At 64.2% G+C, this 55167-nt stretch carries 55 protein-coding genes, 5 tRNA genes and 1 pseudogene (2 of these 61 cut by a window edge); 43 read left to right on the top strand and 18 right to left on the bottom strand.

Translation table 11 applies throughout. The annotated features are described in order from the left end of the window. The 3 genes in view from AWB75_RS10585 to AWB75_RS10575 are tightly spaced (each overlapping or abutting the next) and all read left to right on the top strand, a layout consistent with a single transcriptional unit that may run on beyond the window. On the top strand, positions 1–185 hold the end of the coding sequence (locus AWB75_RS10585) for a (Fe-S)-binding protein (protein WP_061124021.1). Its footprint begins 559 nt before the window's first position; only the last 185 of its 744 coding nucleotides appear in the window; its start codon lies off the left edge, out of view; the stop codon is at positions 183–185. Beyond that, the gene (locus tag AWB75_RS10580; RefSeq protein WP_061124020.1) at positions 182–1585 is read left to right on the top strand and encodes a lactate utilization protein B; all 1404 of its coding nucleotides are present in this window, start codon (positions 182–184) and stop codon (positions 1583–1585) included. The genes AWB75_RS10585 and AWB75_RS10580 overlap by 4 nt, the downstream gene beginning before the upstream one ends. Next, entirely contained in the window at positions 1582–2172 is a 591-nt protein-coding gene (locus tag AWB75_RS10575) for a LutC/YkgG family protein (RefSeq protein WP_061124019.1), read from the top strand. The genes AWB75_RS10580 and AWB75_RS10575 overlap by 4 nt, the downstream gene beginning before the upstream one ends. Positions 2173–2266: 94 nt before the next feature. Here AWB75_RS10575 and AWB75_RS10570 read toward each other — a convergent pair. From AWB75_RS10570 to fdxA, 3 genes are all read right to left on the bottom strand, one after another. Then, positions 2267–2342, bottom strand: a tRNA-Asn gene (locus AWB75_RS10570). Between the two features lie 78 nt (positions 2343–2420). Then, positions 2421–2496, bottom strand: a tRNA-Asn gene (locus AWB75_RS10565). Positions 2497–2616: 120 nt separating this feature from the next. Next, positions 2617–2940: a ferredoxin FdxA gene (fdxA, locus tag AWB75_RS10560; RefSeq protein WP_061124018.1), complete on the bottom strand. Its 324-nt coding sequence runs from the start codon at positions 2938–2940 to the stop codon at positions 2617–2619. A gap of 264 nt (positions 2941–3204) precedes the next feature. Between fdxA and pncB the strand changes: the two genes are divergently transcribed. The 5 genes from pncB to AWB75_RS10535 all read left to right on the top strand — a co-directional run bounded on the left by pncB (position 3205) and on the right by AWB75_RS10535 (position 9078). Continuing rightward, positions 3205–4395, top strand: a complete 1191-nt coding sequence (pncB, locus tag AWB75_RS10555; RefSeq protein ID WP_061124017.1) for a nicotinate phosphoribosyltransferase — start codon at positions 3205–3207, stop codon at positions 4393–4395. Between the two features lie 158 nt (positions 4396–4553). Continuing rightward, positions 4554–5225, top strand: a complete 672-nt coding sequence (locus AWB75_RS10550; protein WP_061124072.1) for a LutC/YkgG family protein — start codon at positions 4554–4556, stop codon at positions 5223–5225. 5 nt (positions 5226–5230) lie between these two features. Then, positions 5231–6634 (top strand): sodium:proton antiporter, encoded by a 1404-nt coding sequence (locus AWB75_RS10545; RefSeq protein WP_061124071.1) that lies wholly within the window; start codon positions 5231–5233, stop codon positions 6632–6634. A gap of 9 nt (positions 6635–6643) precedes the next feature. Then, positions 6644–7624 carry a 2-hydroxyacid dehydrogenase gene (locus AWB75_RS10540; protein ID WP_061124016.1) on the top strand — a complete coding sequence of 327 codons (981 nt, stop codon included), beginning with the start codon at positions 6644–6646 and terminating at the stop codon, positions 7622–7624. Beyond that, positions 7621–9078, top strand: coding sequence for a DNA recombination protein RmuC (locus tag AWB75_RS10535; protein ID WP_061124015.1), 1458 nt, complete (start codon positions 7621–7623; stop codon positions 9076–9078). Before AWB75_RS10540 ends, AWB75_RS10535 begins: the two co-directional genes overlap by 4 nt. A 1-nt stretch (position 9079) precedes the next feature. On the opposite strand, the pseudogene AWB75_RS10530 reads toward AWB75_RS10535, so the two are convergent. The 6 genes and pseudogenes from AWB75_RS10530 to AWB75_RS10505 all read right to left on the bottom strand — a co-directional run bounded on the left by AWB75_RS10530 (position 9080) and on the right by AWB75_RS10505 (position 16610). Then, positions 9080–9558 (bottom strand): annotated as a pseudogene (locus tag AWB75_RS10530) (N-acetyltransferase family protein). Further along, positions 9555–9830 carry a hypothetical protein gene (locus AWB75_RS10525; protein ID WP_061124014.1) on the bottom strand — a complete coding sequence of 92 codons (276 nt, stop codon included), beginning with the start codon at positions 9828–9830 and terminating at the stop codon, positions 9555–9557. The pseudogene AWB75_RS10530 and the gene AWB75_RS10525 overlap by 4 nt, the downstream one beginning before the upstream one ends. Positions 9831–9895: 65 nt before the next feature. Continuing rightward, on the bottom strand, positions 9896–11200 hold the full coding sequence (moeA, locus tag AWB75_RS10520; RefSeq protein WP_061124013.1) for a molybdopterin molybdotransferase MoeA: 1305 nt from the start codon (positions 11198–11200) through the stop codon (positions 9896–9898). A 134-nt stretch (positions 11201–11334) separates the two neighbouring features. Further along, a complete protein-coding gene (mobA, locus tag AWB75_RS10515; RefSeq protein ID WP_235012059.1) occupies positions 11335–11889 on the bottom strand; it encodes a molybdenum cofactor guanylyltransferase MobA in 555 nt (184 codons plus the stop codon). Between the two features lie 82 nt (positions 11890–11971). Then, entirely contained in the window at positions 11972–13078 is a 1107-nt protein-coding gene (gene moaA / locus AWB75_RS10510; protein ID WP_061124012.1) for a GTP 3',8-cyclase MoaA, read from the bottom strand. Between the two features lie 235 nt (positions 13079–13313). Further along, a complete protein-coding gene (locus tag AWB75_RS10505) occupies positions 13314–16610 on the bottom strand; it encodes an Rne/Rng family ribonuclease (protein WP_061124011.1) in 3297 nt (1098 codons plus the stop codon). A gap of 434 nt (positions 16611–17044) precedes the next feature. Here AWB75_RS10505 and AWB75_RS36980 point away from each other — a divergent pair, with 434 nt between their 5' ends. From AWB75_RS36980 to AWB75_RS10485, 5 genes are all read left to right on the top strand, one after another. Further along, a complete protein-coding gene (locus tag AWB75_RS36980; protein WP_143746420.1) occupies positions 17045–17347 on the top strand; it encodes a hypothetical protein in 303 nt (100 codons plus the stop codon). Positions 17348–17514: 167 nt separating this feature from the next. Continuing rightward, entirely contained in the window at positions 17515–18513 is a 999-nt protein-coding gene (locus tag AWB75_RS10500; protein ID WP_061124010.1) for an RluA family pseudouridine synthase, read from the top strand. Further along, positions 18514–19173 carry an HAD-IA family hydrolase gene (locus AWB75_RS10495; protein ID WP_061124009.1) on the top strand — a complete coding sequence of 220 codons (660 nt, stop codon included), beginning with the start codon at positions 18514–18516 and terminating at the stop codon, positions 19171–19173. Then, positions 19170–19556, top strand: coding sequence for a Rieske (2Fe-2S) protein (locus tag AWB75_RS10490; protein ID WP_061124008.1), 387 nt, complete (start codon positions 19170–19172; stop codon positions 19554–19556). The genes AWB75_RS10495 and AWB75_RS10490 overlap by 4 nt, the downstream gene beginning before the upstream one ends. Positions 19557–19582: 26 nt before the next feature. Continuing rightward, positions 19583–20545 (top strand): S49 family peptidase, encoded by a 963-nt coding sequence (locus AWB75_RS10485; protein WP_061124007.1) that lies wholly within the window; start codon positions 19583–19585, stop codon positions 20543–20545. 3 nt (positions 20546–20548) lie between these two features. Here AWB75_RS10485 and AWB75_RS10480 read toward each other — a convergent pair whose 3' ends face one another. Both AWB75_RS10480 and AWB75_RS10475 read right to left on the bottom strand, forming a co-directional pair. Then, positions 20549–21268: an SAM-dependent methyltransferase gene (locus tag AWB75_RS10480; RefSeq protein ID WP_061124006.1), complete on the bottom strand. Its 720-nt coding sequence runs from the start codon at positions 21266–21268 to the stop codon at positions 20549–20551. After that, a complete protein-coding gene (locus AWB75_RS10475) occupies positions 21265–21882 on the bottom strand; it encodes a Maf-like protein (RefSeq protein WP_061124005.1) in 618 nt (205 codons plus the stop codon). Before AWB75_RS10475 ends, AWB75_RS10480 begins: the two co-directional genes overlap by 4 nt. A gap of 319 nt (positions 21883–22201) precedes the next feature. Here AWB75_RS10475 and AWB75_RS10470 point away from each other — a divergent pair, with 319 nt between their 5' ends. From AWB75_RS10470 to nagZ, 22 genes are all read left to right on the top strand, one after another. Then, on the top strand, positions 22202–22822 hold the full coding sequence (locus tag AWB75_RS10470; RefSeq protein ID WP_061124004.1) for a DUF177 domain-containing protein: 621 nt from the start codon (positions 22202–22204) through the stop codon (positions 22820–22822). A gap of 141 nt (positions 22823–22963) precedes the next feature. Continuing rightward, on the top strand, positions 22964–23143 hold the full coding sequence (gene rpmF, locus AWB75_RS10465) for a 50S ribosomal protein L32 (protein WP_014191965.1): 180 nt from the start codon (positions 22964–22966) through the stop codon (positions 23141–23143). Positions 23144–23281: 138 nt separating this feature from the next. Further along, positions 23282–24382 carry a phosphate acyltransferase PlsX gene (plsX, locus tag AWB75_RS10460; protein WP_061124003.1) on the top strand — a complete coding sequence of 367 codons (1101 nt, stop codon included), beginning with the start codon at positions 23282–23284 and terminating at the stop codon, positions 24380–24382. Continuing rightward, on the top strand, positions 24382–25371 hold the full coding sequence (locus AWB75_RS10455) for a beta-ketoacyl-ACP synthase III (RefSeq protein ID WP_061124002.1): 990 nt from the start codon (positions 24382–24384) through the stop codon (positions 25369–25371). The genes plsX and AWB75_RS10455 overlap by 1 nt, the downstream gene beginning before the upstream one ends. A gap of 118 nt (positions 25372–25489) precedes the next feature. Continuing rightward, positions 25490–26422: an ACP S-malonyltransferase gene (fabD, locus tag AWB75_RS10450; protein ID WP_061124069.1), complete on the top strand. Its 933-nt coding sequence runs from the start codon at positions 25490–25492 to the stop codon at positions 26420–26422. A 19-nt stretch (positions 26423–26441) separates the two neighbouring features. Further along, positions 26442–27182, top strand: coding sequence for a 3-oxoacyl-ACP reductase FabG (gene fabG, locus AWB75_RS10445; RefSeq protein ID WP_061124001.1), 741 nt, complete (start codon positions 26442–26444; stop codon positions 27180–27182). 250 nt (positions 27183–27432) lie between these two features. Then, positions 27433–27672 carry an acyl carrier protein gene (acpP, locus tag AWB75_RS10440; RefSeq protein ID WP_004197638.1) on the top strand — a complete coding sequence of 80 codons (240 nt, stop codon included), beginning with the start codon at positions 27433–27435 and terminating at the stop codon, positions 27670–27672. 145 nt (positions 27673–27817) lie between these two features. Next, entirely contained in the window at positions 27818–29059 is a 1242-nt protein-coding gene (fabF, locus tag AWB75_RS10435) for a beta-ketoacyl-ACP synthase II (protein WP_061124000.1), read from the top strand. A 30-nt stretch (positions 29060–29089) separates the two neighbouring features. Further along, positions 29090–29545 (top strand): protein YgfX, encoded by a 456-nt coding sequence (locus tag AWB75_RS10430; RefSeq protein ID WP_235012055.1) that lies wholly within the window; start codon positions 29090–29092, stop codon positions 29543–29545. A 96-nt stretch (positions 29546–29641) separates the two neighbouring features. Next, positions 29642–30241 (top strand): RNA polymerase sigma factor RpoE, encoded by a 600-nt coding sequence (rpoE, locus tag AWB75_RS10425; protein ID WP_016345879.1) that lies wholly within the window; start codon positions 29642–29644, stop codon positions 30239–30241. A 79-nt stretch (positions 30242–30320) separates the two neighbouring features. Next, positions 30321–30959 carry a sigma-E factor negative regulatory protein gene (locus AWB75_RS10420; protein ID WP_061124067.1) on the top strand — a complete coding sequence of 213 codons (639 nt, stop codon included), beginning with the start codon at positions 30321–30323 and terminating at the stop codon, positions 30957–30959. A 4-nt stretch (positions 30960–30963) separates the two neighbouring features. Beyond that, the gene (locus AWB75_RS10415; protein WP_061124066.1) at positions 30964–32007 is read left to right on the top strand and encodes a MucB/RseB C-terminal domain-containing protein; all 1044 of its coding nucleotides are present in this window, start codon (positions 30964–30966) and stop codon (positions 32005–32007) included. Positions 32008–32028: 21 nt separating this feature from the next. Then, positions 32029–33546: a DegQ family serine endoprotease gene (locus AWB75_RS10410; protein WP_061123999.1), complete on the top strand. Its 1518-nt coding sequence runs from the start codon at positions 32029–32031 to the stop codon at positions 33544–33546. Between the two features lie 5 nt (positions 33547–33551). After that, complete coding sequence (locus AWB75_RS10405; RefSeq protein WP_061123998.1) at positions 33552–33821, top strand: glutaredoxin family protein; 270 nt, start codon at positions 33552–33554, stop codon at positions 33819–33821. Positions 33822–33946: 125 nt separating this feature from the next. Then, a complete protein-coding gene (gene lepA / locus AWB75_RS10400; protein ID WP_061123997.1) occupies positions 33947–35737 on the top strand; it encodes a translation elongation factor 4 in 1791 nt (596 codons plus the stop codon). Between the two features lie 66 nt (positions 35738–35803). Beyond that, positions 35804–36697 (top strand): signal peptidase I, encoded by an 894-nt coding sequence (gene lepB, locus AWB75_RS10395; RefSeq protein WP_061123996.1) that lies wholly within the window; start codon positions 35804–35806, stop codon positions 36695–36697. 177 nt (positions 36698–36874) lie between these two features. Continuing rightward, positions 36875–38011, top strand: coding sequence for a ribonuclease III (gene rnc, locus AWB75_RS10390; RefSeq protein WP_061123995.1), 1137 nt, complete (start codon positions 36875–36877; stop codon positions 38009–38011). 59 nt (positions 38012–38070) lie between these two features. Next, the gene (gene era, locus AWB75_RS10385) at positions 38071–38970 is read left to right on the top strand and encodes a GTPase Era (RefSeq protein ID WP_061123994.1); all 900 of its coding nucleotides are present in this window, start codon (positions 38071–38073) and stop codon (positions 38968–38970) included. 14 nt (positions 38971–38984) lie between these two features. After that, on the top strand, positions 38985–39878 hold the full coding sequence (gene recO, locus AWB75_RS10380; RefSeq protein WP_061123993.1) for a DNA repair protein RecO: 894 nt from the start codon (positions 38985–38987) through the stop codon (positions 39876–39878). Next, positions 39875–40648 (top strand): pyridoxine 5'-phosphate synthase, encoded by a 774-nt coding sequence (gene pdxJ / locus AWB75_RS10375; RefSeq protein WP_061123992.1) that lies wholly within the window; start codon positions 39875–39877, stop codon positions 40646–40648. Before recO ends, pdxJ begins: the two co-directional genes overlap by 4 nt. A gap of 9 nt (positions 40649–40657) precedes the next feature. After that, positions 40658–41065 (top strand): holo-ACP synthase, encoded by a 408-nt coding sequence (gene acpS / locus AWB75_RS10370; protein WP_061123991.1) that lies wholly within the window; start codon positions 40658–40660, stop codon positions 41063–41065. 48 nt (positions 41066–41113) lie between these two features. Then, positions 41114–42142, top strand: coding sequence for a beta-N-acetylhexosaminidase (gene nagZ, locus AWB75_RS10365; protein ID WP_061123990.1), 1029 nt, complete (start codon positions 41114–41116; stop codon positions 42140–42142). A 49-nt stretch (positions 42143–42191) separates the two neighbouring features. Here nagZ and AWB75_RS10360 read toward each other — a convergent pair whose 3' ends face one another. From AWB75_RS10360 to earP, 4 genes are all read right to left on the bottom strand, one after another. Further along, the gene (locus AWB75_RS10360; RefSeq protein WP_061123989.1) at positions 42192–43589 is read right to left on the bottom strand and encodes a sigma-54-dependent transcriptional regulator; all 1398 of its coding nucleotides are present in this window, start codon (positions 43587–43589) and stop codon (positions 42192–42194) included. A gap of 179 nt (positions 43590–43768) precedes the next feature. Next, the gene (locus AWB75_RS10355) at positions 43769–44110 is read right to left on the bottom strand and encodes a BON domain-containing protein (protein WP_061123988.1); all 342 of its coding nucleotides are present in this window, start codon (positions 44108–44110) and stop codon (positions 43769–43771) included. 264 nt (positions 44111–44374) lie between these two features. Beyond that, positions 44375–44932 (bottom strand): elongation factor P, encoded by a 558-nt coding sequence (gene efp, locus AWB75_RS10350; RefSeq protein ID WP_061123987.1) that lies wholly within the window; start codon positions 44930–44932, stop codon positions 44375–44377. Between the two features lie 206 nt (positions 44933–45138). Further along, positions 45139–46305 (bottom strand): elongation factor P maturation arginine rhamnosyltransferase EarP, encoded by a 1167-nt coding sequence (gene earP / locus AWB75_RS10345; RefSeq protein WP_061123986.1) that lies wholly within the window; start codon positions 46303–46305, stop codon positions 45139–45141. 112 nt (positions 46306–46417) lie between these two features. Here earP and uvrC point away from each other — a divergent pair, with 112 nt between their 5' ends. The 6 genes from uvrC (at position 46418) to AWB75_RS10315 (ending at position 50462) form a co-directional block, all read left to right on the top strand. After that, the gene (gene uvrC / locus AWB75_RS10340; protein WP_061123985.1) at positions 46418–48592 is read left to right on the top strand and encodes an excinuclease ABC subunit UvrC; all 2175 of its coding nucleotides are present in this window, start codon (positions 46418–46420) and stop codon (positions 48590–48592) included. Positions 48593–48701: 109 nt separating this feature from the next. Continuing rightward, positions 48702–49298: a CDP-diacylglycerol--glycerol-3-phosphate 3-phosphatidyltransferase gene (gene pgsA, locus AWB75_RS10335; RefSeq protein ID WP_061123984.1), complete on the top strand. Its 597-nt coding sequence runs from the start codon at positions 48702–48704 to the stop codon at positions 49296–49298. Between the two features lie 166 nt (positions 49299–49464). Beyond that, positions 49465–49540: transfer RNA gene (locus tag AWB75_RS10330), tRNA-Gly, on the top strand. Positions 49541–49626: 86 nt separating this feature from the next. Continuing rightward, positions 49627–49702 (top strand) — tRNA-Gly (locus tag AWB75_RS10325). A gap of 78 nt (positions 49703–49780) precedes the next feature. Beyond that, positions 49781–49854: transfer RNA gene (locus tag AWB75_RS10320), tRNA-Cys, on the top strand. Positions 49855–49967: 113 nt separating this feature from the next. Continuing rightward, positions 49968–50462: a GNAT family N-acetyltransferase gene (locus AWB75_RS10315; protein WP_061123983.1), complete on the top strand. Its 495-nt coding sequence runs from the start codon at positions 49968–49970 to the stop codon at positions 50460–50462. Here the strand turns inward: AWB75_RS10315 and AWB75_RS10310 are convergent. After that, positions 50369–51307: a cytochrome c oxidase assembly protein gene (locus tag AWB75_RS10310; RefSeq protein ID WP_061123982.1), complete on the bottom strand. Its 939-nt coding sequence runs from the start codon at positions 51305–51307 to the stop codon at positions 50369–50371. The genes AWB75_RS10315 and AWB75_RS10310 overlap by 94 nt on opposite strands. A gap of 2 nt (positions 51308–51309) precedes the next feature. Beyond that, the gene (locus AWB75_RS10305) at positions 51310–51930 is read right to left on the bottom strand and encodes an SCO family protein (RefSeq protein ID WP_061123981.1); all 621 of its coding nucleotides are present in this window, start codon (positions 51928–51930) and stop codon (positions 51310–51312) included. 265 nt (positions 51931–52195) lie between these two features. On the opposite strand from AWB75_RS10305, the gene otsB reads away from it, so the two are divergent. Continuing rightward, positions 52196–52948, top strand: a complete 753-nt coding sequence (otsB, locus tag AWB75_RS10300) for a trehalose-phosphatase (protein ID WP_061123980.1) — start codon at positions 52196–52198, stop codon at positions 52946–52948. After that, positions 52945–54324 carry an alpha,alpha-trehalose-phosphate synthase (UDP-forming) gene (gene otsA / locus AWB75_RS10295; protein WP_061123979.1) on the top strand — a complete coding sequence of 460 codons (1380 nt, stop codon included), beginning with the start codon at positions 52945–52947 and terminating at the stop codon, positions 54322–54324. The genes otsB and otsA overlap by 4 nt, the downstream gene beginning before the upstream one ends. A 50-nt stretch (positions 54325–54374) precedes the next feature. Here the strand turns inward: otsA and AWB75_RS10290 are convergent, their stop codons facing one another. Continuing rightward, on the bottom strand, positions 54375–55167 hold the 3' portion of the coding sequence (locus AWB75_RS10290; protein ID WP_235012054.1) for an ABC transporter ATP-binding protein. The gene runs 1088 nt beyond the window's last position; the window shows 793 of its 1881 coding nt (coding positions 1089–1881); its start codon lies beyond the right edge, outside the window — the gene reads right to left on this strand; its stop codon occupies positions 54375–54377.

Here is a 55167-nt window from a genome sequence, read left to right as displayed (position 1 = left end):
CCGAAGAGGCCGTGTCCGTGCGCATGGGACAGGACAAGGTGCGCGATCACGTCGGCGCGGGCGCGGAGTACATCGTGTCGGGCGACATGTCGTGTCTCATGCATCAGCAAGGCTGCGCCGAGCGCATGAAGCTCGACGCGAAATTCATTCACATCGCGCAGGTTCTGAACGGAGCGCGAGGATGAGCAAAACCGTGACTAAAACCGTTCGTATCGATCACGCGAAAGCGGCGGGCGCGTTCCTGCAAAAGCCGGATCACGTCGCGTTCCACGACAAGCGTCTGTGGGATTTGCGCTCCAAGCGCGATGCGCAGGCGCACGGCATTCCCGAATGGGAAACGATGCGCGAACTCGCGTCGGGCATCAAGGAGCACACGCTGTCGAATCTCGCGGACTACATCGGGCAATTCGTCGATCAGGCCGAGAAGAATGGCGTCGTCGTGCATTTCGCGGCGAATGCGGAGGAGCACAACGCGCTCGTCTACGAGCTGATGAGCGAGCGCGGCATGACATCGCTCGTCAAGAGCAAGTCGATGCTCACCGACGAGTGCAGAATGCGCGACTACCTGGAGCCGCGCGGCATCACCGTGATGGAAACCGATCTCGGCGAGCGCATCCAGCAGCTCGATCATCAGGACCCGAGTCACATGGTCGTGCCGGCCGTGCACAAGCTGCGCGCGGACGTGGCCGATCTGTTCGGCAAGACCATCGGCACCGATCCGAAGAACAGCGACATCCACTATCTCGCCGAAAGCCAGCGCATGCACACGCGGCCGTACTTCGTGCGCGAAAAGACGGCGGGCATGACCGGCTGCAACTTCGCGGTCGCGGAGACAGGCACGGTCGTCGTCTGCACCAACGAGGGCAACGCGGATTTGTCGGCCAACGTGCCGCCGCTGCATATCGCGTCGATCGGCATCGAAAAGCTCATTCCGACGATCGCCGACCTCGGCGTGTTCGTCCGCATGCTGTCGAGGAGCGCGCTCGGCTCGCCGATCACGCAATACACGTCGCACTTTCGCAAGCCGCGGCCGGGCACGGAGATGCACTTCATCCTCGTCGATAACGGCCGCACCGAGCGGCTTGCGATGGACGACTTCTGGTACTCGCTCAAGTGCATCCGGTGCGGCGCGTGCATGAACACGTGTCCGGTTTATCGGCGAAGCGGCGGCTTGTCGTATGGCGGCACGTATTCCGGGCCGATCGGCGCGATCATCAACCCGACGTACGATCTGAAGCGCTACAGCGCGCTGCCGTTCGCATCGACGATGAACGGCAGTTGCACGAACGTGTGCCCGGTCAAGGTGAATATCCACGAGCAGATCTACAAGTGGCGCGCGGTGATCGCCGAGAAGCACGAGGTGCCGTTCGTGAAGCAGGAAGTCCTGAAGATGGCGGGGCGGCTGCTCGCGAGTCCGACGCTTTATCGGGCAACGGTCGCATCGCTCGGCGGCGCGTTGAAGCGCTTGCCCAACTTCGTGCTCTATAACCCGCTCAATATCTGGGGACGTCAGCGCGATCTGCCCGAAGCGCCCGTCGAGACTTTTCACGAGTGGTATCGCAAGAACCGGAAGGCCGCCAAATGACGACTCGCGAAGCTTTTTTGTCGAAGATCCGCGCGGCGCAGCCCGCGTCGCGCCCGCGCCCCGAGGTGCCCGTGTTTCCCGCGGTTTCCTCGGCCGATGGCGATCCGAAGGCGCGCTTCACGGCGGCGCTCACGGCGATGGGCGGCGCGTGCGTCGAAGCGGCTAATTTGAGCGATGTGAACGCGCTCATCGCCGCGCGCTTTCCGGACGCGAAGGTGATCGCATCGGCGGTGCCCGGCGTCGACGGCAACCGCGCGCTTTCGCCCGATACCGTGCCGGCATCGCTCGAAGATGTCGACGTAGGCATCGTGAGAGGGCGCTTCGGCGTCGCGGAAACAGGCTCGGTGTGGTTCAGCGAAGTCGAATACGTCGTGAATTCGATCGGCTATCTCGCGCAGCATCTCGTCGTGCTGCTCGATCCTGCGTCGCTCGTCGAAGGCTTGCAGCAGGTGTATCGGCGTGACGATTTCGAATCGGCGCGTTATGCGGTGCTCGTGACGGGGCCGTCGGCGACGGCGGATATCGAAGGTGTGCTGATTCGCGGCGCACAGGGCGTGCGCTCGCTGACTGTCGTGTGGCTTGCGTGAAGCGGCCGGCTTCGGCGTGCGGGAAAGCGTTGCAGAGAAACGAAAAAGCCCAGTCGCGCGACTGGGCTTTTCAAATGAAGCCGCTTACAAACTTTGGCTCCCCGACCTGGGCTCGAACCAGGGACCTACGGATTAACAGTCCGGCGCTCTACCGACTGAGCTATCGGGGAACAACTGAAACAGGTGCGACTGAGATAAAAAACCCAGCCGATTGACTGGGTTTTTTTGAAACCGACTTGCTGGAGCTTTGGCTCCCCGACCTGGGCTCGAACCAGGGACCTACGGATTAACAGTCCGGCGCTCTACCGACTGAGCTATCGGGGAACATCTACAGCAGAGAAGCGAAATTATAGGGGGCTGCTGCTACGGTGTCAACGCCCAATCTTCATTCGAAATCCATTTTTTGCAATCAAACGAAGCCAAATGCGCCGATGTCTGCCCGCTTCAGCGCTCGAGCAGGTTCAGCTTGTCCTTCACGTCCTTGAACTCGTCCGCCTCGGGAAGCGATCCCTTCGTTTTCGTGATGCTCGGCCAGTTGCGCGACAGGTCGGCGTTCAGTTCGGTGAAGTGCTGCTGGTCCGAGGGCACGTCCTCTTCGGCGTAGATGGCGTTGACCGGGCACTCGGCCACGCACACGGCGCAGTCGATGCACTCGTCCGGATCGATCGCGAGAAAGTTGGGACCTTCGCGGAAGCAATCCACCGGGCACACGTCCACACAATCGGTGTACTTGCACTTGATGCAGCTTTCGGTCACAACGTGAGTCATTCAGGCTCCTGCATGCGGAATTCGTGGGGGCGGCGCTCCGAGCGGCTACATAGGTCGGAGATGCGCTTGCCAAAACGCATATTGTAGCGTAACGGTAAAAGCGGGCGCGAGCGGCGCGGCGCGCCTCTTATATCGTTTCGTGATGTATGTATGCGCGGCTTCGTAAAAGGATGGCGCATGGTCATGCCCTGCGGACATTCGGGTAACATGACCCTAAAGGCATAAGGCCCGCGCGGCCTCTTCGGTGAAGTCTCCGTCAGAACCATGATCATCAATTCGCTGCTCGATACCGACCTCTACAAGTTCACCATGATGCAGGTCGTGCTGCATCATTTCCCGGCGGCGCACGTCGAGTATCGCTTCCGCTGCCGCACGCCGAATGTCGATCTTGTACCGTACATCGACGAAATCCGCGACGAAGTGCGTCAGCTCTGCAACCTGCGCTTCACCGAAGAGGAGTTGGACTATCTGCGGCGGATGCGTTTCATCAAAAGCGACTTCATCGATTTTCTCGCGCTCTTTCATCTGAACGAGAAGTCCGTGCACATCTCGCCGTCGCCGAAGAAAAATGGCGAGATCGAGATCGGAATCGAAGGGCCGTGGCTGCATACGATTCTCTTCGAGATTCCGGTGCTGGCGATCGTCAACGAGGTCTACTTCCGCAACACGCAGCGCAAGCCCGAGTACGAAACCGGCCGCGTGCGCCTGCGCGACAAGATCAAGCTGCTCGCCACGCCGCCCGAATACTCCGACTGCAAGATCGCCGATTACGGCACGCGCCGCCGCTTCTCGGGGCAGTGGCACGAGGAAGTGGTGCTCACGTTGAAAGACAGGCTCGGCGCGCAGTTCGCGGGCACGAGCAACGTGTTCTACGCGATGAAGCACGGCTTGCGGCCGCTCGGCACGATGGCCCATGAGTATCTTCAGGCGTGTCAGGCGCTGGGTCCGCGCTTGCGTGATTCGCAGATTTTCGGCTTCGAGATGTGGGCGAAGGAATATCGCGGCGACCTCGGGATCGCGCTGTCGGACGTCTATGGCATGAAGGCGTTCCTGCGCGACTTCGACATGTATTTCTGCAAGCTCTTCGACGGCGCGCGTCACGATTCCGGCGATCCCTTCGACTGGGGCGAGCGCCTCATCAAGCATTACGAGGACAACCGCTGTGATCCGCGCACGAAGGTGCTTGTCTTCTCCGACGCGCTGGATATCCCGAAAGTGCTCCAGTTGTATGAACGTTTTCGCGGACGCTGCCAGCTCGCGTTTGGCGTCGGCACGAATCTCACCAACGATCTCGGCTATCAGCCGCTGCAAATCGTCATCAAGATGGTCCGCTGCAACGGTCAGCCAGTCGCGAAGCTCTCGGATTCGCCCGGCAAAAACATGTGCGAGGACAAGGCCTATCTCGCCTATCTGCGCCAGGTGTTCGGCATCGAGCAGCCTGTAGGCGACGACTGATTTCCTGCGCGTTCGCAAGCGTTCGTGGCAAGCGTTCGTGCATTCGGCTTATGCCGTTCAGCCGAGGTTCTTACGCGAACATCGCTCGCTATAATTCGGACGCGTCGATCTATCCGGCGCGCACGAATCCAGAGCACGCAACCACGAGGACGGCATCCATGGACACATCGGCCGCGCGCCGCAACATTCTCGCGCGCATCCGCAGCGCGCAGGGCCGCCGTGGCACGCCGACGGACGCCGAATACACAGCCGCGCGGGAATATGTGGAGCGGCATCCGGCGGGCCCGCGTCCGCCGCTGCCCGAGACGCTCGACGAACTCATCGCGCGGTTCAGGCTCGAAGCCGAGCGGCTTTCCACGACGGTCGCCGAAGTGGAGGCGCTCGCGGATGCTCCCGCCGAAGCCGCGCGCTATCTCCAGTCGCTGAATCTTCCCACCGACGTGGTCGCATGGCCCGCCCTCGCTGATCTTCCCTGGGCGCAAGCCGGCATTCAGGCAGCATTGCGCAAGCCAGCCGACGCCGATCTCGTCGGCATCACCGGCTGCTTTTGCGCGACGGCTGAAACCGGTTCGCTCGTGCTGCTCTCCGGCGCAGACACGCCCGCGTCCGGCGCGCTGCTGCCGCAGACGCATATCGCGATCGTGCCGGCATCGCGCATCGTCGCGGCGCAGGAAGACGCGTTCGCGTTGATGCGCACCGAGCGGGGCGAACTGCCGCGCGCCGTGAACTTCGTATCGGGACCGTCGCGCACCGGCGATATCGAACAGACCATCGTGCTCGGCGCGCATGGGCCGTATCGCGTGCATGTGATCGTCGTGCGCGGAGCGTGAGTCCGATGCGGCGTTTTTTTGCAGGCGTGGCGGCGTGCACCGCGGCTTCCGCCGCTTCGGCGGCGACGCCCGATGGCGCGACGCTCTCGGCGGCGTGGGGCATGCCGTTCGCCGGCGTTCTGTTGTCCATCGCCGTGTTTCCGCTCGTCGCACCGAAATTCTGGCATCACCATTTCGGCAAGATTGCAGCGGCGTGGACCATTGCGTTTCTCGCGCCGTTCGCGTTCGCGTTCGGCTCCGGCACGGCCGGCGGCGTGCTGGTCCACGCGCTGCTCGAAGAATACGTGCCGTTCATCATCCTGCTGGCGGCGCTCTATACGGTGGCGGGCGGTATCTGCGTGCGCGGCAATCTGCACGGGTCGGCGCGTCTCAATACCGGGCTGCTCGCGCTCGGCGCCGCGCTCGCGAGCATCATGGGCACGACCGGCGCGGCCATGCTGCTGATCCGTCCGCTTCTGCGCGCGAACGACAACCGCAAGCATGTCGTGCATGTGGTCGTGTTCTTCATCTTCCTCGTCGCGAACGCGGGCGGCTCGCTCACGCCGCTCGGCGATCCGCCGCTGTTCCTCGGCTTTCTCAACGGCGTCGGCTTTTTCTGGACGACGCTGCATCTCGCGCTGCCGATGATCTTCGTCTGCGTCGTGCTGCTCGCGGTTTTCTACGCGCTCGACCATCACTACTGGCGCACGCACGACGCGAAGCGCGCGTTTCTCGACCCGACGCCCGACACGCCGCCGCTCGGCATCGACGGCAAGATCAACTTCGCGCTGCTCCTGGCGATCGTCGCGCTCGTGTTGATGAGTGGCATCTGGAAGCCCGGCGTCGCATTTGATGTCTTCGGCACGCAAGTGCAGTTGCAGAATCTCGTGCGCGACGTGCTGCTCGCCGCCGTGCTGCTGGCGTCGCTCGTGCTCACGCCGAAAAGCGCGCGCGCCGGCAACGCGTTCGACTGGGCGCCGATCGCGGAAGTCGCGAAGCTCTTCGCGGCGATCTTCATCACCATCGCGCCGGTCATCACGATCCTGCGCGCGGGCGAGGCGGGCGCGTTCGCGCGCATCGTGCACGCGGTGTCGGATGCACAGGGCAAGCCGATCGACATCGCCTACTTCTGGGCAACGGGCCTCCTGTCCTCGTTTCTCGACAACGCGCCGACCTATCTCGTCTTCTTCAGTCTCGCGGGCGGCGATCCCCAGACACTCATGACCACCGACGCCACCACGCTCGCCGCCATTTCCGCAGGCGCGGTCTTCATGGGCGCGAACACGTATATCGGCAATGCGCCGAATTTCATGGTGAAGGCGATCGCCGAATCGCGCGGCGTGCGCATGCCGAGTTTCTTCGGCTACATGGCGTGGTCGGGCGCGGTCCTTCTGCCGCTATTCGCCGTTATGGGCTGGCTATTTTTCTAGGAGCAATCGATGAAGAAGGTACTTGTCGCGCGTCCCACGTTCCCCGATGTGATCGAGCGGCTCAAACAGTATTTCGATGTCGACGCGAACCCCGGCGACGTGCTCCCGCAAGACGAATTCGCGCGCCGTCTCGCCGATAAGGATGGCGCCTTCACAGCGGGCGAACGGGTCGGCGAGAAGGAGCTGGCGGGCGCGCCGAACCTGAAGGTGGTCGCCAACATGGCGGTCGGCTACAACAACTTCGACATGCATGCGTTCGACGCGCACGGCGTGCTCGGCACCAACACGCCGAACGTGCTGAACGAAACCACCGCCGATTTCGGCTGGGCGCTGATGATGGCGGCGGCGCGGCGCGTCACCGAGTCCGAGCACTATCTGCGCGCGGGCAAGTGGCAGAAGTGGTCCTTCGATTCGTTCCTCGGCGCGGACGTGTACGGCTCGACGCTCGGCGTGATCGGCATGGGGCGCATCGGCCAGGCGCTCGCGCGGCGCGCAATCGGTTTCAACATGCGCGTGATCTATCACAACCGCTCGCGCGTGGCGCCGGAGATCGAAGCGGAGCTGAACGCCGAATATGCGTCGAAGGAAGACTTGCTGAAGCGCGCGGATCATGTCGTGCTCGTCGTGCCTTACTCGAAGGAGAGTCATCACACGATCGCCGCGGCCGAGCTTGCGCTGATGAAGCCGACGGCCACGCTCACGAATATCGCACGCGGCGGCATCGTCGATGACGCGGCGCTGATCGTCGCATTGCGCGAGAAGCGCATCGCGGCAGCGGGCATCGACGTGTTCGAAGGCGAGCCGGACTTCGACCGCGATTTCCTCGCGCTCGACAATGTGGTGCTGACGCCGCACATCGCGAGCGCGACCGAAGGCACGCGCCGCGCGATGGCCAATCTTGCCGCCGACAATCTCATCGCGGCGCTGGGCGAAGGCCCGCGCGCCGGCAATCCGCCTAACCCGATCAATCCGGACGTACTGAAGAAATGACGCAACTGTTGGTTGGCGCGGTCGCCGTGCTGGCGATCGCGCTGGTGGCCGCGCTCATCGCGCTCGTCATGTCGATGCGGCGCAACTCGAACGCCGTGATCTTCGATGAATTCGAAGCGCTCACCGATCGCGTGAACGACATGGGCGAGGCCCACGCGCGCGCGCAGGAGCGGCTCGAACGCGGCTTGCGCGGCGATATCGCGGAGAGCGGGCGCGTGTCGCGCATGGAATCGCAAAGCGGCTTCGCGCAGTTCCATCAAACGCTGTCGACACAGCTCGCGAACACGTCGAGCGTGCAGAACGCGCAGTTCGACGCGCTCGCGCAGCAACTCGCGCAGCAAGGCCAGCAGGCGCGCGAGGATCAGGGCAATGCGTTGAAGCGCTTCGCCGATTCGGTGTCGCTGCATCTCGCGCAGTTGTCGGAAGCGAACGAGCGGCGGCTCGGCGAAGTGCGCGCGACGCTCGAAGCGCGCCTGAAAGACATCGAAGCGAACAACGCGACGAAGCTCGACGAGATGCGCAGAACCGTCGACGAAAAGCTGCACGCGACGCTCGAACAGCGGCTCGGTGAATCGTTCAAGCTGGTGTCGGACCGGCTGGAGCAGGTGCATCGCGGGCTCGGCGAGATGCAGACGCTCGCGGCCGGCGTCGGCGATCTGAAGAAGGTGCTCACCAACGTCAAGACGCGTGGCATCTGGGGCGAAGTGCAGCTCGAATCGCTGCTCGAACAACTACTCACGCCGGACCAGTACGCGAAGAACGTCGCGACGGTTCCGAACCGGGGCGAGCGCGTCGAATTCGCGATCAAGCTCCCGGGCCGGCACGACGCGCCGGGCTCACCGGGCGATGCCGCGACGCCCGTGTGGCTGCCCATCGACGCGAAGTTTCCGCGCGAGGATTACGAGCGTCTGATCGATGCGCAGGAACGCGCGGACCCGGTCGCGGTCGAGGACGCGTCGCGCGCGCTCGAAGGGCGGCTGCGCGCGGAGGCGAAGTCGATCGCGCAGAAGTACGTCGCGCCGCCTCATACGACGGACTTCGCGCTGCTCTTTCTGCCGACCGAAGGGCTCTATGCAGAAGTGCTGCGCCGTCCGGGTCTGAGCGATGCGTTGCAGCGCGAGTATCGCGTGAGCATCGCCGGGCCGACTACGCTGACCGCGATTCTCAACAGCCTGCAGATGGGGTTTCGCACGCTCGCGATCGAAAAGCGTTCGAGCGAGGTGTGGCAGGTGCTCGGCGCGGTGAAGACCGAGTTCGGCAAGTTCGGCGAAGTGCTGGCGAAGACGAAGTCGCAGCTCGAAACCGTCGCGCGCTCGATCGAAGCGGCGCAGACGCGCACGCGGCAAATGGGCAAGCGCCTGCGCGATGTCGAGGCGCTGCCGGGAGAACAGACTGCGGGGCTGTTGGGAGATGCGCTCAGCGATGCGTCGTCGCCCGAAGACGACGACGTCTGAGTCACCGGGCGAGGCGTTCGAGCGGCTCGCCCGTCACGCGCACGATGCGCCAGTCGGGCAGCACGTCGCGCCCATCTTTTCGTAGAAGTCGATTGCGTTCTGATTCCAGTCGAGCACCGACCACTCGAAGCGGCCGCACTGACGCTCGACCGCAAGCGTCGCGAGCTTCTTCAGCATCAGCGTGCCGAGACCGCTTCCGCGCATCGACGGACGCACGTACAGGTCTTCGAGATAAAGACCGCGCCTGCCGAGGAAGGTCGAGAAGTTCTGGAAGAAAAGCGCATAGCCGACGACTTCGCCTGCCTGCTCCGCGACGAGCGCTTCAGCGGCAGGGCGCGCGCCGAAGAGCGCATCGTGCACGCCTTCCTCAGTCGCGATGAACAGATGCGTGAGCTTCTCGAACTCGGCGAGCTCGTACATCAGGCCGAAAATCGCGGGGATGTCGGCGGGCGTGGCCGCGCGGATGTTGGCCGCGCTCATGCTTCCTCCGGCGCATCGGACAGCACGATCTCGATGCCGCCGAAACGCGACGCCACCCAGTTGTACGCGTGGCACGCGATCCACAGCAGGACGAAACCGAGAATCGCGTTCAGCAGCAGCGCGCTCGTGACGGTGCTCACTTCCACCGAGCCGAATCGGACGAACGCGACCACCACGCCGAGCAGCACGATCGGCACGCTGAAAGTCAGGTACACGAGGATCAGCGCCTTGGCGGTCTGCCCCGGTGCGATAAATGAGATCTGCTTTTTCATGAAAGGAAAGCCCCGTCTATCGATGTAGGAATGTTGGTCCTGGCGGCGCGTGCCGTGGCGTTCGGTCAGATCAGGCCGTCGAACGGCACGATCTCGACTTCGTCTCCGGCGTCGATGTCGCCGCGCGCGTGCTCCAGCACGATGAAGCAGTTCGCTTCGCTCATCGAACTGAGCACGCCGGAACCTTGCGGACCCGTGGTGACGACCTGAAAGCGACCGTCGTCGTTACGTGTGGCGATGCCGCGCTGGAACTCCGTGCGGCCCGCGCGCTTCTTTATCGGCTCGGCGCTGATCGCGCGGATCGCCGTGAGCGGCTGGCGCGTCGCGCCGGACATCGCCAGAAGCGCCTCGCGCACGATGAAGTAAAACGTCACCATCACGGCGACCGGATTGCCCGGCAAGCCGAAGAATAGCGCCGATTCGCCCGTTCCCGCGCGCACGCCCGACCACAGGCGGCCGAAGGCGAGCGGCCGTCCGGGGCGCATCGCGATCTTCCAGAAGGCGACGTCGCCGAGCGAATTCATCAGTTCGCGCGTGAAGTCCGCATCGCCGACCGAGACGCCGCCCGAGCTGATCACGACATCCGCGCGTTCGGTTGCCTCGCGCAACGCCTTTTCGAGCGATGCACGGTCGTCGCGCACGATGCCGAGATCGACGGTGTCGACGTTCAGACGCTTGAGCATCGCAAAGAGCGTGTAGCGGTTGCTGTCGTAAAGGCTGCCCGGGCTCAGCGTTTCGCCGACCGAGCGCAATTCGTCGCCCGTCGAGAAAAACGCAACGGTGAGGCGCTTGTGGACAGACACCTCGCCGATGCCGAGCGACGCGAGCAGGCCGAGATCCGACGCGCGCACGATACGGCCCGCGATGAGCGCAGGCTTGCCTTTCGCGAGATCTTCGCCCGACAGGCGGCGATTCTGGCCGGCGCGGATTGCGGCGGTGGAGAAGCGGATCGCGTCGCCTTCGCGGGTCACGAGTTCCTGCGGCACGACGGTGTCGCAGCCCGGCGGAATCAGCGCGCCCGTCATGATGCGCACACATTGGCCCGCGCCCGGCGCGGCATCGAATGGCCGTCCGGCGAGCGCGGCGCCCGCGACGGTGAGCCCCAGCGTTGCAGCGCCGCCCGCGAGCGCCTCGCCGGCGAACGCGTAGCCGTCCATTGCGGAATTGTCGAAGGCGGGCACGTCGATGGGGGAGATCACGTCCTCGGCGAGCACGCGATCGAGCGCGTCGTGCAAGCCTACGCGCTCAATCTGCGCGTCCCGGGTGCGCGGCGTGGCCCATTGACGAACGATTTCCTGCGCCGCGACGACGGGCAGCGCGTTCGGATCGTAATGGGCGACGCAGGCGGAGAATTCCTTGGACGTGGTCATGAATCGGCGTGGATCGCGGCCGGAGCCCGGCGAAGAAGCAGCCGCGAGGCCGCGCGGTGATTGAGCGCCCGACGTCGGATGGCCGCTACGGCGGAATCGCGCGAACAATCGGGTTGCAACGGTCGGGTTACGAGTCAGCGGGGTTCCAGCTCGACCAGCTGCTGTAAATCGTTGATATTGTAAAACGCGCGTTCGTCGTGAAATTGGACTTCCGCCGCCGTGTGGCGCGCGTACCACGCGCGGACTTTGCGTTCCCCCGCGTCGAGCCAGGCGTCGAGATCATCGGCGAGCGAGGTTTGCAAGAGCGCGAAGACCGGATGCGCCATGACATCACCGGAGGCGTCGATCGTTGCGGCATAGGCAATGCTCGCGCGCTTTGCATCGAGTGCGTGCATCAGCGCGGCGCCGAGATGTTCGTCGACGAACGGGGCATCGCATGGCGCGATCAGCAAGAACTCGGTCGTCGCGGCGCGCAATGCGGCGGCGATGCCGGCCAGCGGTCCGGGAAAATCGGCGCGTGTGTCTGCGATGACGCGCGCGCCGAACGCCGCGCCAAGGCGCGCGTAGTCGTCGAGGGAACGATTCGCGCTGATCAGCACCGCGGCCGCCTGAGGCGCGACGCGCCGTATCACATGCAGCGCGAGCGGCTCGCCGCGAAACGGCTGCATGCCTTTGTCGATGCCGCCCATGCGCGAGCCGCGTCCGCCCGCGAGCACGAGCGCAGTGACATTCGAGGATGAATGAACGTTCAGCACGAGCGATCCGCCGCGCTCAGCCGCCGATGTACGACATCTCGACGCGCGGCGCGTCCTCGCGCGACGGCGCCGATGCGCCACCGCGCAATTGCGAATAACGGTCGCCGCGCGCTTCCCAAATGCGCGCGATGGCGGTTCCGACTTCCTCGTCGCTCGCGCCGCCGCGGATCAGGCCGCGCAGATCGTGACCGGATACCGCGAAGAGGCACAGATAGAGCTTGCCTTCCGTCGACAGCCGCGCGCGCGTGCAGTCGCCGCAAAACGCGCGCGTGACGCTGGAAATCACGCCGATTTCACCGCTGCCGTCGCGATAGCCCCAGCGTTGCGCCGTTTCGGCGGCCGTGTGCGCTTCGAGCGGGTCGAGTGGAAAATGCGCGTCGATACGCTCGACGACTTGCGCCGACGGCAACACTTCGCTCATGTTCCAGCCGTTCGATGCCCCGACATCCATATATTCGATGAAGCGCAGGGCGGCGCCGCTGCCTTTGAAGTGGCGTGCCATCGGCACGATTTCCTGGTCGTTCGTGCCGCGCTTCACGACCATGTTGATCTTGATCGGATCGAGACCGGCGGCTTGCGCCGTTTCGATGCCGTCCAGCACGTCGGCGACCGCGAAATCGGCGTCGTTCATGCGGCGAAAGAGGGCGTCGTCGAGGGCGTCGAGACTGACGGTGACGCGCGAGAGACCCGCGTCTTTCAATGAACGCGCCTTGCGCGCGAGGAGCGAGCCGTTCGTCGTCAGCGTCAGATCGAGCGGGCGGCCTTCCGGCGTGCGCAGAAGCGCGAGCCGTTCGATCAGGAATTCGATGTTCTTGCGCAACAGCGGCTCGCCGCCCGTGAGACGAATCTTTTCGACGCCGTGCGCGACGAACACGCGCGCGAGCCGCTCGATTTCCTCGAACGAGAGCAAGGCGGCGTGCGGAAGGAACTGGTAGTCCTTGTCGAACACTTCGCGCGGCATGCAGTACACGCAGCGGAAGTTGCAGCGGTCCGTCACCGAGATGCGCAGGTCGCGCAGCGGGCGCGCGAGCGTGTCCGTGAGCAGCCCGGACGGCGACGTCACGGCGCCGGAAAGGTCCGGAATCGAGCTGACATCGGCCAAGGGGATGATGCGTCGGGACATGATGACTCGGGGCTCGCCTCGGCCGCTATGGCCTTGTTCGAATGATGATTGAATCGTCCCATTTTAGCGGAACCGCGCGGTCCGGGGCATTGGGACGCAGCGACACGGCGTCCCGGTTTTCCCGCGGTTTCGTCCAATTTCGATGGAGCAATGAAAAACGCCATCGATTCGAAAATCGATGGCGTCGTCTGACTGCCGCCGGATCGCCGAAGCGACCCGGCTCGCGCGTTCACGCTCAGTGGATGCTCTTGCTGGTTTCCACTTGCTGCATCGGCGCGGTGTCGGCCGGGGGGAGCGGCTTGCGCTCGCGCGGCACGCGCACCGGCGCCGGTTCGCGCGCGGCGGCGGCGTTCGCGTCGCGCAGCTTGCCTTCGTCCGTGTTTACCCAGACGAGGCCTGCGCGCTCAAGCATCGGCTCAAGGGCGGTGACCGCAATCGGCGTCGAAGTCGCGGGCGCGGCGGGTGCGGCCGCCTTCACCGGCTCCGAAACGACGGCGACCGGCTCATGAGCCGCGACCGGCGCTTGCACTTCCGTGCGCTCGACCGGCTTCACCGGCTCGACGGCAGTCGCTTCGGGCGTCGGCGCGACCGCGGCGGTTTTCACAGGCTCGGCCGCTTCGGCGGGTTCCGTAGCGGCGACGGGCGCCGCAGCCGGAACTTCTTCGGCAGGCTGGACCTGCGCTTCGACAGCGGCGGGCTTTGGCTCGTCCGTCACGACAGGTGCGGGCGCCGGCGCGAACGGATCGGCCGTCTGCGGCTCGGCGGCCTTCGGCGACGAGCCGAACGGATTCTCGACCGCAGGCGCCGGGGCCGCCTTCTCGAAGAGATCGAACGTCGTCGGCTCGGGCGTTTGCGCTTTTAGTTCGAACGGCTCTGCTTCGGCGGCCCTGGCAACCGGTGCTTCCTCGGCTGCGGCGGGCGCTTGCTCCTGCGGCTTCGCTGCGACCGGCTGCGCGATCGGCTCGACAACAGGCTGCTCGGCCGGCTGCGAGGCGGCAGGGCGTGCTTCGCGACGTGCGGCCGCTTCCTGCGCGGCTTCGGCGTCGAATACGCCGGCTTGTGCCGAGACGCTTTCCGCCGCGCCTTCCGCTTCCGCGACATCGGCTGCGTGATTCACGGTCATGCCATCGTCATCGCGATCGCGACGGCCGCCACGACGGCCACGGCGACGGCGGCGGCGTTCTTCGCCTTCACGCGCGGCAGCGCTTTGATCGGCGGTCAGCGCGTCGATGCCGGACTCTTGCGCTTCGGCGTTGGCTTGCGGCGCGTCGACGAACTCCGAAGGTACCGTTTCGCCTTGCGTCAGCGCCTCGACGGCGGCTTCCGGTTGCGGCTTGCGGCGCTCGCCACGTTCAGCGCGTTCCGGACGTTCAGCACGTTCAGCACGTTCGCCCCGGTCCGGACGTTCGCGGCGTTCCTGACGCTCGCCAGCTTCCGGACGTGCGGCGCGTTCCGCGTTGCGATCGCGCGGCTCACGTGCCTCGCGCGGTTCACGCGGCTCGCGTGCCTCACGCGGTTCCCGTGTTTCACGCGGCTCGCGCGCTTCACGCGGCTCACGAACCTCACGCAGTTCACGTCCTTCACGGCCGCCACGTGCCTCGCGATCTTCACGGCGCGCACCTTGGCGGCCCGTGCCATTGGCACCCGCCGTCGCGCTGGCTGCGGCGCCTTCACGACCGGCGCCGCCGCCACGGCGGTTGCGGTTGCGATCACCGCCACCCGGGCGCTCGCCGCGCTCGCGCTGCGGACGCGTGGCCGGTTGCACTTCGACCGGCGCCGGAGCGGGCGTCGCCGCAGGTTGAATGCCGAACAGATTCTTGATCCACGCGATGAAACCGCCGCTCGCCGGCACGGGCGCAGGAGCGGGTGCGGCTTCGACAGGCGCGGGCTTGACCGGCGCGCTCGGCGCGGGCTTTTCGGGCGTGATGCCCTTCACGGCCGCTTCCTGCTTCGGCTTCACTTCTTCGGTGCGCTTGCTGTAGCCCGTTTCCGATTCCAGCTCGCTCGCCGCTTCGACGGCCATCTTCCACGAGGCGCGCGGTTCGTCGAGGCGCGCATCGTCGTGACGCAGACGTTCCAGCTTGTAATGCGGCGTTTCGAGATGCTTGTTCGGGATCAGAACGACGTTGACCTTGAAGCGCGACTCGATCTTGTTGATTTCCGAGCGCTTCTCGTTCAGCAGGAAGGCGGTCACCTCGACCGGCACCTGGCAATGGATTGCCGCGGTGTTTTCCTTCATCGCTTCTTCCTGAATGATCCGCAGTACTTGCAGCGCGGACGATTCGGTATCGCGGATATGGCCGGTGCCGTTACAGCGCGGGCACGTCACATGGCTGCCTTCCGACAGCGCCGGACGCAGACGCTGACGCGACAGTTCCATCAGCCCGAAGCGCGAAATCTTGCCCATTTGTACGCGCGCGCGGTCGTGCTTCAACGCGTCTTTCAGGCGCTGCTCGACTTCGCGCTGGCTCTTGGCCGATTCCATGTCGATGAAATCGATCACGATCAGCCCGCCCAGATCGCGCAGACGAAGCTGGCGCGCGACTTCGTCGGCGGCTTCGAGATTGGTGCGCGTCGCGGTTTCCTCGATGTCCGCGCCCTTGGTCGCGCGCGCCGAGTTCACGTCGATGGCGACGAGCGCCTCGGTGTGATCGATCACGATCGCGCCGCCCGAGGGCAGCGGCACCGTACGCGAGTACGCGGTCTCGATCTGATGCTCGATCTGGAAGCGCGAGAAGAGCGGCACGTCGTCGTGATAGCGCTTCACCTTTTGCAGGTTGTCGGGCATCACGATATCCATGAAGGCGCGTGCCTGATCATGGATTTCGGTCGTGTCGATGAGGATTTCGCCGATATCCGGCTGGAAATAGTCGCGAATCGCCCGGATGACGAGGCTCGACTCGAGATAGATGAGCATCGGCTGGCCGCCGACGCCGCTCTGCGACGCGGCTTCGATCGCGCGCCACAGTTGCATCAGGTAATTCAGGTCCCACTGGAGCTCTTCCGCCGAACGGCCGATACCCGCCGTGCGCGCGATGATGCTCATGCCGTCCGGCAGTTCGAGCTGCGACATGGTTTCGCGCAGTTCCTGCCGCTCGTCGCCTTCGATCCGGCGCGACACGCCGCCGCCGCGCGGGTTGTTCGGCATCAGGACGAGATAGCGGCCGGCCAGCGAGATGAACGTGGTCAGCGCCGCGCCCTTGTTGCCGCGCTCTTCCTTTTCGACCTGAACGATGAGTTCCTGGCCTTCACGAAGCGCGTCCTGAATGCGCGCGGAGCGCATCTCGACGCCGTCGCGGAAATACTGGCGGGCGACTTCCTTGAAGGGCAGAAACCCGTGGCGGTCCTCGCCGTAGTTGACGAAGCACGCTTCGAGCGACGGCTCGATGCGGGTGACGACGCCCTTGTAGATATTGCCTTTGCGCTGTTCGCGCCCGGCGGTTTCGATGTCGATGTCGATGAGCTTCTGCCCATCGACGATGGCGACGCGCAATTCCTCTTGCTGCGTCGCGTTAAACAGCATGCGTTTCATGAAACGGCTCCAGAGCAGCTCCGTCCCCCTCGTCAGGCGAATCGGCGTCGGTGATCGAAATTCGCGATCACGCGCACGAAGCGGGAAGGTGGGCGTGCCACGCTTTTTGTGTGTTGTCACAAAGCACGCTGGAGCGGGACTTCTGGCGGGAGAATTGCCGAAAGCAGGCGCGCGGCGAGTGAGCCGGCCGCGCCGTGGGGCACATGCGAACTATCGAAAAGACGCCGACGCGGCAGTCTGCGCGGCGGAGGATGCACGGCGGCGCCGCGGCTTCTCGCGTCTCAAATTTGACGCGCCAAACCCAAGGGCGCTCTTGCAACAGAGCCTGTTTCCTCCCGACGGCAGCAGCAAGGCGGGACGGTATCGTGCAGGGCCGCCCAATGCTTCGCGGTGCTGCGTCACCAACCTGCATCTTGCGGCCTGACCGCGCCGGCATGACCGCGGGCTTTTCAGCCGCCAGCGGTTCGTCCGTGTCTCGCCTCTTTGCGACGCTTTGTTTCGTATCGCGCTTCGCAGCAATCAGCGCAGCAGCGATTCACGTCGTCGATGGTTCGCAATCCGGCGAGCTGCGATTTACCCGTTTCTCCCGCGCGATGCAGGGCCGATTCGGGCGGGCGTTTGGCTTGGTTGCCGGGCGCCGTCGCTTCTCGCCGATAAAATTCTTTTTGACCAAAAATCCGTTACCGGCGGCGATCGACTCGACCGAACGCGCCTGTGGGCTCCGTCCCTGCCGGTGATATCGCCGTGCGTGCAACTCGTTGCTCTTCGAATCCGGGTGAGCAACCGACCTTGGGCGCAAGTAAAATGATGGTTTATCGCTTGCACCTCAACAGTCTGATCAATTACGGCCGCTGCTTGATCCTAAGCGTCGACCTTTTCAGGCTGCTCGCAAATTATATTCAGAATGAATGAGTTAGGCAAAACATCCCATAAACGGGTCGCAAGCGAGCAGGTGTCGATGATCGAAGTCGACGAGAACGCAGCCGGTCAGCGAATCGACAATTTTTTGCTGCGCGTCTGCAAAGGCGTCCCGAAAAGCCATATCTACCGGATTCTGCGCAGCGGCGAAGTGCGCGTGAACAAAGGCCGAATCGACGCGGCGTACCGGCTCGAACTGGGCGATCTCGTGCGCGTCCCGCCGATCCGCACGGCGCAAGCCGACGAGGCGCCGGTGTCGTCGAACGCGCCCGCGGCCGAGTTTCCGATCATTTTCGAGGACGACCACCTGATCGTCATCGATAAACCTTGCGGCGTCGCGGTGCATGGCGGCAGCGGCGTCGCGTTCGGCGTTATCGAGCAGCTTCGCAATGCGCGGCCCCACGCGAAATTCCTCGAACTGGTGCATCGGCTCGATCGCGAGACGTCCGGCGTGCTCATGCTCGCGAAAAAGCGTTCGGCGCTCGTCGATCTGCACGAGCAGATTCGCGAAAATCGCGTCGACAAGCGTTATTACGCGTGCGGGCACGGCGAATGGCAAGCCGATTGGGGCCGCCGGCGCATCGTGAAGGCGCCGCTGCACAAGTACGTCGCGGCGGACGGCGAACGGCGCGTGCGGATTCAGGAAAACGGGCTGCCGTCGCATACGGTCTTCAATCTGATCGAGCGCTGGCGCGACTACGCGTGGGTCGAGGCGGAACTGAAGACCGGCCGCACGCATCAGATTCGCGTGCATATGGCGAGCATCGGCCTGCCGATTGCGGGCGACGCCAAATACGGCGACTTCGCGTTGAACAAGGAACTCGCGCGTTCGAGCGCGAGACCGTCCCTCAAGCGCATGTTTCTGCACGCTTATCGACTGAAAATCACGCACCCGGCGACGGGCGAGCCGTTGCAGTTCGAGGCGCCGCTGCCGGCCGAATGCAAACGCTTCATCGAGCAACTCAAAAACCAAGAGACACCATAAATGGCGCGGCAGCAATTCGATCTGATCGTTTTCGACTGGGACGGCACGCTGATGGATTCGACCGCCCACATCACGCGCAGCATTCAGGCCGCATGCCGCGACTTGGGACTTCCGGTGCCGGCGGATGAATCCGCGAGTTACGTGATCGGCCTCGGGCTCAAGGACGCGCTGCAGATCTGCGCGCCGACGCTCGACCCGTCGGAGTATCCGCGCCTCGCGGAGCGCTATCGTTTCCATTTCCTGACGATGGGCCAGAAGACTGAGCTTTTCGACGGCGTGCGCGAGCTTTTGCACGAGCTGCGGGATCTCGGCTACTTTCTCGCGGTCGCGACGGGCAAGAGCCGCGTCGGGCTGAATCGCGCGCTTGACGAATCGCGGCTCACCAGCCTTTTCGACAGCACGCGCTGCGCCGACGAAACCTTCTCGAAGCCGCATCCCGCGATGCTCCAGGAACTCACGCGCCAGCTCGGTCAGGATCTCGCGCGCACGGTGATGATCGGCGACACGACGCACGACCTGCAAATGGCGATCAACGCCGGCGCGGCGGGCATCGGCGTGGGCTACGGCGCGCATCCGGCAGATTCGCTCATGGCGCTCGAGCCGCAGTTCTGCGCGGACAGCGTCGCCTCGCTCGCGGGCTGGCTGCGGGAGCACGCATGAGCGAGCCGGTGCGGGATGCCGTGCGCGTTTGCGCGTCCGATGAACTCGTCGATGGCGGCGCGGGCGTTCGCCTGCCGGCGAAAGAGGCGAGCGGCGAGGCCGTCGTGTTCTTCGTGCGCTACGACGGCAAGCCATACGGCTATCTGAACCGCTGCGCGCACGTGCCGATGGAGCTCGACTGGAACGAGGGCCAGTTCTTCGAAAGCTCGGGCCTATACTTGATGTGCGCCACCCACGGCGCGATCTACGAGCCCGAAAGCGGCAAATGCGTCGGCGGTCCATGCCGCGGCGCGCGGCTTCGGCCCGTGACGGTGGAAGAGCGCGACACGCCGGAAGGCCGCGCGGTCTTCTGGCTGCCCGACGACGCGCTGCGCCCCGCCTGATTCCTTCTCACGACACATAACAACGCATGTCCGACGACCTTCCGCCGCGCCGCAACGACAATTGGGAGCGCGACGCGCTCGAACGCATCGCGCTCGCCGCGATCCGCGAGCAGCGCGCCGCGCGGCGCTGGCGCATCTTCTTCCGCTTCGTGTTTCTCGCGGTGATCGCGCTGATCGCATGGGGCGTGTTCGATTTCACCGGCGATCGCGTCGCGAAAGCGGGCAAGCACACCGCGCTCATCGATCTGCAAGGCGAAATCGCCGCAAACAGCGATGCGAGCGCCGACAATATCGACGCCGCGCTGCGGAGCGCGTTCGAGGACGAGAACACGGCGGGCGTGATCCTACGCATCAACAGCCCGGGCGGCAGTCCGGTGCAGGCGGGCATCATCAACGGCGAGATCAGGCGGCTGCGCGTCAAGCATCCGAAGACGCCGCTCTACGTCGTCGTCGACGACATGTGCGCGTCGGGCGGCTATTACGTCGCGGCGGCGGCGGACAAGATTTACGTCGATCGCGCGAGCATCGTCGGTTCGATCGGCGTGCTGATGGACGGTTTCGGCTTCACCGGGCTGATGGACAAGCTCGGCATCCAGCGCCGCATGCACACGTCCGGCGCGAACAAGGGCGCCTTCGATCCGTTTTCGCCCGAATCACCGGCGATGAACGCGCACGCGCAGGAAATGCTCGATCAGATCCACACGCAGTTCATCGACGCGGTGAAGCTCGGGCGCGGCAAACGTCTGAAGGATGATCCGCAGCTCTTCTCCGGCATGTTCTGGACCGGTGAGAAGAGCGTCGAGCTCGGTCTCGCCGACGGTTTCGGCGACGCCAGCTACGTGGCGCGCGAAATCATCAAGCAGCCGGACATCGTCGATTATTCGCAGAAGGAGAGCATCAGCGAGCGCGTGGTGCGGCGCTTCGGCGCGTCGGTGGGCGATGCCGCCGTGCGCGCGCTTACGCCCGGCGGCAAGCCGCAACTGCGCTGATCGCTACGACGCGAGCAGCAGGAAGATCGCCGGGCGCTTGTGCAGTTCCGGCGCCGCCTGCTTCTTCCAGTCCGCCGCCGTGCGCGTGACGATGGTTTCGCCCGGCAGCGTCAGATCGACGGCGACGCAAATCAGCGTCGATGGCGCGCAAGTGGCGATGAGCGTGTCGAGCATCGCCTTATTGCGATAGGGCGTTTCGATGAAAATCTGCGTCTGATTGGCTTTGCGCGACAGTTGCTCCAGCTCGCGCAGGCGCTTGCCGCGCTCGTTGGCATCGACGGGCAGATAACCGTTGAACGCGAAGCTTTGGCCGTTCATGCCCGAGGCCATCAGCGCGAGCAGAATCGAGCTCGGTCCGACGAACGGCACCACTTTCACGCCGCGCTGATGCGCGCGCCGCACGAGCAGCGCGCCCGGATCGGCGACGGCAGGGCAACCGGCTTCGGAAACCAGACCCGCATTGGTGCCGGCGAGGATCGGCGCAAGCAGCTTGTCGATTTCCGCGGGCGGCGTTTTCACGTTCAGTTCGCGCACCTCGATTTCCTGAATCGGGCGTTCCGTTCCGACTTTCTTCAGAAAGGCGCGCGTCGTTTTCGCGTTCTCGCCGATGTAATACGCGAGCGCGGCTGCCTGCGCGCGCACCGGCTCGGGCAAAACGTGCGCGAGCGCGTCGGCGTCCCCTTCGCCGAGCGTGTTGGGGATCAGGTACAGAACGCCGCTCATGCGCCCCCCAGAACCGGATATCCGGCGTTTGCGAGCATGCCGGTCAGCGCGATCAGCGGCAAACCGATGAGCGCAGTCGGGTCGTCGGATTCGATGGCTTCCAGCAGCGCGATGCCGAGGCCCTCGGCCTTTGCGCTGCCAGCGCAGTCGTACGGTGTTTCCGCGCGCAGATAGGTTTCGATCTGCGCGTCCGAATAGCGGCGAAAGCGAACGCGCGTGACGATATCGGCGGATTGCGCAATGCCCGTGCGGCTATCGAGCAGGCACAGCGCGCTGTGGAATTCGACGCCGCGGCCGCGCATCGCCTGAAGCTGCGTGACGGCTTTTTCGTGCGTGCTGGGCTTGCCGAGCTGCTTTCCGTCGAAGGTCGCGACCTGATCGGAGCCGATCACGAGCGCGCCCGTGCCGCCCTCGATGCGTCCAGCCGCCGCGCGTGCCTTGGCGATCGAGAGCCGCACGGCGGTTGCTTCGGGTGTTTCGCCGTCGAGCGGCGTTTCATCGATGTCTGGCGTGACGACATCGAAGGGAATGCGCAGGCGTGCCAGCAATTCGCGCCGGTAGGGCGAGCTGGATGCCAGAATCAGGGGCGGCGGCGTGTTTGAAGCGTCGGACATAGATGAGTCAGCAAGAATGAATGTAAAAACGACAGGCGGCGGGCCGGTTCTTAAGTGTTTGACTCGAAAGAACAAAGCCGATATGATTTTGGGCTTTTCATCGGTGCGTGCGCTTGCAGGTCTTTGCGTCCGGCGCTGGTGGACCCGGTGAAAGCCGCTCAGAACCGCATCGCGCTCAGTACGAGTGCGGCATAAATGCAGCACGAATGCCGGTGCGATGCAAATTCGGGCAAGCCACGCCTGCCTCAATGCGGCGTCGCGGTGCATACTGAACGCTCACCGGAAGCACTAACCCAGCAAGGTCAAGCAGGGAGCGCACATGACTCAGAATCCTGGCAAACCTGTGAGCCCCGCCGATCTGCGCGCGCTCGACATTTACGAATTCGCCGAGAGCGGCAGGCAGGCGGCCGGCGCGCTGCGTATATCGCAGATGCCGCGCATGTTAGCCGAAGTGCCGGCAGATGTGCCAGATCGCGACGCCGTGTTCACCTGGCAGGGCGAGGGCTCGACCCAGCCGGAACTGCAGGACGACGGCACGGACGCGCCGCAGCCTTATCTGCGCCTCGCGGTGCACGGCTCGGTGTGGCTCACGTGCCAGCGCTGTCTTCAGCCGTATTCGCAACATCTCGATGTGGATGCAACGTATCGGATCGTGGCGACGGAAGAAGAAGCGGACGAATATCCGCTCGACGACGATGAAGTGGAAGTGATCGTAGGCTCGCGCCAGTTCGATCTCGTCGACTTGATCGAAGAGGAATTGCTGTTGTCGTTGCCGCTCGTGCCGAAGCACAACGTCTGCCCCGAGGTGCATGAAAGCCTGCTCCCGGCCAGCGACGAGGGCGAGGCGGCGGCGGGCGGCGAGCAAGAAGTAGAGAAACCGAATCCGTTCGCCGTGCTGGAGAAGCTCAAATCGAGCGATCCGGACGGCAAGAAGCATTGATGTAGCGAAAGCGGGGAAGTATCCGCCGAACGCGAACTCCCGCTTCAGGCGGTGGGCCATACGGCCCTGAAGTTCCTCCGTGAACGCGGAGATGGACCTCTCTCCCTGTGTTAGAATTCGCAAAATTTTTCTGGAGTAATCATGGCAGTTCAGCAAAACAAGAAGTCGCCGTCGAAGCGCGGCATGCACCGTTCCCACGACTTCCTGACGGGCGCTCCGCTGGCCGTCGAGCCGAGCACGGGCGAAGTGCATCTGCGTCACCACGTAAGCCCGAACGGCTACTATCGTGGCAAGAAAGTCGTCAAGACGAAGAACGACTAAGCGTTCAGCAGCGCTTGACGCGCCTGTCGGAACCGTTCTGCGGGCGCCCGGGCGCAACTCGCTCTTGACACTTTCCCGGTACGACGAGAAGGCGGCATTTCACTGCCGCTTTTTTGTGCCCGAAATTCGTCGCGTTCCATGACTGTAAAGATAACCATCGACTGCATGGGAGGCGACCACGGCCCGGCCGTGACCGTTCCCGCTGCCGTCAGTTTCGTGCGCTCGCATCCCGACGCACACCTCATGCTCGTCGGTCTCGAGCAGCCCATCCGCGCGCAACTGAAGAAGTCGAAGGCTCTCGACGAGCCTCGTCTGACCGTCGTTCCTGCAAGCGAAGTCGTCGCGATGGACGATCCCGTCGAAGTCGCGCTGCGCAAGAAAAAAGATTCGTCGATGCGCGTCGCGCTCAACCTCGTGAAGGAAGGCGAGGCGCAGACGTGCATTTCCGCCGGCAATACCGGCGCGCTCATGGCGGTGTCCCGGTATGTGCTGAAAACGCTCGCCGGCATCGAACGTCCCGCCATCGCGTTCGCGATGCCGAGCCAGAAGGGCTACACCACCGTTCTCGATCTGGGCGCCAACGTCGATTGCGAACCCGGGCATCTGCTGCAGTTCGCTGAAATGGGCCACGCGCTCGTGGCGGCGATCGAAGGCCGTGAGCGGCCCACCATCGGCCTGCTCAATATCGGCGAAGAAGTCATCAAGGGCAACGAAACGATCAAGCGCGCGGGCGAGCTGTTGCGCGCGAGCACGCTCAACTTCTACGGCAACGTGGAAGGCAACGACATCTATAAAGGCACGACGGATGTGGTCGTGTGCGACGGCTTCGTCGGCAATGTCGCGCTGAAGACCTCCGAAGGTCTCGCGAAGATGCTCGCCGACATCATAAAGGAAGAGTTCAGCCGCAACTTCGCTTCCAAGCTGATGGCGCTCGTCGCGTTGCCCGTTCTCAAGCGTTTCAAGAAGCGCGTTGATCCCGCGCAATATAACGGCGCCGCGTTGCTCGGCCTGCGCGGGCTCGTGATCAAAAGTCACGGCTCGGCCGAGGCCTTCGGGTTTGAGTGGGCTATCAAACGCGGGTATGATGCCGTCAAAAATGGCGTGCTCGAGCGCCTGGTGCGCGCGATGGAAGAGAACGCGCCCGCCGCGCCCGACGTTCCCGGCATCGCGGCTGAACAGCCCGCCGTACAGCCGAACCCGCCGGACCAACCCGGTACTGCGCTACATTCGAAGGCATAATGGCTCAATCCAATCTTTACTCTCGCGTGCTGGGCACCGGCAGCTTCCTGCCGTCCGAGCGCGTCACGAATCAGGACTTGGCGGACCGTCTCGCGAAGCAGGGCGTCGAGACGAGTGACGAATGGATCGTCGCGCGCACCGGCATTCACGCGCGTCACTTCGCGGCGCCGAATCAAACCACCAGCGACCTCGCGCTCATCGCTTCGCAGAAGGCGATCGAAGCAGCCGGCATCGATCCTCAGTCGATCGATCTGATCATCGTCGCGACCTCCACGCCGGACTTCGTTTTCCCGAGCACCGCGTGTCTGTTGCAGAACAAGCTCGGCATCAGGAACAACGGCGCGGCCTTCGACTTGCAGGCCGTGTGCTCCGGTTTCGCGTACGGCGTCGCGACGGCGGACAGCTTCATTCGCAGCGGCCTGAACCGCACGGCGCTCGTCGTCGGCGCGGAAACGTTCTCGCGCATTCTCGATTTCAACGACCGCACCACCTGCGTGCTGTTCGGCGACGGCGCGGGGGCGGTCGTGCTGCAGGCGTCCGAAGAGCCGGGCGTGCTGTCGAGCGCGCTGCATGCGGACGGCAGCTATTCCGACATTCTCTGCACGCCGGGCAACGTCAACGGCGGCGTGGTCGAAGGCACCGCGTTTCTGCACATGGACGGGCAGGCCGTGTTCAAGCTCGCGGTCAACGTGCTCGAAAAGGTCGCGCTCGAAGCGCTCGACAAGGCGAAGCTCACGGCTGAAGACATCGACTGGCTGATTCCGCATCAGGCCAATATCCGCATCATGCAGAGCACCGCGCGCAAGCTGCGCCTGCCGTCCGAGCGCATGGTCGTGACGGTCGGCGAGCACGGCAACACGTCGGCGGCCTCGATTCCGCTCGCGCTCGACGTCGCCGTGCGCGACGGCCGCATCAAGCGCGGCGACAACGTGCTGATCGAAGGCGTGGGCGGCGGCTTCACGTGGGGCGCGTCGGTCATTCGCTACTGATCGTTATCGATTCCCTCTATTCATTCGCAACTGATCCCACTTCATCGCCGACCCCGCGCGCTCGCGTAGCGCGCGGTCCGTGAAGGCATCGCGGATCATTCCAATCAACGAGGACGATATGAAATTTGCGTTCGTTTTTCCCGGACAAGGCTCGCAGTCGATCGGCATGCTGGGCGCATTCGCCGACCACGCCATCGTGCGCGAGACCGTGCAGCAGGCCTCCGATGCGCTCGGCCAGGATCTCGGCAAGCTGATCGCCGAAGGCCCCGCGGAAGAACTCAACCTGACGACGAACACGCAGCCCGTCATGCTGACGGCGGCCTACGCGATCTACCGCGTGTGGGAAAAGGAAACGGGCCTCGCGCCCGCCATCGTCGCGGGTCATAGCCTGGGCGAATACACCGCGCTCGTCGCGGCCGGCGCGCTCGCATTCGCCGACGCGGTGCCGCTCGTGCGCTTTCGTGCGCAGGCGATGCAAAGCGCCGTGCCGGTCGGCGTGGGCGGCATGGCCGCGATCCTCGGCCTCGACGACGACACCGTGCGCGCGGTCTGCGCTGAAGCGTCGTCGGCGGGCGTGGTCGAAGCGGTGAACTTCAATGCGCCCGCGCAAGTGGTCATCGCGGGCAGCAAGGCCGCTGTCGAGAAGGCATGCGAAGTGGCGAAGGCGAAGGGCGCGAAGCGCGCGCTGCCGCTGCCGGTTTCCGCGCCGTTCCACTCGTCGCTGCTCAAGCCGGCGTCGGATCAGTTGCGCGACTATCTCGCGAAAGTCGAGATCCAGGCGCCGCGGATTCCGCTGATCAATAACGTCGATGTCGCCGTGGTCTCCGATCCCGCCGCGATCAAGGACGCGCTCGTGCGTCAGGCCGCCGGTCCGGTGCGCTGGGTCGAGTGCGTGCAGGCGATGGCGAAGGACGGCGTCACGCACGTCATCGAATGCGGTCCGGGCAAGGTGCTCGCGGGTCTGACGAAGCGCATCGACGGCACTCTCGTCGGCGGTTCGATCTTCGATCCGGCATCGCTCGAAGAGACGCGCAAACTGATCGCTGGCTAGGGACGAGAGGGACGAGAACATGAGCCTGGAAAACCAAGTAGCAATCGTCACGGGCGCGTCGCGCGGCATCGGGCGCGCGATCGCGCTCGAGCTCGCGAAGCAGGGCGCGACGGTCATCGGCACGGCGACGAGCGAAAGCGGCGCGGCCGGCATCGGCGAAGCATTGCAGCAGGCGGGCGCGAAGGGCCGCGGCGCGGTGCTGAACGTGAACGATGCGGCGTCGAGCGACGCGTTCATCGACTCCATCGTGAAGGAATTCGGCGGCCTGAACATCCTCGTGAACAATGCGGGCATCACGAAAGATCAGCTCGCGATGCGCATGAAGGACGACGAATTCGACGCCGTCATCGACACGAACCTGCGCGCGGTCTTCCGTCTGTCGCGCGCCGTGCTGCGCCCGATGATGAAGGCGCGCGGCGGGCGCATCATCAACATCACGTCGGTGGTCGGTTCGTCGGGCAATCCGGGGCAGGCCAACTATGCGGCGGCGAAGGCCGGCGTCGCGGGCATGACGCGCGCGCTCGCGCGTGAAATCGGCAGCCGTGGCATCACGGTGAATTGCATCGCACCGGGTTTCATCGACACCGACATGACGAAGGTGTTGCCGGAAGAGCAGCGCACCGCGCTCACCGCGACTATCCCGCTTGGCCGACTGGGCGCGCCCGAAGATATCGCGCATGCTGTGGCTTTCCTCGCATCGCCGTTTGCCGGCTATATCACCGGCACGACGCTGCATGTGAACGGCGGCATGTACATGTAAGGCCTTAATAGGCATTTCACCGAAATTCGCTTAATATCCGCGCCGGGACGGGCGCGCAAAATGCTCAGACGAACATCGTGCGCACCGCGCCTGCGCGGCAGTGAAGAATTGATGCGAAGCCGCCCGCAGCCCTCTTGATGAAGGGCCTCGGACAGTGGAGCATGGAACTGACGCGCCGTATTTTGCGGGTTCAAACCTGATAAAATGCGCGCACTCGTATTTTTGAACTTTTTTCCCCTCGGAGGGCTGCATGGACAACATCGAACAGCGCGTGAAGAAGATCGTCGCCGAACAACTGGGCGTGGCGGAAGCCGAAATCAAGAACGAAGCATCGTTCGTGAACGATCTGGGCGCTGACTCGCTCGATACGGTCGAACTCGTCATGGCGCTGGAAGACGAATTCGGCATGGAAATTCCCGATGAAGAGGCCGAAAAGATCACCACGGTTCAGCAGGCGATCGACTACGCTCGCGCGAACGTCAAGGCCTGAGGCCGGACGCGCCAGCGACTCATCGCTCAACCAGCTTGAAGCATTCGTCGCTGCAGACCGATTTGACAGCCACAGGGCTCACAGGGCGGTTTCCTGTGGCCGCTGTGGCTTTTGTTTTTCGTCATTCTATGGATAAGGGGTTACCGTGAGCCGTCGTCGAGTTGTTGTTACAGGCCTGGGGCTCGTGTCGCCTGTCGGGAATACTGTTGCCGACGGCTGGGCCAATCTGGTCGCGGGCAAGTCGGGCATCGCCAATATCACGAAGTTCGACGCGACGAACTTCTCCACCCGTTTCGCCGGCGAGGTGAAGGGCTTCAATATCGAAGACTACATGCCCGCCAAGGAAGCGCGCCATATGGATACCTTCATCCATTACGGCTTCGCGGCGGGCGTTCAGGCCGTGCAGGACTCGGGCCTCGAAATCACCGATGAGAATTCGGAGCGCGTGGGCGTCGTGGTCGGCTCGGGCATCGGCGGGCTGCCGATGATCGAAATCACGCAGACCGAGCTGCTCAATCGCGGTCCGCGCCGCATTTCGCCGTTCTTCGTGCCCGCGTCGATCATCAACATGATCTCCGGTCATCTGTCGATCCGCTTCGGTCTGAAGGGCCCGAACCTGTCGATGGTCACGGCCTGCACCACCGGCCTGCACTGCATCGGCGAGGCGTCGCGCCTGATCGAATACGGCGACGCCGACGTGATGATCGCGGGCGGCGCGGAAGCAACCGTCTCGCCGCTCGGCATCGGTGGCTTCGCGGCGGCGCGCGCGCTGTCGCAGCGCAACGACGACCCGGCCACCGCCAGCCGTCCGTGGGATACGGACCGCGACGGCTTCGTGCTCGGCGAAGGCGCGGGCGTGATGGTGCTCGAAGAGTACGAGCATGCGAAGGCGCGTGGCGCAAAGATCTACGCGGAAGTGCTCGGCTACGGCATGAGCGGCGACGCGTATCACATGACCGCGCCGCCCGAAGACGGCGACGGCGGCCGCCGCGCGATGGTCAACGCGATGAAAAACGCGCGGATCAATGCCGACGAGGTCAACTACGTCAACGCGCACGGCACGTCGACGCCGCTCGGCGATATCGCCGAGACGATCGGCATCACGCGCGCGCTCGGCGATCAGGCGAAGAAGGCCGTCGTCAACTCCACCAAGTCGATGACCGGCCACCTGCTGGGCGGCGCGGGTGGCCTGGAGTCGGTGTTCACCGTGCTGGCGATCCACAATCAAGTGTCGCCGCCGACCATCAACATCTTCAACCAGGATCCGAAGTGCGACCTGGACTACTGCGCGAACACCGCGCGGGACATGAAGATCGACGTGGCGGTGAAGAACTCGTTCGGCTTCGGCGGCACGAACGGCTCGCTCGTCTTCAAGCGTCATCAATAAACGCGGCGCGCTCGTCGGATCGGGGTCGAAATGGCGAGCGCGTTCGTAGACCGGCCGCATGGCGATGGAAACGTCGCGATGCGGCCGTCGCGTTTTCTGACGAGCGCGATGCTCGGATTCGTGGGCGTGGCGAGCGCCTCGGTATTCCAGTGCGTTTTCGCGCACACGGAACACGCCGGACACGCGGCCGTGGCTTGCGCGGTGACGTTTGCGGCGCTCGGACTCGCGTCGTATCGATGGATGCGGGCGCAACCGGTTGCCATCGGCCTGCATCCGGACGGCCTCACGCTCCAGGCCCGCGACCGCGAAACGCGCCACATGCAGATCGCGGGATGCGCGCAATGGAGCAACCGACTGCTCGCGCTGACGCTTTGCGGCGTGCGCGGTCGCCGCGAAACGCTGCTCGTGCCGGCCGATTCCGTCGACGCCGGCACCTTCCGCCAGCTTGCCGTTCAGGCGCGCCGCGCCGCCGCTTCCCACCTGTAACGACTGTAACGGCGCATGAGCGTTCCGGTTGCCTTACAGGCGGTGACGCTACAATAGCCGTCCGCCCAACTTCCCCAAGCTAATCGGATTTCCCAGGTGAGTGAAAAAGAAATCGACCAATTGCTGGTCGAACGTGTCCAGAAGGGTGACAAGGCCGCGTTCGAACTGCTGGTCGCCAAATACCACCGCAAGATCATTCGACTGATCTCGCGCCTCGTGCGCGACCCCGCCGAGGTCGAGGACGTCGCCCAGGACGCCTTCATCAAGGCCTACCGCGCGCTGCCCCAGTTTCGCGGCGAATCGGCGTTCTATACATGGCTGTACCGGATTGCGGTCAACACCGCAAAGAATTACCTTGCGACCCAGGGCCGCCGCGCTCCCACTTCTACCGAAGCCGATGCTGAAGAAGCGGAAACTTTCTCAGACGCGGACCAACTAAGGGATATCAACACGCCCGAGTCGATGTTGATGAGCAAGCAGATCGCTCAGACGGTCAACGCCGCGATGGCGTTGCTGCCGGAGGAACTGCGCACCGCCATCACGCTCCGGGAAATTGAAGGACTGAGCTACGAAGAAATCGCCGAAATGATGAATTGCCCTATCGGCACCGTCAGATCGAGAATTTTCCGTGCTCGCGAAGCCATTGCGGCAAAATTGCGTCCGTTGTTGGACACTCCCGAGGGTAAGCGCTGGTAGGCGGCAATCCACGGGGCAGGGACGCGATATCTGGGTTAGTTGGTGTCACTACGGGGTGGGGTCAAAGATGGGGCGCATCATGGGGTCGGTCTCGATGCAAAATCAAACACAGGCGGGTTCGCGCAGCGAACGCATGTCGGCGTTCGTCGACGGTGAATCGCTCGACGAGATTGGCAGCATCAGCCAGTTTCTCGCCGAACTGAAAAGCGACGAACGCGCGGCGTGGTCGCAATATCATCTGATCGGCGACGCCCTGCGCTCCGACGATCTCGCGGTCAGCCCGGCGCGCAGCAGCGCATTCATGGCCGCATTCTCCGAACGTTTCGAAGCCGAAGCGCATGTCCTCGCGCCGGCGGCGCTGCCCGCAGCGGCGTCGAAACCGCGTGGCGGCATGCTGCGCCGTCGCGTGATGCCGGCCTTCGCGGTGGCTGCGGCCGCCGCGACGCTGACGTGGATCGTCGTGCCGCAACTGCAAGGCGTGGACAGCCGTTCCGGCGCGCAGGTGGCGAGCGTTGCACCGGCGGCGGATTCGATGCAGCGCGTCGCGATGGCGTCCGTGCCGGCTGCGACTACGCGCGCGCCGATCGTCGAGGCGAACATCATCCGCGACGCCAGTCTCGACCAGTACCTCGAAGCGCATCAGCAGTTCTCTCAACAGCCTGTGATGCCCGGTTCCATGCCCTTGATTCGCGCCGCGGCTACATCGCAAGGTCAATAATTTGATGCCGAGTGTGCGGTTGAATAAAACGAACTATTGGGGGCGGCTGCCGGCATTGATGCTCTGCGCAGCCGCGTTGTTGACGGCGGTATCGAGCGCGTTCGCTCAGGGAGACGATCCCGCCGCTGTCCGCAAGACTGCCGCAAGCCTGCTCAACCGCATTCACGAAGCGGCCCAGCAGCAAAATTACGAAGGCACCTTCGTCTATCAGCGCGGCGCGACGGTTCAGTCGTCGCGCATTACGCATGTCGCCACGCGCGGCGACGGCGAATACGAATCGCTCGAAAGTCTCGACGGCGCGCCCCGCAAGATGCTGCGCCACGACGACGACATGTTCACATTCGTCCCCGAACGGCATTTGCTCGTGGTCGAGCATCGGCAAAACCGGGATTCGTTTCCGGCATTGCTCGCGACGAGCGGCGATCAGGTGTTGTCCAACTACGAGCCGAAGCTGCTGGGCAACGACCGCGTCGCGGGCGTGGACAGCCAGGTAATCGAGCTCGACCCCAAAGATTCTTATCGTTTCGCCTACAAGCTCTGGGCCGACGCCAAAACCGGGTTGCTGCTGCGCGCGCAGACGCTCGATCCGGACGGTCAGGTGCTCGAGCAGTTGTCGTTCTCGCAGGTGCGCATCGGTGGGCCGGTCGACAAGGCGCCCATTGCGAACGGTATCCGCAGCACGTCGGGATGGACCATCGTGCGGCCGCCGGTGCAGCCAGTGGACATGGAAGGACAGGGCTGGCAACTGACGCCCAATATCGCGGGCTTTCGCAAGATCCGCGAGCTGCGCCGCCCGATGGCGTCGAGCAAGCAAGGCCAACCGCCGATCCCGGTCGATCAGGCCGTGTTCTCGGACGGTCTCGCCACGATCTCCGTCTTCGTCGAGCCGGTGGAGAAAAATACGCGCAAGGAAGGCGCGGGCAACAGCGGCGCCACGCATGTGCTGGTGAAGCGCCGCGGGGATTTCTGGATCACCTTGCTGGGTGAAGTGCCGCAAGCCACATTGCAGCAATTTGCTTCTACCATAGAATACAAGCCTTCCAAGTAATCCCGTTCCCGGCCCCAACCTATGAGCAACTTCTCGCTGCGCAAGTTCATCGCGGCCGCGGCGCTCGCCGTGTGCCTGCCGTTCGTATCGCAATCTGCGTCAGCGGCGCCCACGGTGAACTTGCCGGACTTCACGACGCTCGTCGATAAAGTGGGGCCCTCGGTCGTGAACATTCGCACGACCTCGCGCGTCGGTTCCGGCAGCGAATTGCGCGGACTGCCGCCCGGCCTGGACGAGGGCGATATGTCCGAGTTCTTCCGACGCTTCTTCGGCATTCCGATGCCGGGCCAGCCGCCGCGCGGCGGTGGCGGCGGAAGCCAGGGCGATCAGGGCAAAGGCGGCAGCCGCAACGCGCCTGACGACAACCAGGACAATTCGGAACAAAGCAGCGGCGTCGGCTCGGGCTTCATTCTGTCGACGGACGGCTACGTGATGACCAACGCGCACGTCGTCGACGACGCGGACACGATCTACGTCACGCTCACCGACAAGCGCGAGTTCAAGGCGCGGCTCGTCGGCGTGGACGAGCGCACGGACGTGGCCGTCGTGAAGATCAGCGCGACGAATCTGCCGGCCATCACCATCGGCGATTCGAACAAGGTGCGCGTCGGCGAGTGGGTGCTCGCCATCGGTTCGCCGTTCGGCCTCGACAATACGGTGACCGCGGGCATCGTCAGCGCGAAGGGGCGCGACACGGGCGATTACCTGCCTTTCATCCAGACCGATGTCGCCGTGAATCCCGGCAACTCGGGCGGTCCGCTCATCAACATGGCGGGCGAGGTGATCGGCATCAACTCGCAGATCTACAGTCGCACGGGCGGCTTCATGGGCATCTCGTTCGCGATTCCGATCGATGAAGCGATGCGCGTCGCGGATCAACTGAAGACGTCGGGCAAGGTCGTGCGCGGGCGCATCGCGGTGGCGATCGGCGAGGTCACGAAAGACGTCGCGGATTCGCTCGGGCTGCCGAAGGCGCAAGGCGCGCTTGTGTCGAGCGTCGAGCCGAACGGCCCTGCCGACAAGGCGGGCGTACAGCCGGGCGACATCATCACGAAGTTCAACGGCGTGAACGTCGATACCGCGACGGATCTGCCGCGCATGGTCGGCGACACCAAGCCAGGCACGAGGACCACGCTCACGATCTGGCGCAAGGGGCAGACGCGCGACCTGCCGATCACGGTCACCGAGATGCAGCCGGACAAGGTCGCGAAGACCGAGCAGAAGAAGGCGCCGCAGTCGAAGGAGCGCGCGAGCAATTCGCTCGGCCTCGCGGTGAGCGACATTCCGGCGGACCAGAAGAAGGCGCTCAAGCTGTCGAGCGGCGTTCAGGTCGATGCCGTGGAAGGGCCGGCGGCGCGCGCGGGATTCCAGAAGGGCGACATCATCATGCGCCTCGGCGATACGGATATCACGAGCGCGAAGCAGTTCCAGGAAGTCGCACAAGGGCTGGACGCCAGCAAGATGGTCGCGGTGCTCGTGCGCCGTGGCGACAACACGCAGTTCGTGCCGCTGCGCCCGCGCTTGCCGCCGCAGAAGTAAGTGCGATGACGTCGAAGCCGGGCGCGACTTTCACTCTGTACGGGCGCGCCTGGTGTCATCTGTGCGAGGACATGCGCGCGGAGCTGGAACCGATCGCCGCTCGGCATGGCCTGGGCGTCGAATGGATCGATATCGACGAAGATCCGCTGCTGGAGGCGCGCTATGACGAACGCGTGCCCGTGCTCGCGCTCGATGGCGTCGAGTTGTGTCAGTACCGCCTCGATGTCGACGCGGTGCATGCGGCGCTGAGCCAGCGCCGTGCGCGTGCGTCGTGAATCGGCCTGAGCCGAATTCCGCCGGGGCAAGCCCGTTTTCGGCTAAAATGCAGAAGTTTTCCCCAAATTTTCAAGGCGTGCTCCGCGTTGGTGAGGGCGCGCCTTTTTCGCTTGATCGGCACTGAATGAATCATATTCGCAACTTTTCGATCATCGCGCACATCGACCACGGCAAATCCACGCTGGCCGACCGCATCATCCAGCTGTGCGGCGGCTTGTCCGATCGTGAGATGGAAGCGCAGGTGCTCGATTCGATGGACCTCGAGCGCGAGCGCGGCATCACGATCAAGGCGCAGACCGCGGCGCTGTCCTACAAGGCGCGCGACGGCCAGGTCTACAATCTCAACCTGATCGATACGCCGGGGCACGTCGACTTCTCCTACGAAGTCAGCCGTTCGCTGTCCGCGTGCGAAGGCGCGCTGCTCGTCGTCGATGCGTCGCAGGGCGTCGAGGCGCAGACGGTCGCGAACTGCTACACGGCGATCGAACTGGGCGTCGAAGTCGTGCCGGTGCTGAACAAGATCGATCTGCCGGCGGCGAATCCCGAGAATGCGATCGCCGAGATCGAGGACGTGATCGGCATCGACGCGACCGACGCCGTGCATTGCAGCGCGAAAACCGGCCTGGGCGTGGAAGACGTGCTCGAATCGCTGATCGCGAAAGTGCCGCCGCCGAAGGGCGATCCGGACGCGCCGCTGCAGGCGCTCATCATCGACTCGTGGTTCGACAATTACGTCGGCGTCGTCATGCTGATGCGCATCGTCAACGGCACCTTGAAGCCGAAAGACAAGATCAAGATGATGGCGACCGACGCGCAATACCCGGTCGAGAATCTGGGCGTGTTCGCGCCCAAGTCGACCAGCTTGCCGCAACTGTCGGCGGGGCAGGTGGGCTTCGTGATCGCGGGCATCAAGGAGCTGACGGCCGCGAAGGTGGGCGACACCGTCACCATCGCGAACCGTCCCGCCACCGAGCCGCTGCCGGGCTTCAAGGAAGTGAAGCCGCAGGTGTTCGCGGGTCTGTATCCGGTCGAAGCGAACCAGTACGACGCGCTGCGCGAATCGCTCGAAAAACTGCGGCTCAACGATGCCTCGCTGCAATACGAGCCGGAAGTCTCGCAGGCGCTCGGCTTCGGTTTCCGCTGCGGCTTCCTCGGCCTTTTGCACATGGAAATCGTGCAGGAACGGCTCGAACGCGAATTCGACATGGACCTCATCACCACCGCGCCGACGGTGATCTATGAAGTCCAGCAGCGCGACGGCACGACCATCTCCGTCGAGAACCCGGCGAAGATGCCGGAGCCGCCGAAGATCGAGGAAGTGCGCGAGCCGATCGTCACGGTGAACCTCTACATGCCGCAGGAGTACGTCGGCTCGGTCATCACGCTGTGCACGAACAAGCGCGGCACGCAGATCAACATGCAGTACCACGGCCGTCAGGTGCAGCTCACCTACGAAATCCCGATGGCGGAAATCGTGCTCGACTTCTTCGATCGCCTGAAGTCGACGTCGCGCGGCTATGCGTCGATGGACTACGAGTTCAAGGAATACCGCGCGGCCGACGTGGTCAAGGTGGATATGCTCATCAACGGCGACAAGGTCGATGCGCTGTCGGTCATCGTGCACCGTTCGCAGAGCCAGCATCGCGGCCGCGAAGTGGCGTCGAAGATGCGCGAGCTGATTCCGCGCCAGATGTACGACGTGGCAATCCAGGCGACCATCGGTTCGAACATCATCGCGCGCGAGAACATCAAGGCATTGCGCAAGAACGTGCTCGCCAAGTGCTACGGCGGCGATATCTCGCGCAAGAAGAAGCTGCTCGAGAAGCAGAAAGCCGGCAAGAAGCGCATGAAGCAGGTCGGTTCGGTCGAAATCCCGCAAGAGGCTTTCCTGGCGATCCTGCGCGTGGACGAGTGACGTTCGCGTCGTTCCACGCGCGGCGCCTGCCGTGAGGCAAACAACGATAACAACTGGAAGCGATTGATGAATTTCGCACTGATTCTTTTGATTCTCGTCGTCTTGACGGGTATTGCCTGGGTGCTCGACAAGCTGGTGTTTCTGCCGCAACGGCGCCGCGCCGCGGAGGCCGCGGTGGCTGAGTTCGACCGCCAGCAGGAGCGCGTGGGCGAGCGTTTCGCCGATGAAAACGCCAACCAGACGCGCGCCCGCCTGCGCGACGACAAGCTGCGCCAGCCGTGGTGGCTCGAATACACGGCGAGCTTCTTTCCGGTGATTCTCGCGGTGTTCGTGGTGCGTTCGTTCATCATCGAGCCGTTCAAGATTCCGTCCGGCTCGATGGTCCCGACGCTGCTCGTCGGCGACTTCATCCTGGTCAACAAGTACGAGTACGGCCTGCGCCTGCCGATCACCAACACCAAGCTGACGAACGGCAGCCCGCTCACGCGCGGTGACGTCGTGGTGTTCCGCTATCCCAAGGACGAATCGGTCGACTACATCAAGCGCGTGATCGGCCTGCCGGGCGACACGGTCGCGTACGAAGACAAGAAGCTCACGATCAACGGCAAGCCGGTGCCCGAAACCGCGCTGCCCGACTATTTCGATGACGAGCGCATCGGTTACGCGAAGCAGTTCGAGGAAGACCTCGATGGCCGCAAGAACCGCATCCTGAACAATCCTCAGGTGCCGCCGTTCATCGTCGGCGCGGACGACTTTCCGTTCCGCGACAACTGCAACTACAACGCGCGCGGCGTCACGTGCAAGGTCCCGCCGGGCAACTACTTCATGATGGGCGACAACCGCGATAACAGCGCGGACAGCCGCTACTGGGGCTTCGTGCCGGACAAGAACATTGTCGGACGCGCGTTCTTCATCTGGATGAACTTCAGCAATCTGAAGCGCATCGGCGGGTTCGAGTGACATCCTAGAGCGACACATACATCGCCGGCTCGCCTGAAGCAAAGCAGCCGGCCATCTTCCTGATCGACACAAGCTTCGAAACGGCGTGAAGAAGCGCGGCTAACACCGTCTCGGCACGCGTTTTCCGGCGCCGACCGGCGGAATCGTCCGCCTTCGCGCCCGCGTTATACTCTCTCCATGCCATCTTCTCCGTTGGAAAGCCGGCTGCGGTACGAATTTCGCAATGCGGAATTGCTGCGCCAGGCGATGACCCACCGCAGTCACAGCGCCACGCACAATGAACGGCTCGAATTTCTCGGCGATTCCGTTCTAAATTGCGTGGTGGCCGCGCTTTTGTTCCAACGATTCGGAAAACTCGACGAAGGCGACCTGTCGCGCGTGCGCGCGAATCTGGTCAAGCAGCAGTCGCTTTACGAGATTGCGCAGGCGCTGAACGTGTCCGAAGACCTGCGTCTCGGCGAAGGCGAACTGCGCAGCGGCGGTTTCCGCCGCCCGTCGATTCTCGCCGACACGCTCGAAGCCATCTTCGGCGCCATCTTCCTCGACGGCGGCTTCGACGCCGCGTTCACCGCCATCAAGCGCCTCTATACGCCGGTGCTGGATCACATCGATCCGCGCACCATCGGCAAGGATGCGAAGACGCTCCTGCAGGAATACCTCCAGGGTCACAAGATCGCGCTGCCGACCTACACGGTCATCGCGACGCACGGCGCCGCGCACAATCAGCAATTCGAAGTCGAATGCACGGTGCCGAAACTCGACGTGAAAGTATCGGGTTCAGGCGCGAGCCGTCGCGCGGCCGAACAGGCGGCCGCCAAGAAGGCGCTCGACGAAGTGGTGGCCGCCGCGCCGACGCTCGGCATGAAACCGAAGCGCAAAGGCGCGCGCGCGGCGAAGCTGTCGCAGCTCGAAGTGGTGCCCGGCGTCACCGGCATTCAGGCCGCGCTCGATCTGCGCTCGCCCGACCGGCGCGAGCGTCATCATGGACCGCACGGCGCGCAGCAGAGCACGCAGGAGCGGCCCGCCACCGCGCCGCTCGCGGTGATCCGGGCGACGCACGTCGAGCCGTCGGCGGGCGCGTATGCAGCCGCCGACAAAGCGGAGCGAGCCGTGATCCACAAGCCGGAACACAAGCCGGAGAAAGCGGCGAAGAGTGAAACCACGCATGCGCCGGAGCGCAGTGCCCAAACGGACAAGCCCGCGCCTTCCCCCGACCGTGACGACGACCATGCGGCCGACGCCGAGACGCGCGACGGCGCGGGTCCGGACGCGCCCGCGGGCCGCGTCGTGCGCGCTGCCGACGCCGGTCACTGACGCGCGCCGCCGTGCCCATCGCGCATTCGCGCCCCAACGAATTCTTGCCGCACACATCTATGAACGCTCCTACTACCTCTGGTTTCCGTTGCGGCATGGTCGCGATCGTCGGCCGCCCGAACGTCGGCAAGTCGACGCTGATGAACGCGCTCGTCGGCCAGAAGGTGAGCATCACGTCGCGCAAGGCGCAGACGACGCGCCACCGCATCACCGGCATCAACACGTTCGACGACGCGCAGTACATCTTCGTCGACACGCCCGGTTTTCAGACGCGCCACAGCGGCGCGCTCAACCGCTCGCTGAACCGCGCGGTGACGTCGACGCTGACATCCGTCGATGCGATTCTCTTCGTGATCGAAGCCGGCCGCTTCGGCCCCGACGATCAGAAAGTGCTCGACCTGATTCCGACCGGCACGCCCACGCTTCTGATCGCGAACAAGCTCGATCGCGTCGGCGACAAGGATTCGCTGTTTCCATTCATGCAGCAGATGTCCGCACTGCGCGACTTTCGCGAGATCGTGCCGCTGTCGGCGAAGCATCCCGACGACATCAAACGCCTGATGGCGGTCGTGAAGCCGTATCTGCCGGAAGGCGAGCCGATCTACGGCGAGGACGATCTGACCGACCGCAGCGAGCGCTTCCTCGCAGCCGAAATCCTGCGCGAGAAGGTGTTCCGCTGGACCGGCGACGAGCTGCCGTACACGAGCACGGTGCTCATCGACAAGTTCGAGACGGAAGGTCGCCTGCGCCGCGTGTTCGCGACGATTCTCGTCGATCGTGACATGCACAAGGCGATGATCATCGGCCAGAAGGGCGCGAAGCTGAAGCAGATCAGCACCGAGGCGCGGCTCGACATGGAGAAGCTCTTCGACGGCCCCGTGTATCTCGAAACCTTCGTCAAGGTGAAGAGCGGCTGGGCGGACAACGAAGCGGGCCTGCGCGCATACGGCTACGAGTAATGCATTGAGCGGACATGAGCGACGGCACGAACGACGCCCGGATGATGCCTCCCGCCGACGATCGTCCTGACGACGATTTCGACGCGAGCGAGCGTCCCGTCGCGCGGGCCGCGAAGAAGCGTGCGCGCGCGCCTTCTTCGTCTTCTTCGCCTTCTTCGTCCGAGGGCGGGAGCGCGCCGCGCAAGCCGCGCTCCGATTTCCGCATCGCCGAGCAGCCGGGCTTCGTGCTGCACAGTTATCCGTATCGCGAGACGAGCCTCATCATCGATGTGTTCTCGCGCGACCACGGGCGCATCGCGCTCGTCGCGAAGGGCGCGAAACGTCCGCATTCCGCGCTGCGCGGCGTGTTGCAGACCTTCCAGCCGCTCGGCCTGTCGTGGTCAGGCAAGGGCGAAGTCCGCACGCTGACGACGGCCGAATGGGTCGGCGGCATGTTGCCCCTGGCCGGTGACGCGCTGCTCTGCGGCTTCTACGTGAACGAGCTGCTGGTCAAGTTCTGCGCGCGCGACGACGCGCATCCGGCGCTCTTCAATCACTATGTCCTCACGCTTTCGCGCCTCGGGCACGACGAGCCCGCCGTGCAAGTGCTGCGTTCCTTCGAGCGCGTGCTGCTGCGCGAAACCGGCTACGCGATGAACCTCATGCGCACCGTCGCGCGCCAGCCGGTCGTGCCCGAAGGCCGCTACGTCTTCGATCCCGACCGCGGCGTGCGCGACGCCTCCGACGATCTCCACACGCAATGGCCGGTGATGTCGGGACAGACGTTCATCGACATGGAGCGCGACGACTACACGAATCCGCAGACCGCCGCGCAGAGCAAGACGCTGATGCGCTTCCTGCTGAATCATTACCTGGGCGGCACGCCGCTCGCCACCCGTCAGATATTGATCGACCTGCAAAAACTATGAGCTTCTTTCTCTCATCGCCTGCGAGCGTGATCGATCTGGGCGTGAACATCGATCACGTCGCCACGTTGCGCAATGCGCGCGGCACGTCGTATCCCGATCCGATCCGCGCGGCGCTCGCCGCCGAGGAAGCGGGCGCCGACGCCATCACGCTGCATCTGCGCGAAGATCGCCGTCATATCGTCGATGCCGATGTGCGCACGCTGCGGCCGCTCCTGAAAACACGCATGAATCTCGAATGCGCGGTGACGCGCGAGATGCTCGACATCGCCTGCGAAATCAAGCCGCACGATGTCTGTCTCGTGCCTGAAAAACGCGCCGAGCTGACGACCGAAGGCGGGCTGGACGTCGCCGGCCAGTTCGAAGGGGTGAAGGCCGCGTGCAGGCAACTTGCCGATGCGGGCGCGCGCGTGTCGCTGTTCATCGATCCGGACGAGACGCAAATTCGCGCCGCGCAGGAAGCGGGCGCGCCCGTCATCGAACTGCATACGGGCCGCTATGCCGAAGCGCACGACGAAGCCGGGCAGCAGCGCGAGTTCGAGCGCGTCGCGGCGAGCGTCGATTTTGGCAATTCGCTCGGACTGAAGGTGAACGCGGGCCACGGCCTGCACTACACCAATGTGCAGGCGATCGCGGCGCTGCCGGGCATCGTCGAATTGAATATCGGGCACGCGATCGTCGCGCATTCGATCTTCGCCGGCTGGGACAACGCCGTGCGCGAGATGAAGGCGATCATGGTCGCCTCGCGCCTCGCGTCGGTCAACGCCCGGTAACCGCACGTCATGGCCATCTACGGAATCGGCACGGACGTCGTGCAAGTGAGCCGCGTCGCGGCGGTGATGAGGCGCACCAATGGCCGCTTCGCCGAAAAGGTGCTCGGGCCCGACGAGCTGCGCATCTATCACGCGCGCAACGCGCGCTCTGAAGTGCGCGGCATCGCGTTTCTCGCGACGCGCTTTTCGGCCAAGGAAGCGTTCTCGAAAGCGATCGGCCTCGGCATGCGCTGGCCGATGACCTGGCGCGCGCTGCAAACGCTCAATGAGCCGAGCGGCAAGCCCATGATCGCAGCATCGGGCGAGCTCGCGCAGTGGCTAGAAGCGCGCGGCATCACCGCGAAGGTGACGGTCAGCGACGAGCGCGACTACGCGGTGTCGTTCGTGATCGCGGAAACGCCGGACGAGCGCGCATAAAAGCGCGCTGATTTCAATCCAACCAAGACAAGAAGCCAATTGAATTCGATGAAACGCACTCCCGGCCCCGTCATGTATGACGTCGCCGGCACGACGCTGACCGACGCGGATATCGAGCGCCTCACGCATCCGATGACGGGCGGCATCATTCTCTTCGCGCGGCACTTCACGGATCGCGCGCAGCTCGTCGCACTGACCGATGCAATCCGCGCGGTGCGCGACGACATTCTGATCGCCGTCGATCACGAAGGCGGCCGCGTGCAGCGCTTTCGCACCGACGGCTTCACCGCGCTGCCCGCGCCGGGCTTGCTCGGCGAACTGTGGGACCGCGACGTGCTCGCCGCGACCAGGGCCGCGACCGCGTTCGGCTACGTGCTCGCGGCGGAATTGCGCGCGTGCGGCATCGACATGAGTTTCACGCCGGTGCTGGACCTGAACTACGGACAGTCGAAGGTGATCGGCGATCGCGCGCTGCATGGCGATCCGCGCGTCGTCACGATGCTCGCGAAGAGCCTGAATCACGGTCTCGCGCTCGCGGGCATGGCGAACTGCGGCAAGCACTTTCCGGGTCACGGTTTCGCCGAGGCCGATTCGCACGTCGCGCTGCCCACCGACGACCGCCCGCTCGACGAAATCCTGGCCGCCGATGTGCGGCCGTACGACTGGCTGGGCATGTCGCTGGCATCGGTGATTCCGGCGCACGTCATCTACACGCAAGTCGACGACAAGCCCGCCGGCTTCTCGCGCATCTGGTTGCAGGACATTCTGCGCGGCAAGCTCGGCTTCAACGGCGCGATCTTCAGCGACGATCTCTCGATGGAAGCGGCGCGCGCCGGCGGCACGCTCACCGAAGCCGCGACAGCCGCGCTCACCGCGGGCTGCGACATGGTGCTGATCTGCAATCAGCCGGCGGAGGCGGGCAAGGTGCTCGAGCAGTTGCGCTACACGCCTTCGAAGGCGTCGGAGCAGCGCATTCGGCAGATGCGGCCGCGCGGCAAGGCGCTGCGCTGGAGCAAGCTGCAGGCGCAGGCGGAGTATCAGGCGGCGCGCGCGCTGGTCACAGAAATGCTCGGTTGAACGAAAAACGCCACGGATTCCGTGGCGTTTCTTATTCAGTCAGACGCAATCACGACGATTCCAGCTTCATTCGCTGCAGCTTGTTGTAGAGCGTCTTCGGGCTGATGCCGAGCAGGGTCGCTGCACGATGACGCGTGCCGCCGACCGCTTCGAGCGTCGCGCGGATCAGCATGTCCTCGACGTCCGCGAGCGCGGTGCCGACCGTCACCTGCACGCTGCTGCCGTTCAGCCCGCGACCGCCCAGGCCGCCCGGTTCGTCGACGCGCAGCGTTTCGATCGTCTCGCCCGACGCGTGATAGGCGCGCCGCACGCGCTCGCGCATCTCGCGCACGTTGCCGGGCCATTCGTTGGCGATGCACTCGCGGATGAACGCCGGACTCACGCGCTTCGGCGATCCGCTCGTGATGCCCGCGATGTGATTCTCGCGATTCAGTTCGTCGACGAGCGTCTCGGCGATCAGCGCAATGTCGTCGTCGCGTTCGGAGAGCGGCGGCAGCATGATCGACGACGCCGACAGCCGCTGGAACAGATCCTCGCGCATCGCGCCGCTCGCGACCGCTTCGCGTATCGGCGTGCGGGACGCGGCGATCAGGCGAAAGTCGGTCATGATCCGGTTGCTGCCGCCGACGCGCATGAAGGTCTGCGAATCGAGCGCACGCAGGAGCGCTTCCTGTTGCGCGGCGGGCAGCGAATCGATCTGATCGAGGAACAGCGTGCCGCCGCCTGCCTGTTCGAGCAGACCCGGCTCACGATTCTCGGCGCCCGCGAACGCGTTGCGCTCATGGCCGAAGAGAACGCTTTCCATCGTGCGCTGCGAGCCGTCGCTGGCGGTGCGATGCGCGGAGCAGTCGAAAGTCACGAACGGACCCTTGCGGCGGCGGCTCAACTGATGAATCGTGCGCGCCGCGATCTTCTTGCCCGTGCCTGGATTGCCGCAGATCAACACGGCGGCTTCCGTGGGCGCCGTATGCTCGATGAGATCGTAGACGTGCTGCATCGCCGCGCTACGGCCGATCATGTCGCCGAAGTGGCCGAGCTCGCGCAGCGTCGAACGTAGCGCCTGGACTTCTTCGGTGAGCTCGTACGGCCGCGGAATGCGCGCAAGCAGGCTGCGCAGCCGCGGAATGTTCACCGGTTTCAGCAGATAGTCCCAGATGCCGTGCCGCAGGCCTTCGATCGCGCTTTCGACGGTTGCATTGCCGGTCATCACGATGACGGGCAGCGCGCCATCGGGCGGTTGCGACGGCAGGCTCGGCAGCAGATCGAGACCGCTGCCGTCGGGCAGATTCAGGTCGATCAGCACGACATCGGGGATGAAGCGGGTCAGTGCGGAGCGCGCTTCGGCGAGCGTCGTCGCGGTATCGACGGAAAAGCCGTCTGCCGCGAGGATCGCGGACAGGCCGGAGAGGCTATTGGGATCGTCTTCGACAATCAGTGCGTGTGGCATGGCGGACCAACGTATCAAAGTGGACTGTATTGCGCCGTCGCTCGTTCAGGCTCGGGCGTGTCGTGGGCGGGATATGACGCCTCGGCGCCTCGCGTTCCGGCGTCTGGCGCTTCGTCACTTTCCCGCTGCGTTTTTTGTCCTGCGTCACTCCCTCGTTCGTCATCTTTGCCGCAAGCGTGTCATTGCGGCCTGAGGTGCAGTTCGTTGCTCACCGACTGCACGCCCGGCACGCCTCGCGCTACGGCGAGCGCTTTCTGGATCTGCACCTCTGAATCCACATATCCGGACAACTGCACGACGCCGCGATACGTCGCAACGCTCATCGGCAGGGCTTTCAGTCCCGGATCGGCGACGAGGGCGGCCTTCACGCGAGCGGCGAGCGCGGCGTCGTCGCTGGCGACCTCGCCGCCCGTGTTCGCCGATGCTGACGGCGTCGACTTGCACCCGCTGAAAGCGAGCGCCGTCATCACGAGCGCCGCAGCGCCAAGAAACCGGCTTCCGGCGAATGGCATGTTCGGCATGTCGGTTCCGAAAACTTGATCTGCATGAAGAGCAGAAATCGTGCCACCAGTTAATTTTTCCGATCAGAACGGTCCGCGCGGTCCGGACGCGAATCCATCGGTCGATTGGCACCGAAAACCAACGGGATGAAACCGGTAAAGTTTGCCTGAAATTGTCAAAAAATTCATGCAAAAGAAAAAGCGCCCGCGAAGGGGCGCTTTTCTTGAAGCCGGGCGGCGGTCCGTTACATCGGACGCCTGGCTTACGACTGAGTCGCGGCTGGATTACGCGCGGCTGCGATATTCGTTCGTGCGGGTGTCGATTTCGATCTTGTCGCCGATGTTGCAGAAGAGCGGCACTTGCAGTTCGAAACCGGTGTTCAGCTTCGCAGTCTTCAGCACCTTGCCCGACGACGTGTCACCCTTGACGGCCGGTTCCGTGTAGACGATTTCGCGAACCAGCGTGGTCGGCAGTTCGACCGAGATGGCCTTCTCGTTGTAGAACACGACTTCGCACGCCATGCCGTCTTCGAGGTAGTTGAGCGCGTCGCCCATCATTTCGGCTTCGACTTCGAACTGGTTGTAGTCGGCGTCCATGAAGACATACATCGGGTCTGCGAAGTACGAGTACGAGACTTCCTTGCGGTCGAGCACGACGACGTCGAACTTGTCGTCCGCCTTGTACACGGTCTCCATGCCGGCGTTCGTCAGCAGGTTTTTGAACTTCATCTTGACGACGGCGGCGTTGCGGCCCGACTTGTTGTACTCGGCGCGCTGCACGACCATGGCATCGCTGCCGATCATGACGACGTTGCCGACGCGGAGTTCTTGTGCGGTCTTCATAAAACTGGGTCCTGTACGAATGGATTTTGGCTGGAATGCCTGAAATGAATTGCAAACGAGGAATGTGCATTCTGGCCGTCCGGGCTGCACGCGCTCGTGCACTCGATTCTTCGCGCCGCCCGATTCCTCGGATAACCGCTTATTTTAACTGAGTTTTTGCTTATTTGGCCAGTCGTATGACCGGGCAGGAAAGGGCGGCGCGCGATTCATCCGACCCGGCGCGCGGCGACGTGCGCGACAAGATTGCCCGCCAGATCGCCGATGCCGGCGAGTTCGTCGGCCCAGCGCGCGGCGCGTGCGTCGAGCGCCGCGCGGTGCCGCCAGAAATCGGGCCAGTCCGGCACGCCCGCGCCGTTCCATGCATGCCAAAAGCGCGAGACCGCATTCCGCGCGGTCGGATCGAGCGCGCCCGTGTAGTGCGCGAGCGCGGCGTCGAGCTTCGGCAGATGGGCATCATCGGCTTGCGGATAGATGTGCCAGATGAACGGCTTTCTCGCCCATTGCGCGCGCACGAAGGAATCTTCGCCGCGCACGAAATTGATGTCGGCGGCCCAGAGCAGTTCGTCGAAACGCGGTTGCTCGACGAAGCCGAGCGCATGGGCTTCCAGCGCGCCCGCGCGCGCCGTTACACCGGCGGCGAACTTCGGCACGTCGAAAAAGCGGGCGAGCGCGCCCGAAATGCGGCCTTCCGGAACGAGCAGGACGATCGGCGCGGCGCCGTCGCGCCATTGAGCAAGGAGCGCATCGACGGCTGGGTTTTCATAGGCGAACAGCGATACGACCGTCGCGCCGGCGCCGGGCCGTTCGATACCGACGCGCTCCTTCCACCACGCCGCCGCATCGAAGCGCGCGCGCCGCGCATCGAGATCGCGTTCCTTCAGCACGCCGCCCGTACCCTCGCCGAGTCCCGGAAAGAAGAAGCTCTTGTCGAGCGGATAACGCGGGTGCGGGGACGGCCGCATGTGGAAATCGGCGACCCAGTCCTCGCCGCTCAGATATTCGAGGTTGATCCACACGGGCTTCGGCGCGCGGCGCGCCATCGCGGCGATATACGCATGCGGCAGCTCGCACGCGAACGCTTCGATCACGACATCGGCGATGGCGAGCGTGTCGCCCGCGTGCGCCGGCTCGCGCCAGTGCTCGATGACGATGCCCTGGGCCTGCTGTCGATCGAGCGTCGCGTCGACTTCCGGGCAGAGCGCATGAAACACGGTCAGATCGTCGACGAAAAGCCGCACGCGCCAGCCATGTTCGGCGCTCAATTGCCGCGCGAGGCGCCAGCACACGCCGATGTCGCCGAAGTTGTCGACCACCGCGCAGAAGATGTCGCAGGCGAGTTCTGGGGCTTTCGTGGCGTCGGGATGCGAAGTCATGGGACGAAGGCGCGCGGCGTAATGTTCTAAACTGGCGATTCTAAGATACCGCCCGCGGCGCGGCGTAGGCTCGTCCGCCCGTGCCGTCCCCGCATCCTCGCGACTTCGCTGCATGACTGATTCCGCCGCACACGAACCCGCTTCCGATCCGCGTAAGGCGGACAAGCCGTCCGATCCGGAACCCGCGGACTTCGATCCGAAAAAGACGCTCGCGCAACTGCCGCATCTGCCCGGCGTGTACCGCTATTACGACGGCGAGGGCAACGTGCTCTACGTCGGCAAGGCGCGCAATCTGAAGAAGCGCGTGTCGAGCTACTTCACGAAGACGCTGCATTCGCCGCGCATCGCGATGATGGTCACGCGCATCCGCAAGATCGAGACGACCGTCACGCGCTCGGAAGCTGAAGCGCTGCTGCTCGAAAACAATCTGATCAAGGCGCTCGCGCCGCGCTACAACATTCTCTTTCGCGACGACAAGTCGTATCCGCTGCTCAAGCTCACCGGCCACAAGTTTCCGCGCATGGCGTATTACCGCGGCGCGGTCGACAAGAAGAACCAGTACTTCGGCCCGTTCCCGAGCGCGTGGGCGGTGCGCGAGAGCATCCAGATCCTGCAGCGCGTGTTCCAGTTGCGCACGTGTGAGGATTCGGTGTTCAGCAACCGCACGCGGCCGTGTCTGCTGCATCAGATCGGACGCTGCACCGCGCCGTGCACTGGCCTGATCAGCGAGGAAGATTACGCGCGCGATGTGTCGAACGCATCGCGCTTTCTGCTCGGACGTCAGGGCGAAGTGATGAAGGAGCTCGAGCAGAAGATGCACGCGTTCGCCGCCGATCTGAAGTTCGAGCAGGCCGCGGCCGTGCGCAATCAGATGAGCTCGCTCGCGACCGTGCTGCATCAGCAGGCGATCGAAGTGGGCGGCGAGAGCGACGTCGATATCCTCGCGGTCGTCGCGCTCGGCGGCAAGATCTGCGTGAATCTCGCGATGGTGCGCGGCGGCCGGCATCTGGGCGACAAGGCGTATTTCCCGGCGCACGTCGAAAGCGCGATGGCCCTCGGCGATGAAGACGATGAAGGTCTCGACGACGACGAAATCGTCGAAGCGGCGCCGGGCGCGCTCGTCGATGTGCCGGCGCCGGAGATCGAAGCGAGTGAGCAGCCCTTCGAAGACGATGCCGAACCAGACGCGGCGGATTCCGCGGACGCATCAGACGAAAGCGAAGCCACGCTCCGCGAAGGCGCGCTCGAATCCGAAGTGCTCGAAGCGTTCATGGCGCAGCACTACATCGGCAATCGCGTCCCGCCGGTGCTCGTCGTGAGCCATGCGCCGTCGAGCCGCCAGCTCGTCGAGCTACTGATCGAGCAGGCGGGACACAGGGTGACGCTGCTGCGCCAGCCGCAGGGGCAGAAGCGCGCGTGGCTGTCGATGGCCGAAAACAATGCGAAGCTCGCACTCGCGCGTCTTTTGTCGGAGCAAGGCTCGCAGCAGGCACGCACGCGCTCGCTCGCGGACACGCTCGGCATGGAGATGGACGACCTCGCGACGCTGCGCATCGAGTGCTTCGATATCAGTCATACGATGGGCGAGGCGACGCAGGCATCGTGCGTCGTGTATCACCATCACAAGATGCAATCGGGCGAATACCGGCGCTACAACATCGCCGGCATCACGCCCGGCGATGACTACGCCGCGATGCGCCAGGTGCTGACGCGCCGCTACGAAAAGATGGTCGCGCAGGCCGCCGCGAACGCGAATGACGAAGCCACGACCCTGCAGCCCGACGACGCGGCCGATCCCAACGTCACGCCCGACGCCGCGACCGCCGTGGCCGCGGGCGGCACGCTGCCGAACATCGTCTTGATCGACGGCGGCAAGGGCCAGGTCGAAATCGCGCGGCAGGTGTTTTCCGAGCTCGGGCTGGATCACGGCATGCTGGTCGGCGTCGCGAAGGGAGAAGGGCGCAAGGTAGGACTCGAAACGCTCGTCTTCGCCGACGGCCGGCCCGCGCTCGAACTCGGCAAGGAAAGCGCGGCGCTGATGCTGGTCGCGCAGATCCGCGACGAGGCGCATCGCTTCGCCATCACCGGGATGCGCGCGAAGCGGGCGAAGGCGAGGCAGACCTCGCGGCTGGAAGAGCTGGAAGGCGTCGGCGCCAAGCGACGCCAGAAGCTTTTGTCGCGCTTTGGCGGACTGCGCGGCGTGCAGGCGGCGAGCGTCGAGGATCTGGCGAGCGTCGAAGGCATTTCGCTCGCGCTCGCGCAGCAGATTTATCGTCAGTTGCATTGAGCAGGAAAGGCCCGCCAGAAGGCGCGCCGCGCTCGCCCGCGCCTTGTGAGCGCGGGGTCGACGCGGCACAATGGCGGCTTCCTTACACGTCCCTCAACCGCTTTCGCCCATGCCGTTCAATCTACCGATCTTCCTGACGTGGCTGCGAATCGTGCTGATTCCGCTCGTCGTGGGCGTGTTCTATTTACCGGACATGATGATGAGCCCGGAGCATCGCAATTTGCTCGGCATGCTCATCTTCGTGCTCGCCGCACTCACCGATTGGTTCGACGGCTTTCTCGCGCGCAAGCTCGATCAGACGTCGTCGTTCGGCGCGTTCCTCGACCCGGTCGCCGACAAGCTGATGGTCACCGCCGCGCTGCTCGTGCTCGTCCAACTCGGGCGCCTGAACGCGGTGATCGCGCTGATCATCGTCGGGCGGGAGATCACGATCTCGGCGCTGCGCGAATGGATGGCGCAGATCGGCGCGTCGAAGAGTGTCGCGGTGAACCAGCTCGGCAAGTTCAAGACCGTATGCCAGATGGTCGCCATTCCGATGCTGCTGTTCTATGGGCCGCTCAGGATCGCCGGCACGCAATGGGTTCTCGACGCGCGCGTATGGGGCTTGTGGCTCATCTATGTCGCCGCGTTCCTCACGGTCTGGTCGATGCTCTACTACATGAAGCTCGCGTGGCCGCAGATCCGCGAGCGCGGCGGCATGCTGTGACATGGCAGCGTGCGCATGCGCAGATGTTGCGCAATCGGGAAAACGCAGCGCCAAATTCCTCTCACAAAACAGTTGACAGCCCTGTTTGCCTTCTACATAATCTCGTTTCTCTGATGCACGGCGCGACGCAGCAAGCGAAGTAGCAGAAGAGTCCGGCAGCAAATATGCGGGAGTAGCTCAGTTGGTAGAGCGCAACCTTGCCAAGGTTGAGGTCGCGAGTTCGAGACTCGTCTCCCGCTCCAGATTTGAAATTTTCGATGTGATCGGCGCTCATTGGCTCAGCGTAACGAAGCATCGGAAATCGGCAGTAGCAGCGTCGCAGGATAATGCGGGAGTAGCTCAGTTGGTAGAGCGCAACCTTGCCAAGGTTGAGGTCGCGAGTTCGAGACTCGTCTCCCGCTCCAGTCAAAGGGGAAGCCAAGCTTCCCTTTTTGTTTGGTGAGTTTGTCGTCGGAACGGCGGCACGCATCAGAACGCATAACGGCGCGGTAGCAAAGCGGTTATGCAGCGGCCTGCAAAGCCGTTTAGACCGGTTCGACTCCGGTCCGCGCCTCCAAGTAAAAAGCCCTGATTCGTCAGGGCTTTTTCTTTTTGCGCGCTGTTTTTGCCCACGATTTCGTGTCATCTCACCGAGCGGCATAATCTCCGTACTTCTGGCACACGACTCCCATGACCGACCGACTCTCCCAACTCGAATGGCGCTGGAAGCGCTTCGACGACCTGACGACCGCCGAGGTCTACGACATGCTCGCCGCGCGCAGCGCCGTGTTCGTCGTCGAGCAGAATTGCGTGTATGGCGATATCGACGGATTCGACGTCGATGCGTGGCATCTCTTCGCCTATGGCGAGGGCGAAAAGCGCCCGGCGCTCGCCGGCTATCTGCGCGTGTTGTTGCCCGGCTGTCCGGACGAAAGCGAGAAGGATGTGCGCATCGGCCGCGTGCTGACGACCGCGAACTTCCGCGGCATGAAGCTCGGCAACGCGATGCTCGAGCGCGCCATCGAGCGCATCCTCGAGCAATGGCCCGATCAGCCGATCAGCCTGCACGCGCAAGCGCACCTGCAGCGCTTCTACGGCGCGTTCGGCTTCGAGCCGTCGTCGGGCGTGCATGACGAAGACGGCATTCCGCACGTCTGGATGCGCCGTCCCGGCCTGCCTTCATGACGCGCTGACTTTTCGGCTTCGCGCTCTTTTCGCAGTCGCGACCGTGCCGACAGCCGCATCCAGTGACGCAGCGCGATCAGCGCGCCGATCACGCTCATCATCGAGCCGGGAATCCAGAGCAGAAGGCCGCCGATCTGCTGATCGCGCATCGGCGTGATCCAGGTGAACGCGCGGCCGCAGATCGAATAGATCGGATACAACTCATGCGGCGTGAAGAAGATGTACGCGCCGAGGATGATCTGCGGCGGAATCGCGGCGATCACCACGAGAGTCCGCCGGCCGGGCGCGAGCCGCGCGGGCGGCGCCGGGCGCGGGTCGAGAATCAGCCACCAGAACAGCAGGCCGTCGATGACCATGCTCCAGTTCATGACGCGATAGAGCCGGTAGTCGAGCATCGCCTTGAAGTGGATCGGCGAAAGCAGCCAGAAGTAGATCAGCCCGACGAACAGCGTGACCGCGATCACCGGGTTGAAGACGATATCGAAGAACATGCGCGCGACGCGTGTTTGCATGGCCGGCAGCAGCCAGCGCCGCCGCCAGGCGAACGGAATGCCCGCGCGCAGCGCCGCGCCGGGATACGACAACGCGATCAGAAACGGCCCGAGATGATGCAGCACGAGATGCTGCAGGCGATGCATGAAGAACTCGTGCTCGAAGAAGTAATCGAGGCGCGTATGCAGCGCGACGTATAGCGCCGTCAAACCGAACCAGAAAGCGATGCGCCGCCCAACCGGCACCCGCGCATGCCGCGCGCCGCGCGCGAACAGAATCCCGGCGACGAGCACGGCGATCACGACCGTTGGCGACGGCTCCCACGGATCGAGCCAGTACAGAAGCGTGCCCATCGTCAGGCGTCCTTCGCGTGGATCACGCGCTTCAGATCGCTCGCGATGGCTTCGATGGAATCGTGATCGGTCGCGAGCAGGCGCGCATGACCGGCGGCATCGAAGATATAGACGGCGGAGCTATGCGTGACTTCGTATGCGCCGCTCGCATCGCGCTTCTCCATCTGATACGCGACGCGATAACGCTGTGCGACCAATTCGATCGCGCGATCCGTGCCCGTCAGGCCGACTGCGTGTTTGTCGTCGAACGCGCGCACGTAGGCGCGCAAGAGCGCGGGCGTATCGCGCGCCGGATCGACGGAGATGAACACGATGCGCGTCTTGTCCGCGTCCGGCCCGACGCGCTGCAAAACCTGCATGAGCCGCGCCATCGTTTCCGGGCAGACATCAGGGCAATGCGTGTAGCCGAAATAGACGAGCGTCGTGCGGCCCGCGAACGATTGTCCGGTGACATGGGCGCCGCCGTCGTCGACGAGGGAAAAATCCAGGTCCGGCAGATGGCCCGATACGTCGGTCAGGCGCCACGGCTCTGCCGGCTTCGAGCAGGCGCCGAGCGCGCACAGCGCAAAAAGGGCGATGAAGCGTAGCGGGCGGCGGAAGAAATCGAGGAACGAAGCGTGCATCGGGAGGCGTGTTGCAGGATGATTCGATACGGATACGTGTCTCAAAATACACGCCTTTCGCAGCGCCGCCAGCGCATCATGTCGCTATCGGACTATTTTTGAGACGATTTGCCGCACGGTTCAAGCGCGCTGAAAGGGCGAGTCGCCAAGACTGTAAGCTAAGACCTTTCCTAATCGAAAGCCGTTGCGCGGTAAGATGCGCACGCGTTGCGTCGTCCGAACCGGGCGCGCGCCCCATCACAGGCAAACCACAGGCTCAAGATCGATGCAAATTCTTCCCGATTCCCTGTCTCTTGCCGAGACCGCCTTTTTCTTCGATTTCGACGGCACGCTCGTCGAACTCGCTTCCACGCCCGATGGCATTTTCGTTCCGCGCTCGGTCCCGGACATCCTGGCGGCGCTCCGGCGCGCGACCAACGGCGCGGTCGCGGTCATATCGGGGCGCGGCATCGACAACATTGATTCGTTTCTGCAGATGGCGGATTTGCCCGTCGCGGGCATGCATGGCGCGGAGCGGCGCGATTCCAACGGCGACGTGCAGCGCATCGGCTTCAACGACGAGCGGCTGCTGCGCATGGAGCACGCGCTCGAGAAGGTCGTCAGCGCGAATCCCGGCATGCTGCTCGAAATCAAGGGCGCGGCGCTCGCGCTGCACTACCGAAACGCGCCAGATCGTGAACCGGCCGCGCGCGTGGCGACCGAAAAGCTCGTCGCCGACTATGCCGACGCGTACGTTCTCCAGCCGGGCAAGATGGTCTACGAGATCAAGCCGAAGGACGTCGACAAGGGACGCGCGGTGCGCGCCTACATGGCCGAGCCGCCGTTCACGGGGCGCAAGCCCGTGTTCATCGGCGACGATCTCACCGACGAAAAAGGCTTCGCCGTCGTCAACGAGTTCGATGGACTTTCGGTGAAAATCGGTCCCGGCGATACGGTCGCGCGGGCGCGCATCGAGTCGGTGGAACTGTTGCTCGACTGGCTGCAAGTGATCGGGGGCACAGCGGGGAAGCACGCGTGAGCCGCCTCATCATCGTTTCGAACCGCGTCGCGCCGATTTCCGAAGGCGGCCCCGCGGCGGGCGGTCTCGCGGTCGGGGTGTACGACGCGCTCAAGGAAACCGGCGGCATGTGGTTTGGCTGGAGCGGCGACGTGCTGACTTCTGCGCCCGACGACATCAAGCTCGAAGAACACGGCCCGGTGACCTTCGCGACCATCGGGCTCGTGCGGCGCGATTACGACCAGTACTACCGCGGGTTTTCGAACGCGACGCTCTGGCCGGCGTTTCACTATCGTGCGGATCTGATCGAGTTCGATCGACACGAATACGACGGCTATTGCCGCGTGAATCGCTGGCTCGCCGCGCAGCTCGCGCCGCTGCTCAAGCCCGACGACGTGATCTGGGTGCACGACTATCACCTGATTCCGTTCGCGCAGGCGCTGCGCGCATTGGGCGTGAAGAATCGCATTGGATTCTTTCTGCATATTCCGTTTCCCGCTTCGCAGATTCTGCTCGCCGTGCCGCGCCATCGCGAGCTGGTGGAGGCGCTCTGCGCGTTCGATCTGCTCGGCTTTCAGACGGAGCCGGATCTGCGCGCGTTCTGCGAGTACGTCGAGACGGAGGCGGGCGGCGCGTTGCGGCGCGACGGCGCGAAGCCGGTCGACGTGCGTGCGTTCGGCCGGACGCTCAGCGCCGCCGCGTATCCGATCGGCGTCTATCCCGATGAAATCGCCGCGCTCGCGAAACACGGCGAAAGCGGGCGCGATGTCGAGATCGTCAAGTCGACGCTGCATCATCGCAAGCTCGTGATGAGCGTCGATCGCCTGGACTATTCGAAGGGTCTCGTCGAGCGGTTCCGCGCGTTCGAGCGGCTGATCGAGCACGACTCGCATCAGCGCAACAACGTGTCCTTCCTGCAGATCGCGCCGCCGACCCGCACGGATGTCGACGCCTACCGCGACATCCGTCTGCAGCTCGAAGCGGAGTCGGGCCGCATCAACGGCCGGTACGCCGAGCTCGACTGGACGCCGATCCGCTATATCCATCGGCAGTACGAGCGGCCGGTGCTCGCGGCGCTGTTTCGCGAAGCGCATGTGGGCCTCGTCACGCCGCTTCGCGACGGCATGAATCTGGTCGCGAAGGAATACGTTTCGGCCCAAGACCCGGACGATCCCGGGGTGCTGGTGCTCTCGCAGTTCGCGGGCGCGGCGCGCGAACTGACGGCGGCGCTCATCGTCAACCCGCTCGACGTCGACGGCATGGCCGATGCGCTCGCCGCCGCGCTCCAGATGCCTCTCAACGAGCGAAAAGCGCGCTACGACGAAATGATGGCGCAACTGCGCGAGAACAATGTCTCGGTCTGGCGCGACAACTTCATGCGGGATCTGAAGGCGTAAAAAAGCCGCTGTCCGTCAAGGAACAGCGGCTTTTCTTCTTTGAAACCTGATCAAGCAGGCTGCTTGTGCGGCGTCGCGACGATCGACGGCACCTTGCCGTGCTGCTTCGAGAGCAACTCGCGATACAGCCCCGGACGATCGCGCAATTCCTGTGGCGAGCCGTCGTCGATGACCTTGCCCGCGCTCATCACGATGATGCGGTCGAAGTTCTGCAGCGTCGACAGCCGGTGTGCGATCGCGATCACCGTGCGGCCGACCATCAGCCGGTCGAGCGCCTGCTGGATCGCTTCCTCCGATGCGCTGTCGAGCGCGGAGGTCGCTTCGTCGAGCAGGAGAATCGGCGCGTTCTTGAGGATCGCGCGCGCGATCGCGATGCGCTGGCGCTGGCCGCCCGACAGCTTCACGCCGCGGTCGCCGACGATCGTGTCGAAGCCTTCGGGCATCGCCTCGATGAAGTCCGTGCAGCGCGCCTCGCGCGCGGCGGCGAGCACTTCCTCGCGGCTCGCTTCCGGACGCCCGTACGCGATGTTCTCGAACACGGTGCGATGGAACAGGGAAATATCCTGCGGCACGAGCGCGATCGCGTGGCGCAGACTGTCCTGCGTGATCGCGCCGATATCCTGGCCGTCGATCCTGATGCTGCCTTTCTGCGTCTCGTAGAAGCGTTGCAGGAGCGCGAGCACGGTCGATTTGCCCGCGCCCGACTTGCCGATCAGCCCGACGCGCTGGCCCGGCTCGATATGCAGATGGAAGTTGTCGAGAATCGGGCGGCGGCGCGGGTATGCGAACGTGACGCCTTCGAAATCGACGCGCCCGCCTTGCGGCACGAGCTCGGTCGCATCC

Source organism: Caballeronia catudaia, assembly GCF_001544755.2.
Classification (GTDB): Bacteria; Pseudomonadota; Gammaproteobacteria; order Burkholderiales; family Burkholderiaceae; genus Caballeronia; species Caballeronia catudaia.
The sequence above is the reverse complement of the archived record's forward strand: the minus strand, read 5'-3'. Positions and strand labels throughout refer to the sequence as shown.

Bases quoted from the DNA above. Each gene is read 5' to 3' on its own strand.
- AWB75_RS10580 (WP_061124020.1), top strand. From the start codon at position 182: ATGAGCAAAACCGTGACTAAAACCGTTCGTATCGATCACGCGAAAGCG.
- AWB75_RS10575 (WP_061124019.1), top strand. From the start codon at position 1,582: ATGACGACTCGCGAAGCTTTTTTGTCGAAGATCCGCGCGGCGCAGCCC.
- fdxA (WP_061124018.1), bottom strand. From the start codon at position 2,940: ATGACTCACGTTGTGACCGAAAGCTGCATCAAGTGCAAGTACACCGAT.
- pncB (WP_061124017.1), top strand. From the start codon at position 3,205: ATGATCATCAATTCGCTGCTCGATACCGACCTCTACAAGTTCACCATG.
- AWB75_RS10550 (WP_061124072.1), top strand. From the start codon at position 4,554: ATGGACACATCGGCCGCGCGCCGCAACATTCTCGCGCGCATCCGCAGC.
- AWB75_RS10545 (WP_061124071.1), top strand. From the start codon at position 5,231: ATGCGGCGTTTTTTTGCAGGCGTGGCGGCGTGCACCGCGGCTTCCGCC.
- AWB75_RS10540 (WP_061124016.1), top strand. From the start codon at position 6,644: ATGAAGAAGGTACTTGTCGCGCGTCCCACGTTCCCCGATGTGATCGAG.
- AWB75_RS10535 (WP_061124015.1), top strand. From the start codon at position 7,621: ATGACGCAACTGTTGGTTGGCGCGGTCGCCGTGCTGGCGATCGCGCTG.
- AWB75_RS10525 (WP_061124014.1), bottom strand. From the start codon at position 9,830: ATGAAAAAGCAGATCTCATTTATCGCACCGGGGCAGACCGCCAAGGCG.
- moeA (WP_061124013.1), bottom strand. From the start codon at position 11,200: ATGACCACGTCCAAGGAATTCTCCGCCTGCGTCGCCCATTACGATCCG.
- mobA (WP_235012059.1), bottom strand. From the start codon at position 11,889: ATGGGCGGCATCGACAAAGGCATGCAGCCGTTTCGCGGCGAGCCGCTC.
- moaA (WP_061124012.1), bottom strand. From the start codon at position 13,078: ATGTCCCGACGCATCATCCCCTTGGCCGATGTCAGCTCGATTCCGGAC.
- AWB75_RS10505 (WP_061124011.1), bottom strand. From the start codon at position 16,610: ATGAAACGCATGCTGTTTAACGCGACGCAGCAAGAGGAATTGCGCGTC.
- AWB75_RS36980 (WP_143746420.1), top strand. From the start codon at position 17,045: ATGACCGCGGGCTTTTCAGCCGCCAGCGGTTCGTCCGTGTCTCGCCTC.
- AWB75_RS10500 (WP_061124010.1), top strand. From the start codon at position 17,515: ATGAATGAGTTAGGCAAAACATCCCATAAACGGGTCGCAAGCGAGCAG.
- AWB75_RS10495 (WP_061124009.1), top strand. From the start codon at position 18,514: ATGGCGCGGCAGCAATTCGATCTGATCGTTTTCGACTGGGACGGCACG.
- AWB75_RS10490 (WP_061124008.1), top strand. From the start codon at position 19,170: ATGAGCGAGCCGGTGCGGGATGCCGTGCGCGTTTGCGCGTCCGATGAA.
- AWB75_RS10485 (WP_061124007.1), top strand. From the start codon at position 19,583: ATGTCCGACGACCTTCCGCCGCGCCGCAACGACAATTGGGAGCGCGAC.
- AWB75_RS10480 (WP_061124006.1), bottom strand. From the start codon at position 21,268: ATGAGCGGCGTTCTGTACCTGATCCCCAACACGCTCGGCGAAGGGGAC.
- AWB75_RS10475 (WP_061124005.1), bottom strand. From the start codon at position 21,882: ATGTCCGACGCTTCAAACACGCCGCCGCCCCTGATTCTGGCATCCAGC.
- AWB75_RS10470 (WP_061124004.1), top strand. From the start codon at position 22,202: ATGACTCAGAATCCTGGCAAACCTGTGAGCCCCGCCGATCTGCGCGCG.
- rpmF (WP_014191965.1), top strand. From the start codon at position 22,964: ATGGCAGTTCAGCAAAACAAGAAGTCGCCGTCGAAGCGCGGCATGCAC.
- plsX (WP_061124003.1), top strand. From the start codon at position 23,282: ATGACTGTAAAGATAACCATCGACTGCATGGGAGGCGACCACGGCCCG.
- AWB75_RS10455 (WP_061124002.1), top strand. From the start codon at position 24,382: ATGGCTCAATCCAATCTTTACTCTCGCGTGCTGGGCACCGGCAGCTTC.
- fabD (WP_061124069.1), top strand. From the start codon at position 25,490: ATGAAATTTGCGTTCGTTTTTCCCGGACAAGGCTCGCAGTCGATCGGC.
- fabG (WP_061124001.1), top strand. From the start codon at position 26,442: ATGAGCCTGGAAAACCAAGTAGCAATCGTCACGGGCGCGTCGCGCGGC.
- acpP (WP_004197638.1), top strand. From the start codon at position 27,433: ATGGACAACATCGAACAGCGCGTGAAGAAGATCGTCGCCGAACAACTG.
- AWB75_RS10430 (WP_235012055.1), top strand. From the start codon at position 29,090: ATGGCGAGCGCGTTCGTAGACCGGCCGCATGGCGATGGAAACGTCGCG.
- AWB75_RS10420 (WP_061124067.1), top strand. From the start codon at position 30,321: ATGGGGTCGGTCTCGATGCAAAATCAAACACAGGCGGGTTCGCGCAGC.
- AWB75_RS10415 (WP_061124066.1), top strand. From the start codon at position 30,964: ATGCCGAGTGTGCGGTTGAATAAAACGAACTATTGGGGGCGGCTGCCG.
- AWB75_RS10410 (WP_061123999.1), top strand. From the start codon at position 32,029: ATGAGCAACTTCTCGCTGCGCAAGTTCATCGCGGCCGCGGCGCTCGCC.
- AWB75_RS10405 (WP_061123998.1), top strand. From the start codon at position 33,552: ATGACGTCGAAGCCGGGCGCGACTTTCACTCTGTACGGGCGCGCCTGG.
- lepA (WP_061123997.1), top strand. From the start codon at position 33,947: ATGAATCATATTCGCAACTTTTCGATCATCGCGCACATCGACCACGGC.
- lepB (WP_061123996.1), top strand. From the start codon at position 35,804: ATGAATTTCGCACTGATTCTTTTGATTCTCGTCGTCTTGACGGGTATT.
- rnc (WP_061123995.1), top strand. From the start codon at position 36,875: ATGCCATCTTCTCCGTTGGAAAGCCGGCTGCGGTACGAATTTCGCAAT.
- era (WP_061123994.1), top strand. From the start codon at position 38,071: ATGAACGCTCCTACTACCTCTGGTTTCCGTTGCGGCATGGTCGCGATC.
- recO (WP_061123993.1), top strand. From the start codon at position 38,985: ATGAGCGACGGCACGAACGACGCCCGGATGATGCCTCCCGCCGACGAT.
- pdxJ (WP_061123992.1), top strand. From the start codon at position 39,875: ATGAGCTTCTTTCTCTCATCGCCTGCGAGCGTGATCGATCTGGGCGTG.
- acpS (WP_061123991.1), top strand. From the start codon at position 40,658: ATGGCCATCTACGGAATCGGCACGGACGTCGTGCAAGTGAGCCGCGTC.
- nagZ (WP_061123990.1), top strand. From the start codon at position 41,114: ATGAAACGCACTCCCGGCCCCGTCATGTATGACGTCGCCGGCACGACG.
- AWB75_RS10360 (WP_061123989.1), bottom strand. From the start codon at position 43,589: ATGCCACACGCACTGATTGTCGAAGACGATCCCAATAGCCTCTCCGGC.
- AWB75_RS10355 (WP_061123988.1), bottom strand. From the start codon at position 44,110: ATGCCGAACATGCCATTCGCCGGAAGCCGGTTTCTTGGCGCTGCGGCG.
- efp (WP_061123987.1), bottom strand. From the start codon at position 44,932: ATGAAGACCGCACAAGAACTCCGCGTCGGCAACGTCGTCATGATCGGC.
- earP (WP_061123986.1), bottom strand. From the start codon at position 46,305: ATGACTTCGCATCCCGACGCCACGAAAGCCCCAGAACTCGCCTGCGAC.
- uvrC (WP_061123985.1), top strand. From the start codon at position 46,418: ATGACTGATTCCGCCGCACACGAACCCGCTTCCGATCCGCGTAAGGCG.
- pgsA (WP_061123984.1), top strand. From the start codon at position 48,702: ATGCCGTTCAATCTACCGATCTTCCTGACGTGGCTGCGAATCGTGCTG.
- AWB75_RS10315 (WP_061123983.1), top strand. From the start codon at position 49,968: ATGACCGACCGACTCTCCCAACTCGAATGGCGCTGGAAGCGCTTCGAC.
- AWB75_RS10310 (WP_061123982.1), bottom strand. From the start codon at position 51,307: ATGGGCACGCTTCTGTACTGGCTCGATCCGTGGGAGCCGTCGCCAACG.
- AWB75_RS10305 (WP_061123981.1), bottom strand. From the start codon at position 51,930: ATGCACGCTTCGTTCCTCGATTTCTTCCGCCGCCCGCTACGCTTCATC.
- otsB (WP_061123980.1), top strand. From the start codon at position 52,196: ATGCAAATTCTTCCCGATTCCCTGTCTCTTGCCGAGACCGCCTTTTTC.